Below are 57,671 nucleotides of genomic sequence, written 5' to 3' on the forward strand. Positions count from 1 at the left end.
CGGTATTAGCTACAGTTTCCCGTAGTTATCCCCCTCCATAAGCCAGATTCCCAAGCATTACTCACCCGTCCGCCACTCGTCGGCAAAGAAAGCAAGCTCCCTTCCCGTTACCGTTCGACTTGCATGTGTTAAGCCTGCCGCCAGCGTTCAATCTGAGCCATGATCAAACTCTTCAATTCAAAAAGTTTAATCGCTCAATATTCTGCTTAGCTAAGTTCACTTCCCTTACCTAACCAAGTTAAGCAAAAAGAAAAATATGAATTTCTAGTTTAAGCACCTATTAAGACTTCAAGTTTTAAATAATATTTTCAAAATCAAGTCAATCAACAAGTGCCCACACAGATTGTCTGATATATTGTTAAAGAGCAAAAATAAAGTGGTCGGCGAGATAGGATTTGAACCTACGACCCACTGGTCCCAAACCAGTTGCGCTACCAAGCTGCGCTACTCGCCGTCAGTTACTCATAAGAGTATATTTTAAATGGGGTGGCTAATGAGACTCGAACTCACGACAACCGGAATCACAATCCGGGGCTCTACCAACTGAGCTATAGCCACCATTGCCGATTGAATATTGCTTTTGACCACTGGCGCGCTCGACAAGATTCGAACTTGCGACCTTTGGCTCCGGAGGCCAACGCTCTATCCAACTGAGCTACGAACGCTTATGATTTTCATCATTTTGTTTAGTGCGTCGCAACGAGGGCGTATATTATAGATTTCCCTTTTTGTTGTCTAGCACTTTTTGCAAAAAAGTTTAAAAAAATCATTCATTTGTTTTTAATTTATTCAAAATGAATAATAATTGTCATAATCGTTGATTTTTAAAGCTGTTTTGTGCAGTAGTAATATAGAAAACGTAGCAAATTAACTTGTCGTCGCCAACGGGTCGGCTGACTTAATAAGCGATATAACCATTCCAAACCGAGATCCTGCCAAATTTTCGGTGCGCGTTTCACTTTACCGATAAATACGTCATAAGTTCCGCCGACTCCCATATATAAGCAGTCGGGGTATTCTCGTGCGGCATCCGCAATAAACTTTTCTTGTTTCGGCGATCCCATTGCAACCGTCACAAGCTTTGCACCGCTTCGTTTTATACGTTCTATAACGGCTCGTTGTTCCTTATTATTAAAATATCCGTCCTGCAGACCGACAATATCCACATTCCAAGCGGTCAATTTTTGCTGAGTTTTTGCAAGGGTATCCGCCGTACTGCCGATTAAAAATACCGGAATGCCGAGTTCTCCCGATTTTTGCATTAGCGCTTCCCATAAATCCGCACCGGCAATCCGTTCCATTTGTTTAATATGCGGATATTTGCGTTTTACCGAACGAACGATACTAATACCGTCCGCATAGTTATATTCCGCTTGCTTAAGTAATTGTCGAATTTCAGGATCCTTCTCGCTCATCACCAGTTTTTCGGCATTCATTGCAATTAATTTGCCTGTTTTGAGTTCTCCTTTACTCATTAAAAAATCGACAAATTCGGTTTGATTCCTTGCAAGAAGAATATTAATCCCTCGAATTTCAGCCGTTGCTATCATTTTTATCTACCTTTGTTCTTGATAATCCAGCTTCAAAGCTAAGCGTAATTAATTTTGCCACGCACCAACATAATAAGAAAACGATACTAAAAAATGCCCAGCGAGAAATAAATGCGTCCATCCCCTCTCGTACCAATACGACTAAGTTAAACAGATTCGCCAGGCAATACGCTTGAATAATAGCGGAATAACTTTTGTCCTGATGATATGTTGCATAACTAAATAAACGATCGAAACTTTGAATAATCCCGCCGACCAATGCCATACCGAGAGTTATCATCGGCAATCCGCCCATAATATAGAAAGAGCCGAGTAGCGTCGGTGAAATCGCTAACCCCGAGAAATTGCCTAAAATTTCCCGTGTGAAATAATTTGCCGTATTGACGATATAAGGCGGTTTTGCCTGCCACAACCAATCCGGAATATAGACATAGAAATCTCGAACAATCGGCATTAAGCCTTGAAATTCAACCGGATAGTCTAAAATTTTGGCGAAATTTTCCCATGGAGAAAACGTATCTCGTGTCAGATATAAAAAAGTAAACCATGCTTCCGAGCCGCTTACCTTTAATCCGTAACGCGCTAACGCCAATAAAAACATGGCGCCGACCATCGCGCAACCGGCGATCAATAGCACCTTAAACGATAGATAATCTTTATAAAGCCCTAATAGGAAAAACAATAGCACCGCCATCGCTAAATTCGCTCGTGTACCGCCCACCGCAATATAGTGCAAACCGCCGAGCAAAACGCCTAATATAAGAAAAAGCCCCCATGCTCTTTTATTTTGATATAGGAAAAATAAAATTAATAATGCCGGCAGAAAGAAATAGAAGAAGCGTTTCAACCAGACGTGTTGAATCGCCGTCGAGAAAATTTGACTGTATTTTTCCAATTCAAACAATAACCAGCCATTAAGAGAAACAAACCAAACCAAACTACCAGCAGCAATTAATAATAAGAAACAAGCGGTCAAATTCGCTTCTGTTTTTGCAAAATTTTTTATATTTTCAACCGCTTGAGGTTTCTGAAAACTGACTGTTCCGGCAAAAAAATGGTAACTCAGCCAATAAATCAAATAACCCGCCAACATCACAAAAAGGGTTAGAAAGAGCGTTTCGGGTTCGGCTAACGGACTATCAAAGCCTAATGCCATTGCCATTGCCATTGAAAACGGAAAGCCCAGATAAAAAATCACCAGATACATCAGGCTAAACAGTAAATGGAATGAAAATCTCTGCTTTTGGTAATCGCTATAAATATAAATCGCTATCAGCCATACCGAGAGCAGATAAAAACCGGTTAATAAAGTATATTCAATCATCATGATTTACTGAGTTCCGTTAATAAGGTCAGCCATTGTTCGTTATAATGGGGAGCAAAAAATCCTATATTATTTTTATCGCAATTTTGCAGCTGTTGTTTTACTTGCCGAACTTTCGCTATGGTTAATTCATCACTATATAAAAACGGTACGTTTTCCGCTTGCATATCTATACAAAACGGATTTTCTTTAGTTAATGCCAGAGGAACATTTTGTTGAATCAATAGGCAGATCGTACCGATAGCTTGTTGCCGATTGAAATAAAAATAGCCTAAATCACACTGTGCCAATAATTGTTGATATTGGGTAAAATCCAATTTTTCCGTCAGAACCTCAACGGTATGTTTAGGGAATAATTCGACCGCTTGCCGTTTAACCTGCTCGATATAAGTCTGATTGTTTGACGGATAACCCATCGGGATAATAATACGCACGTCTTCAGCAAGGCTTTGTTTCAGCTGCGCTAATGCCGCTAAATGACGATTGGACGAATCTCCGGAATTACCGAGCAAAATCGTAAACCTCTGATTTTCTCTTGTATCTTGCATAACCGCTCGGCTCCCCATTTTAGTTGGGAAATACAGCACACGATCTTGAGTATCAGTGCGATTTAAGTGCCTTTTTGCAAATGTAAGATCGCCGCGAGTCGCCCATAATACCGGTAACTTTTGCTGCGCTAAACGGCGGATAAAGTAAAATAATTTGAATTTCCAACCGCTTGCTTCTTCATACAGATCCGCCCCCCAAATATGCCAGATACAGCGACAAGCAGACAAATAACCGAACAAAACGGCAAGCCATAACCAAACGTTATACTGACCGTGTAGAACAAACTTTGCTGTTTTCACTTGCTTAGCTGTCTGTACCACCGCTCGTGTAATCGCCTGACGAGAACAAAAAACCTGTAAATTCAATTCCGGATATTGTGTAAGCAAAGTTTGCTGTCCGACAACATAAAAATAATGCTGTTGCTCGGTTAATTTAGGCAATAATTGATCACGGAAAAAATTCAATACCGTTCGGTTATGATGCGGAATATCCGAACCTAAAATATGATAAATAGGGCGCATAACTTCTTTTAAAATTTGTTTAACTTGTTTTATTATAAGCGGGAAACATCAAACAAGCGGTCAAAAACCGCTAAAATCCTACCAATAAAATTAACAATAATTCTCACTAAAATCTACATATACCCTATTCTAAGTAGAGAACTACGACTAGATCAAATTTCTTGTATTTTTCAAAATTTTCTTCTTTTTATCCATTTTTGTTCTCGCTATGATTTAGCACATTAATTCCTACTATTTTAGTAGGTTATTCATTTTTTAATTAGTTTGGAGTGATTTTATGTACTGCGTTCAATGTGAACAAACCATGGTAACCCCGATGGGGAACGGTTGTAGTTTCGGTCAAGGTATGTGTGGTAAAACGGCGGAAACCTCAGATTTACAAGACTTATTAATCGCCTGCTTACACAGCCTTTCCGCGTGGGCGTTAAAAGCACGTGAACACGGCATTATCAACCATGATGCGGATAACTTTGCCCCTCGTGCGTTCTTCGCCACCTTAACCAACGTAAACTTCGATTCGAACCGTATCGTTGGCTATGCGCAACAAGCATTGGTTTACCGTAATCAACTGATTGCCGAAATTGCTAAAGTTGAAGCAAATCCACAAATTGACCACCCATTAGCACACATTGAACTCAAAGGCATTTCAATTGATCAACTTGCCGAACAAGCCAAAGAATTTGCGTTAGATACTGATCGTGCGGAAATCGGTGAAGAAGTTCACGGTGTACGTTTATTAGCGCTTTACGGCTTAAAAGGTGCGGCGGCTTATTTGGAACACGCTTATGTGTTAGGTAAATTCGATAACGATTTATATGTGGAATACCACGGATTTATGGCTTGGTTAGGCACAAAACCAAGCGATTTAAACGAATTACTCGAAAAATCACTCGCTATCGGCTCAATGAACTTTAAAGTGATGGCGATGTTAGATGCCGGCGAAACCGAAACCTTCGGTAATCCTGTGCCGGCTACGGTAAATATCCGTCCGGTGAAAGGCAAATGTATTCTAATTTCAGGTCACGATCTAAAAGACTTAAAAGAGTTATTAGAACAAACCGAAGGCAAAGGCATTAATGTTTACACTCACGGCGAAATGCTACCGGCACACGGCTATCCGGAACTGAAAAAATACAAACATTTAGTCGGTAATTTCGGTTCAGGCTGGCAGAATCAACAAAAAGAATTTGCTCGTTTCCCGGGTGCGATCGTGATGACATCTAACTGTTTAATCGATCCGAATGTGGGTGATTATGCCGATCGTATCTTCACTTGTAACATCGTAGGTTGGCCGGGCGTGGTGCATTTAGAAAAACACAACTTTGCACCGGTTATCGAAAAAGCGTTGGAATGTGACGGCTTCCCATATACCGAATTAGAACACTACATCACTGTCGGTTTCGGCCGCAAAACTTTAATTGACGCTTCCGATGCGGTGATTGATTTAGTCAAAGCAGGCAAATTAAGCCATGTATTTGTGATCGGCGGTTGTGACGGCGATAAAGAAGAACGCCACTACTACACGGATTTAGCCTATGCGTTACCGAAAGATACTGCAGTGCTTACACTCGGTTGCGGTAAATACCGTTTTAACAAATTAGATTTCGGTACTGTTAGTGATATGGGTGATGGCGGCTTACCTCGCTTACTAGACGCAGGTCAATGTAACGACACTTATTCGGCGATTATGTTAGCGGTAACGCTTTCGCAGAAATTAGGGATTGGCTTAAACGAATTGCCACTTTCGATTGTGCTTTCTTGGTTCGAACAAAAAGCGATTATCGTGTTATTAACGCTGTTAGCGCTTGGCGTGAAAAATGTTTATTCAGGCCCAAGCAAACCGGCGTTCTTAAACGAAAACGTGATGAATTTATTACACGAAAAATTCGGTTTAAGCGGTTTAACCACCCCTGAACAAGATTTCGGTCATATCATCCATAAATAATCGGCTAACGAAAAAAGAGCGGTCGAATTTTGCAAAATTTTTGCAAATTTCTCAGCAATTTTGACCGCTTGTTGAATGTAAGAACACATTGCGTCCCTACATATATCGAAAGGAACAACAAAATGGCAAATACCAATAAAAACCCTTTATGTATTAACGAATTACAGGTTTATTCAATCGTACAAGAAGCGCTAAATGTCAAAACGATTAACTTTATCGCACAGGATTTCTACCCGTACCAAGCGGGGCAATATGCGTTAGTCAGCGTTAAAAACACACCGCATATTACCCGTGCTTACTCACTTTCTTCTACCCCGGGCGAGAGCCGTTTTGTGTCGATTACCGTGCGTGAAATTGAAGGCGGCGTCGGTTCGACTTGGCTGAACAATGACGTAAAAGTCGGTGACCAAGTATGGTTCTCGAATCCAATAGGCGAATTTTCTTGCCAACACGTATTGGCGGATAATTACTTATTAGTCGGTGCAGGCAGCGGCGTTACGCCAATTATGTCAATGGCTCGTTGGTTATTAGCAAACCGCCCTGAAGTGAACTTAACCGTTATCCATTCGGTGCATTCGCCGGAAGATGTGATTTTCAAATCGGAATGGCAAGAATTAAAAGCCAAATATCCGCAACTCAACTTAGTAATGAACGCTTCGGTCGGGGCAACCGAAGGCTTTGCAAGCGGTCGAATTTCAGCGGAAATTATCAAAAATGCGGTGCCGAATGTGAGCGATTACACCGTGATGACCTGCGGCCCTGAAGCCTATATGGCGGCATTAAAAAATATCGTGCTTGAATTAGGTGTTAGCGAAGATCGTTTCTTTACCGAAGCTTTCTTTAATACCGCCTTAGCCGGAGAAATCAGTTCGGACAAGAAAACCACCCTAACTATTAACGCTGCAAAACAAATTAAAGCGGAAGTACCGGTTGGTATGACCTTATTAGCCGCATTAGAAGCGCAAGAACAACCGGTGGTTTCCGGCTGCCGCACCGGTTTATGCGGTTTATGCAAAACCAAAGTCACCGGTGGCACATACGAAGTGGTCGGTACCGGCGATTTAACCGAAGAGGAAATCGCACAAGGCTATGTACTGGCGTGTAGCTGCCGTGTAAAAGAAAACGTATCGGTTTCTTTATAAATTTTATAAACAAAAAAACCTCAAAGGAAATCTTTGAGGTTTTAATTTTTTAGGTAGCGACGAAACGCAAATAAGCAGATAAAGAAATAACAAAAATAAGTCAATAAATAGGTTTGTACCGCACCTTCCGCACCATTTAACGGAATCAACCAATGCCCGATAGTAATCAATAACGTTAATTGACAAACTTCCGCCAACACATACAGCTTTAACGAGGCTTTCGCCACGACTAAATAGCCGAATACGTAAGCAACCACTTTAAAAACATCTCCGATTAATTGCCAAATAAACAATGATTCCATCGGTAAAAATTGTTCGGAATATAAGGTCAGAATGATTTCACGCTTTAAAACAAATACCGATAAACCGGTAGCGATTGCAAGAATTCCAACAAATTTAACCGCTTTAATCAACTCGCGTTTAATTTCAGATTTTTGGGTTAATTTGGCAAACGTCGGTAATAAATATACCGAGAAAACCGCCGTAATCAGTTGCAAATACGCATCGGAAATTTTACTTACCCCTTGCCATAAGCCGACCTGCTCAAGCGAATGAGATTCCATCAGTAAATCACGCAACAAAATATAAGCGAGCGGTAACGTGATTGCCGTTGCGAATACCATACCGCTGAACTTAAATAAATTTCGCGCATATTGCCAATCAAACTCGCCTTTCTCCCTAAAACGAAATACGGAACCTTTCGGTTTTAGAAAATAACCGGCGGGTAACCAAGCTAACGCCGATATAGCCGCCAGCCCGATTAACGCCCCCGAATAATCGCACACATATAATCCGCTTATAAAAACGCTAACCGCAAGAAATATGCCGATACTCTGACTTATCGCATTGGCTTTCGCCTGTCGATACCCTCTTAAAATAGCCAATAGATAGTTACTGCTCGCAATGCCGAATTGGATAATCCCCGTCGCAATAATTACCGTTTGATAATCTACGGAATAGAAAATCCATTCGCTGATTTTTGCGGAAAAGAAGATAAAAACGACCGCCAGTACGGCGGAAAAGCTCAATACAATCCTACTCGCCGTGACAAATAATCTGTGTAATTTTTGCGGCTCGTGTTCAAATTCCGCTACATATTTCGTCACACCGTGAAAGATACCGCCGCCGGCAAATGCGCCCAGCACGGTAATCAGCGTCATAAAATTCGCCGCTTGCCCTAAGCCTTCCAACCCGAATTGCAAGGCAAACAGCTTTACCAATATTAAACTAATAGCGATTTTAAATGCGGTGGCGCTTGCCGTCCAAACGGCCGTTTTGCTCAATGATTGCATTGATGTAGAAATTCCAATATAACCCGAATAATTTTATCCGATTCTTGCGGTTGTAAATTATAAAATAGCGGTAAACGCACCAAGCGTTCGCTTTCCGAAGTAGTAAAACGGTCTTCACCGATAAAAGTACCAAACCGCTTCCCGGCAGGGCTGCTATGTAGCGGCACATAATGAAAGACCGCTAAAATTCCGTGTTGTTTTAGCCGTTCGATAAAGTCATTACGTTCATCCGAATTGCGCCATTTCAGATAAAACAGATGGCCGTTTTGTTCACATTCGGGCGGGCAAGTCGGTAACTCAAGACGACCTTGTTCGGCAAACGGACGTAAGACTTCAAAATAGCGTTGCCAAACGGCTAAACGAGTCTGCTTGATGTGTTGTGCGACTTCCAATTGTGCATATAAATAGGCCGCTTGTAATTCCGACATTAAAAAACTGGATCCGAGATCTCGCCAAGTATATTTATCCGTTTCTCCACGAAAGAATTGACTACGATTTGTACCTTTTTCTCGGATCACTTCCGCACGAGCAATAAATCGATCATCATTAATCAATAAAGCACCGCCTTCACCGCCGGCACTATAATTCTTAGTTTCGTGAAAACTATAACAGCCGAAATGCCCGATCGTGCCTAATGCTTTGCCTTTATAAAAAGACATTGCCGCTTGCGCCGCATCTTCGATCACATACAACCGATATTTTTCGGCTATTGCCATAATCGTATCCATTTCACAGGCGATACCGGCGTAATGTACCGGCACAATCGCTTTGGTTTTCGGTGTAATCGCCGCTTCAATTTTCGTTTCATCAATATTCATCGTATCGGGACGAATATCGACAAACACAATCTTTGCTCCACGCAATACAAATGCGTTAGCGGTCGAAACAAAGGTATAACTCGGCATAATCACTTCATCGCCGGCTTGAATATCGATTAATATCGCCGCCATTTCCAATGCAGCGGTACAAGACGGCGTAAGCAATGCTTTTGCCGTACCGAATTGATTTTCCAGCCACCGCTCGCAACGCCGGTTATAAAAGCCGTCGCCGGACAATTTCCCGCTTGCCATCGCTTGTTGCATATAACCGAGTTCCGTACCGACAATCGGCGGTTTATTAAAAGGAATTTGCATACATTATTATTTCCGATAAAACCAATAAGCCGTCGCTAATATGCTCGCACCCTGCGTTAAATAAAGATTCATCGCAGGCAAGTTACCGATTTGAGTCGAAACTAAAAGCGAATTGGCTCCCTGTCGTTTCGCCCAATTTTGCGCCGCTTGTAACAATATGGTTGCAATGCCTTGTCGTTGGAATGCAGGCGAGACCGCTAATAAACCGACCTTCGCTTGTTCGCCGGCTAAACGCAAGCTGATTCCGCCCTGAATTTGACCGCTTGTTGTTTTTAAAACCAAACAAAGCTGATCAAATTCGCCTCGTACTGCACGGGCAATCCAAGTTTGGTACAGACGTTGATTTTCCGCTGCTGAAAACCAAGGCTCTCGAAAGCGACTTGTCGGAAAGGCTTGCCCGAATAACGTTTCCAATTGCTTAATATCTTCAATCGTTGCTGCTTCGCAAGCGGTTATTTTTTCTTGATAGTTTACAAGGTCAAAACCGAACTCGATTTCGCCTTCAACAAATTGAAAGCCTTGTGCCTGTAACTGTTGAATTTTTGGATAATCTTGAGCGGCGACCTTCGCTTGTATAATCGGACGGGCGAAGAAATCCGACAGCCACGGATCCGGGGTAAAACATTGCATTATAATTGACTCCATATCCCTTTCGTATCAATTAACCACGGTACGCTCATCGTGTCGGGCGATAGGTTTTTAAATGCGGTATGATCAACTAATAACAGTAAAATATCCGCTTTCTTAATCGCCTGTTCAAAACCGACCAGCTCGACTTTACCTCTCAACGATGGTGGCAATGCATTAATATGCGGTTCCACCGCTAACACCACCCCTCTATGCCAATCGGCAAGATATTGGGTAATTGCCAATGCCGGACTGCCTCTTAAATCATCAATATCCGCTTTAAAGCTTAGCCCTAAACAAGCGATTGTCACATCACCGGCTAAACAATTTCGGCGATTCACACAATCGGCTAATGCCTGTTTCACTTTCTCTATCACCCATTGCGGCTTACTGTCGTTTACTTCTCGTGCGGTACGAATTAAACGGGATTGGTCTGGCGTTTGTGCCGCAATAAACCACGGATCGACCGCAATACAATGCCCGCCGACACCGGCTCCCGGTTGCAGAATATTTACACGCGGATGACGATTCGCCAATCGGATCAGCTCCCATACATTTATGTTGAGTTTATCGCAAATCATTGATAATTCGTTGGCAAACGCCAGATTCACGTCACGGAAGCTATTCTCGGTTAATTTGCACATTTCCGCCGTGCGTGCATCGGTGGCGATACACTCTCCTTTGACAAAAATTCGGTATAAATCGACCGCTTGTCGGGTGGATTCGGCAGTCAGTCCGCCGATAACTCGATCATTTTCAAACAATTCAATCATCACTCTGCCCGGTAGCACGCGTTCCGGACAATAAGCAATATAAATATCGGCATTGTCGTTACCTTGAGTCGGAAAACTCAGATCAGGACGAAGTTTTTGCAACCATTTTGCCAATTTTTCTGTTGTCCCAACCGGAGAAGTCGATTCCAATACAATCAAATTTCCTTTGACTAAATAGGGAGAGATTGCTTTCACCGCTTGCTTAATATACTGAAGATCAGGCTGGTGGTTATATGTGAGAGGCGTTGGCACGGCGATCACAAATACATCGGCAGGATCGGGAGTCTGCGTTGCAAAAAGTAAGCCGTTTTCGACCGCTTGTTTAACCGCCTCTTCAAGCTGCGGCTCAACAAAATGAATCCGACCTTGATTAATTTTTGTAACGACATCGGGATTAATGTCCACACCCAAAACGGACTTACCGCATCTGGCGAAAGCAACCGCTGCCGGCAGCCCGATATAACCCAGTCCGATAATCGCAATTCGATTAAACGTATTCATATGATATTTCTCGTTTGGCTTTAAGTTCGTCCGTAACAAAAAACAGGCTTTGTCTTTTCCAAGAACAAAGCCTGCCGACTAATTCAATATTTGTTTAAGTACGTCAATAATATATCGGCAAGCATTCTCCTTTGCATAAGGATTCTTTGCTTGCGCCATCGTTCGATAAATCCGCTTATCGGTTAAAAGCAAGCTCACCTCTTGCACAATGCTTTTAGCTTCGGTTCCAACCAGACGAACCGTTCCCGCCGCAACCGCTTCCGGACGTTCGGTTGCGTTACGCATTACCAACACCGGTTTATTTAATGCGGGAGCTTCTTCTTGAATACCGCCGGAATCGGTCAAAATCAAATAAGCGCGTTCCATTAAATAGACGAAGGACAAATACTCTTGCGGCTCGATTAAGAAGATATTTTCCACTCCGCTAAGTAAACGGCTGACCGGTTCGCGTACGCAAGGATTAAGATGTACCGGATAAACAATCTGCACATCGGTATGCCGTTTGGCAAGCGTGACCAACGCTTCGCAAATATGTTCTAAGCCTGCGCCGAAACTTTCTCGGCGGTGTCCGGTAACCAAAATGAGTTTTTTCCGCTCGTCTAAAAATTGATAATGTCGATTCAAGTTTTTAACCAAACTTTTATCCCGTCGGATTCGGGAGGATACGCAATGTAACGCATCAAGCACCGTATTGCCGGTTACCCAAATCTTATCGGGCGCTTTATGTTCTTGTAATAAATTTAGACGTGCTTGCTCGGTCGGTGCAAAGTGATAGTCGGCTAATACGCCGGTCAGGCAACGATTAGCTTCCTCCGGAAACGGTGCATAGCGGTCACCGCTACGCAAGCCCGCTTCGATATGTCCGACCGGAATTTGATGATAATAGCAGGCGAGTGCGGCGGCAAAAGTAGTAGTGGTATCGCCGTGTACCAATACCATATCAGGACGATAGCGTGCGAACAGATCTTTCAGCGATTGTAAAATTCGTACGCTGATGTCGATTAGATCTTGCCCGACTTGCATAATATTTAAATCAAAATCGGGTCGAATTTCGAAAAGGTTCAAAACTTGATCCAGCATCTCTCGATGCTGACCGGTTACGCAGACCTTTGCCTCAAAACTCGCATCCTCCGCCAACATTTTTGCCAGCGGAGCCATCTTGATCGCTTCCGGTCGCGTACCGAATACGCTGAGGATTTTAATTTTGTTCGGCATCTGCTGGTTTTTTTCGTAATAATCCCATTGTTGAAACAATGACCATACCGAGTAATAAGCCGACTAAAGCACCGATCATCATCCATAACGTTGGATTCGGCGTGTCGGGGGTTAAAGGCACGCTTGGCGTTTTTACAAATCTGAATGCGGTTAATTGATCGTCTAACGGCTGCACGGAACGCATTAAATTTAACTTACCGTTCCAATCTTGGGTCGCAATCTGGTTACCTTGTTGTATTGCGCCAAGTTTAATATCCGCCGCACTTTTTATTTGTTGAAACAGATTTTTCCACTTGGCGACAAGTTCGGCATTTAAAGTCTGCTTGGTTTGCTGATTGGCAAACGCAATAAAATCGTTTAATAACTTATACGCTTCTTCCGGATTAGCGGAACGTACGCTTAAGCTGTCAAAAGGTTGCGTTTTGGTCGCCGCTTGAAATACGAATTGTTCCGCGAGACTTTGTGCCGTCATAACGATAGGTTGATGAGTCAATTGCGCTTTTAACTTAACCGTTTCGGTCTGAGCAAGAAATTCGACTAATACGTCCGCGGAGATTAAATTACGTTTAAACTCGTTATAACTACCGAGCGTTGCCGAATCCTCCGCTTTACGACCGATTTCCGGCGCAAGAGAAAGAGAGCCTTTATCGTCCGCGATAACATTGTAACTCACCCCATCGCCGCCGTTTAAAAAAGTATAGGTAGAGAATAAGGTATAATAATTACCCAGCGCCGATACTTTCGGCGGCTCAAATTCTGCCGTCGCTTTCCAAGTTTGCGTGTCAAGCGAACTTAATCCGAATCCGCCCGCCACACCGACGGCAGTACTTATAATTAACGTGAACAAATAACGTAATAGCATAAATAATCCTAAAAATTCGACTGTTTACTCTCAGTTACTCACTACCGATTTTGAGCTTTCTTTTCGCTCTGCGTTTCATACGACGAATAAAGCGTGTCACTCGCCACGCATGCGTAATCGAATAGGCATAGATAAAGAATAAACCGATAAAGCCGATCGTCATCAACCATTGATTCCAATAGTAGTATTCGCCTAATACGCCGATGGTAGAGCAAATCGCCGCCCCGAAGGTAATGACTGCCAGTGCTTGGCGAGAAGTTAAACCGGCGCGCATCATTAAATGGTGTAAATGTAGGCGGTCCGGTCTGAACGGACTTTTGCCCTTTTTCAAACGGCGAATAATGACCGCCACCATATCGATTAGCGGCACGGCAATCAGCCATAAACCGGTAATCGGACTAATCGTATGCCCTTGACCTTGGGTACTAAGCAACAGAATCCAAATAATCGTAAACCCAATCAGGGTACTGCCCGAATCGCCCATAAAAACTTTCCATTTGGCGCCGAATACGCTGAGGTTAAACATCGCATACGGAATCAAGACGACAATAATCGCAAAACACCAATAGGCTAACGTGTATTGCTCGTCCAGCCACATCAGCACGCCGATACCGGCAAAACTGGCGCTGGAAAGGCCGGCTAATAAGCCGTCGATACCGTCCACCATATTAAACGCATTAATCACGCCGATCGTGACAAACACGGTAAAAATAATGCCGAGAATCCCAAGCTCGATACTAAACGGCGCAATCACTTGCCCTAAGCTATCTAAAGACAGTCCGTTATAAATCATGAGACCGGCTAACCCGGCTTGAATGCCGGCGCGTAAAAACGGGCTTACGTCAAAACGGTCGTCCAACACCCCGATAACCAATAGAATAGTCACCGCCGCAAGATACAACCAAGGTAAACGCATATCTTGCCATTCCATAAAATAGAAGGTCAGATTACCTAAAAATAGGGCTATCCCGCCGATTAACGGGATTAAGCCTTGGTGACGTTTACGAAAGTTCGGTTTATCGACCAAACCGATTTTTTCCGCAACCGGTCTCATAAAAATCAGACTGGCGAACGACACCACAAAAACAGCAAGAAAAGTAAGCCACATAAGGGGTTAGCTCCCTCAAAATCAATATAAAAAAGTGTGTAAAGAATATCACAAAGGCGAGGACTCTCAAATTTTTTTAGGTTATTTGGGCTTTTTTTTATAAAATGGATAAATATAAAGTTTGCTTTATTTCGTTTAAGAATAACTTTAGAAAATCCATGACATACTTTCTCTATTACTGTTCTTTGCTTAGCCAAAGAAAAGTAACCAAAACAAGCGGTTATTTTTAAACTATTTTTTGTAAAGCGAAACCTTGTCGATCAACGCTATTCAGAATTTCAATTTAAGGAATCATTTATGTCTAAATCAGAACAACTATTTGAAAAAGCTCAAAAAGTTATCCCAGGCGGGGTCAATTCACCGGTGCGTGCGTTTAAAGGGGTAGGCGGTACGCCGGTATTTATCCAAAAAGCGGAAGGTGCGTATATTACCGATTCGGACGGTAAAAAATATATCGATTACGTCGGTTCTTGGGGACCGATGGTATTAGGTCATAATCATCCGGCAATTATCGATGCAGTATTGAAAGCGGTACCGAACGGTTTAAGTTTCGGTGCGCCGACCGAAAGCGAAATCACTCTCGCTGAATTGGTCACCAAATTAGTCCCTTCTATCGAATTAGTCCGTATGGTCAGCTCAGGTACCGAAGCAACCATGTCGGCAATTCGTTTAGCACGTGGTTATACCGGTCGTGACAAAATTATCAAATTTGAAGGCTGCTACCACGGCCATTCCGATTCGCTCTTAGTGAAAGCCGGTTCCGGCGCATTAACCCTAGGTCAGCCGAGCGGTCCGGGTGTCCCTGCCGATTTTGCGAAGCACACGCTCACTTGTACTTATAACGATTTAGATTCGGTAAAAACCGCTTTCGAACAATATCCGAATGAAATCGCCTGTTTAATCGTCGAGCCTGTTGCCGGCAATATGAACTGTATTCCGCCGAAAAATGATTTCTTAAAAGGTTTACGTGCTTTATGTGATCAATACGGTGCGGTGTTTATTATTGATGAAGTGATGACCGGTTTCCGTGTCGCATTAGGCGGTGCGCAAGCCTATTACGATGTTAAACCGGATTTAACCACACTCGGTAAAATTATCGGCGGCGGTATGCCGGTCGGTGCGTTCGGCGGTAAAAAAGAGATTATGGAATACATTGCACCGACAGGGCCGGTATATCAGGCGGGTACGCTTTCAGGTAACCCGATTGCGATGGCAGCCGGTTTAGCTTGTTTAACCGAACTCTCCAAAGCGGGCAACCAAGAGAAACTTGCCGCACAAACCAAAACGTTAGCGGAAGGTTTAAAAGCATTAGCGGCAAAACATAACGTACCCTTTACCGCACAATATGTCGGCGGTATGTTCGGTTTATTCTTTACCGAGCAGGCGGAAATCACGAATTTCCAAGAGGTGATGAAATGCGATGCGGCGAAATTCAACCGCTTCTTCCATTTAATGTTGGAACAGGGGGTGTATCTTGCGCCAAGCGCATTTGAAGCGGGCTTTATGTCGCTTGCCCATAGCGATGAAGATATTCAAGCGACTCTAGTAGCGGCGGACAAAGCCTTTGCTCAATTATAATTAACGCCTTTATCCGCCCTCAAGCGACGATCGTGTTGAGGGCGGATTGCCATTTAAACTAAAAAGATATACGGCAAAATATTCATAATAGCGGCGGTGGTGACCGCTAAAATCAATTTGGATAAGCCGAACATCAGCCCTTGATTCTCGCCTCTATCCAATTTCACTAACATATTGGCGAGTGCCGTATTTGCAAATAACCCGACCAACGCAAAAATAACCAAATATAAAAACGCCGTCGCCTCGGACAAATATTCCAGTGCGTAAAACCACGGCACAATCAATAATGCAATCAAAATCGGCGCAATATAATTCAGTTTTACCACCCCGAAATTAATATGACGTGAAAAACCGGTTTGTAGCAGTACCGCAATTAAATTATTGATAAAAAACGCAATCGGCACCAATTCTTGTCTATCCAACAATTCGGTAAAAATATACGGAAAAATCACATAAAACGCCGAGCCCATTCCTAACGGAATAAATAGCAATAAATGGACGAAAATAAACCGCTTGTTAATTACCTCTTTAAACTGCGCAAAGCGGAAAGGCGCAAAACGAAAATCGCATTTTCTTCTCGGCATCATTCGCCACATAAAAAGTAACATAACGACTTCAATCGCACAGCAACACCAAATAAGCCATTCCGCTTTTTGATAATGAATAAACGGAATGGAAATTAACGGAGCGACCATAGACGCCATACTGGAGATTTTAAGGAATTTACCTTGCGCCTTGGTTTTAGACGCATAACCGTCGTCGGCATTGGAAAGCAGAAAGGCGCGCGCATTCGTACTAAATAGCGTACTGCCTAGCCCGAAACAAAATGTTGCCAGCAGTAATAAACCGTAGTGGTTTGTGGTAAGCAATAAAATATAGCCCAACGCATCCAGTAAACAACCTAACATCATCACCGGCGTTCGTCCGTAACGATCTCCCCATGAACCGGCGAATAGCGAAAAAGCCTGACTGGCAAACACTAATAAAGAAAAGGCACTGGCGATTTGTGCCGTATCAAAGCCTTTGTGTTTCATTAAATAAATAAAAAACACACTTTGCATCGCCGTATAAGCGAGTCCGGAAAAAAAGCGTCTCCATAAAATAATATTCTGCACGTTCATACGTTATATCCTTTTTCTTTTATGCAGATCGAAAATCTCTCTTACGAATCCCTAGTACGAATAACGAACTAAAATACACGATCGCCGCCAATACGATTAACCAGCCTAACCAATATACTTTTAACCAAATATTCATCGCATACCAGCTTTCGATATTTGGCGAAAAATAAGCGACCGATGCGCCCATTAAACAAGCGGAAATCGCGACTTTTAAGACGAATATGCCCGTTTTCGCCGTTACTTTATACACTCCGGATTGAGCAAGCCCGCGATAAAGTAGCGACGCATTAACCGCCGCCGAAAGCGCCGATGCCATTGCCAAGCCCAAATAGCCGAACGGGATTGCCAATACGCCGAAACAGATATTACAAACGGTAGCGATCATACCGATCTTGACCGGTGTTTTGGTATTTTGGCGGGCATAGAAGCCGTTTGCTAAAATATTGATAAGCATATAACTGTTTAATCCCAAGCACATAATCCATAAGGCATGGGAAGTAGCAATCACATCGGATAAACCGAATTTGCCGCGCATAAAGATGGTCATCATTAACGGCTGGGCTAATACCGCGATACCAATCATTGCCGGAATACCGAGTAATAACACCATTCTTACGCCCCAGTCCATCGTGCCTTGGAACTCTACCGCACGTTGTACTTCGTCAATCTCTTTCTTTTTCGCAATACGAGATAAACTCGGTAATACTACCGTAGAAATCGCAATGCCGAATAACCCGAGCGGAAACTCGATTAAGCGATCGGAATAATATAACCAAGTAATCGAACCGGTGACTAAAAAGCTGGCAATCACTTGGTTAATTAACAAATTAAGCTGGGTTACCGAAACCCCGAATAATGCCGGAATCATTAAATTTCGGACTTTAGTCACCCCTTCGTCTTTCCACGCCCATTTCGGTTTAACCAGTAAACCTTCTTTTTTCATAAACGGGATTTGGAATAAGAATTGCAACAATCCGCCGAGGAAAATACCCCAAGCTAAGGCAACATCAGGTTGTTCAAAATAATCCGCACCGAATAACGCCATACTGATCATCGCAATATTTAGCAATACCGGCGAAAACGCCATCACACCAAACTTACCGATGGTATTTAAAACCGCTCCGGACAACGCAACGAAAGTAATAAACCACAAGTAAGGAAAAGTGATTTTCAGCAGTAATGAGGCTTGAGTGAATTTTTGTGCGTCAGGGCCGTCGTTTACCCAATCCATAAACCAACCGGTACCGAATAAAGCGGCAACCACCGGCGAACCAATCATTGCCACTAAAGTGACAACCGTGACTAAACCGCCTAAGGTTCCCGACACTTTGGCGACAAACTCACGGGTTTTATCCAAATCGTTGTCGGCGTTATATTCGGCAAGCACCGGTACGAACGCCTTTGAAAAAGCGCCTTCCGCAAAGAGGCGGCGTAAAAAATTCGGAATACGGTTGGCAAACAGAAAGACGTCCGACATTGCGCCGGCACCGAGTAAGCCGGCGATCACCACATCACGCACGAGTCCGAGAACCCGAGAAATCAAGGTCATTGAACTGACAATCATGCCCGACTTTAAAAGTTTTTTGCTCATAAGCGTTATAAATTCATATCAAAATTAAAGGATAGCAGTTTAACAAAAGGGCTTTGAATACGTTATCGGAAACGCCGCATAAGTTAAACTTTTCTTGATCTTAATCGCGGTTTGTTACAAGCGGTTCGTTTTTATCCATTTTTTACAAAAATCTCTCAAGATCCGACCGCTTATCCTAAGATCCCCATAGAAATTGCACGGAATTTTATCAGTTTGTTGTAGGAAAATCAGAAAAAAACTGATAAAATCTCCGCCTATCGTTTTCTATCAGTAAAACGGTGTTATTTTCAAGCACGTGTCTCGTTGAAAATGAATTTAAACTATCGATAGCTAAACATAAACCAACGTTTATGTTTTTTAATTTTTACACAGATATTTTAGGAGTTTGACCTTGGCTAATATCAAGTCAGCAAAAAAACGTGCGGTTCAATCTGAAAAACGCCGCCAACACAACGCAAGCCAACGCTCAATGATGCGTACATTCATCAAGAAAGTATACGCGGCAGTAGCGGCAGGCGATAAAGCAGCTTCACAAGCAGCTTTCGTTGAAATGCAAAAAGTAGTGGACCGTATGGCATCTAAAGGCTTAATCCACGCTAACAAAGCAGCTAACCACAAAGCAAAATTAGCAGCTCAAATCAAAAAATTAGCGTAATTGCTTTTTGTATAAAAGAACCGACCGAAGGGTCGGTTTTTTTACGTCTGTTTGCTCTATAAGAAAAATGTGCCTAATTGGAATAATTTCTCAATTTCACCCACTTGTTTTTTATCGTTTACAAAGATAATCACGCTGTCGTTTTCTTCAATTTCCGTCGATTTATGCGCAATTAACACTTCATCGCGACGCACTATCGCACCGACAACCGCTCCCTGCGGCAATTTTAATTCTCGTATCGTTCTGCCGACTACTTTGGACGATTCCTGATCGCCGTGCGCAATCACTTCGATACATTCCGCCTGCCCCTGTTTTAGAGAAGCCACTTGCACGATATCGCCTTTACGTACGTGACTGGATAAGGCGGAAATGGTCGCTTGTTTCGGTGACAGCGCAATATCGATCGTACCGCCTTGAATCAGATGCAAATATGCCGTACGCTGTACTAATACAATCGCTTTCTGCGCACCTAATCGTTTAGCCAATAACGCTGACATAATATTGGCTTCGTCATCGCCGCTTAACGCCAAAAATAAATCTATATTCTCGATATGTTCTTCAAACAAGAGTTCCTGATCCGACGCATCGCCGCACAATACTAGCGTTTTTTCCAACTTCTGCGCCAACTTTTCCGCTCGTTTCGGATCTCGTTCGATCATTTTCACGCTGTATTGTTCTTCAAGATCTTTCGCCAGCCCCATACCGATACTGCCACCGCCGACGATCATCACTCGCTTATGCGGTTTATCCAAGCGTTGCATTTCGCTCATCACCGCTTTTATATTATGAGTCGCGCAGATAAAGAACACTTCATCGCCCGCTTCAATAATGGTCGAGCCTTGCGGCAAAATCGCTCGTTCTTGACGGAAAATCGCAACGACACGCGCTTCGATATAAGGCAAATGATCACGTAAAGCGGAAATCGGATAACCGACTAACGGACCGCCGTAATAGGCTTTTACGCTGACCAAACTCACCAATTCATTGGCGAAATGCGCCACTTGTAACGCACCGGGGTAATTAATCAGACGTAAGATTTCTTTTTTTACCAACACTTCCGGTGCGATAATATGGTCGATCGGCAATGCCGCATCATTAAACAGCTGATCTTTTTCTCGTACGTAATCGGAATTACGAATACGGGCGATTTTGGTCGGAATATGGAACAAGGTATGCGCAATTTGACAGGCAATCATATTGGTTTCGTCACTTTCGGTAACCGCTACCAATAAATCCGCATCACTTGCTCCCGCATCACGTAAAATTCTCGGCGATGCGCCGTTGCCTTTTAATACTTGCAAATCGTGCTTATCTTGCAGCGTGTTCAAACGACTTTGATCATCATCGATCAAAGTAATATCGTTATCCTCACTCACTAAGTTTTCCGCAAGGGTCGAACCGACTTGACCCGCACCTAAAATAATAATTTTCATTTTAAAATCCAATTACCAAAAGATAAATATGCCTTTATCTTACGGCAATTTATTGTTTGATTAATTTCGCATAAAAGAAACCGTCACCGCCCTGTTCTTGCGGGAAAAACTGTTTCATTGCGGTTTTTTCGCCGTTAAAGTCCATTTCTACCCATTCGGCATCCGAATGGCTTGCGACAAAACGGGTAATCTGCTCGCCGTTTTCTTCCGGTAGAACCGAACAAGTCGCATAAACCAATACGCCATTCGGTTTTAATCTGCCCCATAATGCTTCAAGAATTTTCGCCTGTAACGCGACTAATTCGGCAATATCGTTTTCTTTACGTAACCATTTAATATCCGGATGACGGCGAATTACGCCGGTGGCGGAACAAGGCGCATCGAGCAAAATACGGTCAAACATCACACCGTCGTCCAACCATTCCGCCGGTTTAGACGCATCGCCGCAAATCACCGTTGCCGTCTGTCCAAGACGAGCTAAATTCTCACGTACACGTTTTAGACGGCTTTCTTCAATATCTAACGCAATTACCTTCGCTTGCGGTGCGACTTCTAAAATATGCGTAGTTTTGCCTCCCGGTGCTGCACAAGCGTCTAAAATTAATTCGCCGTTTTGTGCTTCCAACAAAGCTGCCGACCACTGAGCGTGGGCATCTTGTACCGTCGCCCAACCTTGTTCAAAATTCATCAATTTATTAACTGGTACCGGATTGGCTAATAAAATTGCCGATTCAGGCACGCAAGCGGTCATATTTTCCGAATTTTTTGCAACCAGATCGCCTAACAAGACACGGTAATCTTGCGGTTTAATCCGCTGAATATTGCTACGAATCCACATCGGCGGACGTTGATTGTTCGCATCGATAATTTCTCGCCAATTCGGATAGGCTTTTTTCAATTTATTCACAAACCATTCGGGATGAAGCGTTTGCCAATTTTTATCGAATTTAGCTAACAGAACATCTTTTTCACGTAAAAAACGGCGTAATACGCCATTAATAAGCGCTTTAAAATTATCCAATTTAAGCGATTTTGCCGCATTAACCACTTCATCAACCGCCGCAAATTCCGGCACTCGCATATAAAGCAACTGATAAAGCCCGACCAATAACAAGCAATGTACCAAACGTGTTTTACCTTTTAACGGTTTTTCCACCGCTTGTGCAATGACTGCCTCAAGGCGCGGTAATGTTCGGCATACACCAAAACTAATCTCTTGCACTAACGGTAAATCTTTCGCCTCTAATTTTGCTTGCGATTCTGGGATTAAGGTGGCAAGCGATTTGCCTTGATCGAGAACTTGTAAAATAATTTGTGCGGCAACCGCACGGGCATTTTGTTTTTTCATTAATTTATTCTTATCAGAAGGTATCTTGATCACGTAATAAATGAATATTACCTTTTCGTCTTAAAAAGCCCGAGCGGTCAAAATATTCGATCAGCTGAACGGTTAATTTACGTCCCCACTGAATTTCATCACGTAGCTGATTCACTGAAACAGAGCCGTTTCGTTCTACAATCTCTTTCACTAATTGAGCCAGTTCGATCATTCTCTCGCTGAGCAAGAAACGATCTTTCACAATCGGAATTAAGTAGCCTAATTTACCGGCTTTATAGAGCAAGTTTCGCATTTCGGTTTCATCGCAACATAATTCCGTTGCAATATCACGCACCCAAAGCGCTTCATTTTTGCTTTCGAACAGCGGTCGAATTTGTTGCCAAAGTTGCAATTCCTCCGCCGAAAATTCGATACGATGATTCGGTAAATGAACCCAACCTCGGGTTTGTGCCAGCTGTTTGTTTTCGATTAAGTCGTCAATAAATTGATAAGCCAGTTGTTCCGGCTGATCTAATGCGGCAATACGATATAATCTCGCTTTGGTTACGCCTAATTGGTCATTGTGATTTTGATGATACTCGGTAAGTTTTTCGATAATACTTTGCTGAATGCGTTGCTTAAATTCAGCGGTAAAAATCCATTTCGACTGCACATCAAAACCGAGTTTTGCCAAATTTTGCGTAAAACATTGCTCACGCCATAATAACGTATCGAGCTGTTCCGCTCTATTCTTTAAGTAAAGCGGGATTCTCTGCATATAAGCGGTCGTTTTTGCCAACTCTTTTACTAAGGCAAGGCGTTGTTCTGTTCGCTTATAGCGTTTCGGCGAATCAATTTCTAAAACTTCCGCTCCTGCTAAGGTTTGGCTGTCATCGCCACTACGAATAATCAGTTTATCCGTCACCGCCATTGCTAACGGCGCATCGAAAATAATTTCTGCAAAAGTTTCACTGTTTTTAACCGCTTGTTTTTCGGTTAAGAGATTCAACTTGCCGGTGACGTGCGAAGCAAAATGGTATAAATGCACAATATGATTTTCTTTTAGGTTTTGTGCGGTCTGCATTTTAACCGTAATTCTATCGGTAAACTGCGGCAGCAGTTCGGTAATCCAGTCGCCGCGCTGAATTTGCTCTTTTTCCGCATTGGCAAGATTCAATGCTAAACGTTGCCCTGCCGTACCGATTTCCGCTGGCTGATTTTGTGCGTGAATTTGCTTAATTCGAACTTTTTGACCGCTTGATAAATAAAACTCGTCACCGATTTTAACTTTACCCGCCACTGCCGTTCCGGTTACGACCAAACCGGCACCTTTGATATTAAATACTCGGTCAATCGCATATCGAAACGGCTTTTCAAGATGAGCCTGTTGTCGGCTTAATTGAATTAACTGATTTCTTAATGCCTCAATACCCTGACCGGTTACGGCAGAAGTGAGGAAAAACGGTGCATCGGAAAGAAACGGATAAGTCGCTTTAATTTTCGTCATAAGTTGTTCGGCTTGCTCCGCCGCCACGCGATCCGCTTTCGTCAAAATCACTAAGATATTGGTAAAATTCAATAAACGCAGAATCTCTAAATGTTCCGCCGTTTGCGGCTTAATCCCTTCTTCCGCCGACACAATCAATAACGCATTTTGTACACCGCCCAGTCCGGCAAGCATATTCGACAGGAATTTTTGGTGTCCCGGTACGTCGATAAAACCGAGAATATCCTCTTCAATCGGCAAATAGGCATAGCCTAAATCTATCGTTAAACCACGCTTTTTTTCTTCCGGTAAATGTGCCGTATCGGTACCTGTTAAGGCTTGTAATAGGGTCGTTTTACCATGGTCCACGTGTCCGCTGGTAACAAAAATCATGCTTCCTCCAACATATTTAACAACTGTTCAAACTGTGCCGCCGAACGTACGTCCAACCAAAATTTTTGCTGAGCAAATCGCCCGATTATCGGACTTGGCAAGGCTTTAAATCTTTTTTCTAATTCCAGTAAATCACTCTGTTTCTCGGCAAAAACCGTGACTGCGACCGAAGCTAAGGTTTCGGTCGGTAACGAACCGCTCCCGATTTGAGCAAGACTCGGTTCCACTTGCAAAATATAACGGGAATCCAACCGCTTGTTCAGCACCGCTTTTAAACGTTCCGCTTTGGCTTGCAAGGTTGCAATAGATTGAGTTAATAAATTAAACGTCGGCACTTCATCGGTTAATTTTTCCGGGAAAAGATAATGACGAAGTGTCGCTTCCAATGCCGATAAAATCACTTTATCGCAACGCAATACCCGCTTGAGCGGATGCGATTGAAGTGCATCAATCAATGCCTTTTTCCCAACAATAATACCCGCTTGCGGCCCGCCCAATAGTTTATCGCAAGAAAACGAAACCAAATCAACGCCTGCCGCTACTTTCTGTTGTACCATCGGTTCGGCCGGCAAGCCGAGTGCCGCCATATCCGTCAGCGAACCGCTACCCAAATCACTGATAACTGGCAAATCAAATTCTTTCGCCAATTCCACTAATTCTTCTTCCGAAACCGATTTGGTAAAACCTTGAATATGGTAATTACTGGTATGCACTTTCATTAAAAAAGCGGTATTTTCATTAATCGCATTACGATAATCCCGTAAATGAGTACGATTAGTCGTGCCGACTTCAACTAATTTACAGCCGGCTTGCGCCATAATATCCGGAATGCGAAACGCTCCGCCGATTTCCACCAGCTCGCCGCGAGAAACAATCACTTCTTTGCCTTGCGCAAATGTGGCTAACATCAATAAGACCGCAGCGGCATTATTATTGACGATACAGGCCGCTTCCGCACCGGTAATCTGTTGAATTAATTGAGAGATATACAGATCTCGATGGCTGCGTTTCCCTTCGTCGATATCGAATTCTAACGCAACGTTATTTCGCATCGCATTGGCGGCGGCGGCAATCGCATTTTCCGACCACAGCCCTCGCCCTAAATTGGTATGTAGCACCGTACCGGTCAGATTAAACACGGTTTTGCTAGATACCATACGCTTTTTTTGCAGATTTTGTTCAATCAAGCTAAAAATAGAAGATTGTTCGTTCATAAACGCAGGTAAACATTGCTGTTTAATAATCTGTTCACGTGCGTTTTCTATCAATGTACGCGCTTCTTGAACAAAGGCTTGATGTCCGAATCTTTCAATTAAATCAATACCTTGAGGGTTTTTCATCAATTTGTCGATAGCGGGAATGGTACGAAATAATTTTTGCATAATAAAAAATGTTAAGAAATTTTGGACAATTCTAATAAATAAAGTAGAATACCGCTACTCTTTAAAGGAAGCGAGTCATCTCCGGTGAGGTGGCAGGATTTCAAATCCTGTTGAGGACGCCAGCGTTCTTGGGTGGGTTCGACTCCCATTCGCTTCCGCCAATTATTTTCAATTCTATGACCAAATCTATTTGTATCATCACAGGCAGTACCCTCGGTGGAGCGGAATACGTTGCCGACCATCTCGAAAGTTGTTTAAAAACACAAAACTTTACCGTTGAATTATTTAACCAAGCGACCTTAGCGGATATTCAACAGCAAGCGCATTTAATTGTAGTAACTTCAACCCACGGTGCGGGCGAATTGCCGGATAACATCAAACCGTTATTTGACGAGTTGGCGGCAAGCGATTTGGATCTCAGCGGTATGAAATTCGGTGTGGTCGGTTTAGGCAGCACCGATTACGATACTTTCTGTCATTCGGTGGATATTGTTGAAAACGGTCTAACTGCCAAAGGTGCGAAACAGGTATGTGAATCGGTTCGTATTGATGTGGCAAATAATTTTGATCACGACGGCACCGCAGAAGCATGGTTGCCAAGTTTTGTTGAGAAACTTTAAAACTCCTTCCAAAACAAAGAGTTAGTAACAATCATTACTAGCTCTTTTTTTACCAATCCCGTCAAATTTTTCTTATACCTGCTAACAACTAATCTAATTCAGTCATCATTTCTATATATAAATTATAAATGAGATTTTTTTTGTAAATTAAAGAGCTTTTACAAAAATAAAAAACTTTACAAAAATCAAGAAATATATTAATCTTGCTATTATAGTAGTAATGAGTTTCATTTGTATTTATTAAGGTCTATATGATTGAGAAGAAGAGCTATTGCTATATACGGTAGGTTTGCTATTTATATTTAACTATTTCCAAGGGAGATGAAGTGGAAAATTTTCTACAAAAGATGAAGCATATTTTTAATAAGTATAAACAGAATTTATTTAAACATTAGAGAGTAGCATGAAAGAATTTATAATTTTGATTTCTGTAATTATAGCTCCAGTAATTATTGTTAAGTTATTAGATTTATCCATATTTACAAGAATATCTAAAAATAAAGAACAAAATGAACTATATCAAATAATATGTTATATAACTATTATATTAATGATAACCATATACAAAAATAAATTTTAATTATATAGGAGACATATGTGAAAGAATTGAATATCAAGGATTGTGAAATCGTAACCGGAGGGGTTGCTCCCTTAGTTTGGGCTGCTGCCGGTGTTGCTACATACTTAGGTACAAAATTATATTCAGGGGAAGATGTAACCGCCATTGGTGTAGTTAGTTCTGCAATTGGTGGTAGCATAGGCGGAGGTATTTCGGCTATAGCGAGAACAAGCACAACCCTAAGACCAATTGTAGGAGGATTTGCTGGCGGTGCAGCTGAAGGTTTTGTTAATAGTAGTTATCAAGGTATGAAAAGTAATAATTCTCCATCTTCATCACCCCGAAATCAATCGGGTTCAGATTATGGTGACGGTTGTAACTATCAATAATTATTTGGAGAGAAAAATGAAAATTCATTTTCCTATTTCTTATCAAGAATTTATTGATAATTATTTTGAGAAAAAGCCTCTATTGATGAAAAATGCAGTCAATCAGAATGAACTATTATCTTGGAAAGATATCAATGAAATCTTACCTCGTTGTAATCTTATCTCTGAAGATGCAGTTAAACTTATGTATCAAGGGAAAAAATTAAATAAAGAATACTACCTAGAGGAATATGACGATTTAGGTACTATCCGATATAAATTTCATGAAGAAAATTTATATAGCTTCTTAAGAGATGGAGCAACCTTGGTTGCTAATGGATTAGTAAATGAGCCTAGTATTGATACTTTTTCTCAAGAAATAGCTCAATTTATAGGATGCCATATATTTTCAAGTTTATATATTGCATTTAATACTCAACGTTCTTTTAAAAGTCATTGGGATAGCCGAGATATTTTTGCTATACAAATGCAAGGGAAAAAACGTTGGGTAGTACACTCTCCAACATTTAAGAATCCTTTATTTATGCATCGTAGTAAAGATATGCCGGAATATGATCCTGAATTAAATAACATTTATATGGACATCATTTTAGAAGCCGGAGATATCCTTTATCTTCCTCGTGGCTGGTGGCATGACCCGATTCCTGTTGGTGAAGAAACAGTACATTTAGCCATTGGAATATTTCCCGCTTATACAAATAATTATCTAACTTGGATTGCTCAAAATATTGTTGAAAAAGAGATTGCGAGAGCATCTCTATTATATTACGAGAGAGATCAAGAATTACTAGAACAACTAGCGCTTCAAACAGCAGAATATATTAGAGATAAAGAAAATTATCGTAAATTTATTGAAAATTTCTATGGCAAAAAACGGATAGAAAGACCATTAAAATTAGAAATATTAAGGAATTATCAACATGAATCAATTATTGATAATCAGAGAATATCTTTAAACATAAAGAATCATTATTTTAATTATGGAAATAAAATTATTTCAAATGGTTATGCCATCTCTATAGATGAAGAATTTAGTAAAATTATACAATTTTTGAAACAGGGTAATGAGGTCACAGTAGGTAATATTTTAAACAACGTATCTAAAGATAAAAGAGAGAAACTATCGGAGCTTATTTGGAAATTAGCTTATATTGGTGTTTTAAAATTAACCTAATTATATAAGCTCCGTAGATAACAAAAATTGTTTTATTCTTATCAAACATACTAAATATCTTCATAGATACGACTTTCTTTGAGCATAAATCGGGGATGGGTATTAGTATTGATAGATAGCCTAAGCGAAAAGTGATTTATCATCAAATTTTTATAATAGAACCAGATGAACATTATCGAGCTGCATTAAACAGGCCTAGAGGGGTAGGTGTAAAGACTGTCGAAAGACTTCTTTGATACACCAACTCAATAAACATTTGGATAAATGTAATGAAAAGGATATTTCCCCTATATAAGAATATTAAATGAGATTTCTTCGCCAGTCCGAAATATTATTAGAAATATTTATTATCAACCATTTTTTCTATTACACCGTTCAGCAAAAAGGTCGGAATTTGCAAAAAATTTGCAGATTTCGACCGCTTTTTTTACGCTTAAAGCATCGCTTTTAACGCTTCGGTGAGCTGTTGATAACGCTGATATTTTTGTTGGTAAGCAACGAAATTTGCCGGATTCGGTTGCACTTTTAACATTTCCGCTTTTAATACCTGCACTTGTGAAATCTCTGCACCGGTGCCTTGCATTGCCATTAATGCCGCGCCTAAACAGCCTGTTTCTTCCACTTGCGGAATTTCCAATTGCATACCGGTTAAATCGGCGAGCATTTGCAGCCAAATCGGTGATTTGCTCGGTCCGCCGGTTACACGTAATACATTTGCATTCGGGAAACGTTGCTTCATACGGTTGAGGTGGTGCATAAGACTAAACAGCACGCCTTCATAAATTGCCTGCAATAAATGCGCTTGGCTATGGTGCGCTTGCAAGCCGTAGAAGCCCGCTTGCATACCTAAGCCGGCATTCGAGCCGTATAAAAACGGCACAAATAACACGGAACTGGCTGCCGGCGGTAAGCTCGCCACTTGTTGGTTAATTTCCGCATAATCCAATTTCCATTGCTTCACGAACCATTCCAAATTGCCGGCGGAAGTCGGGCTGGCCTCGTGAATGATAAATTTGCCTTCATCCGTATAACGACCATAGACAAACGGCAAGGTTTGAGTCAAGTCGATGTTATCGGTAATGCCGCTGACAACCGACCACGTGCCTAATACCGCATTCAGTTTGTTTTCGTCATCTAAGTCAGCACAACGCGCTGTCGAAACCACATCAAACAAACCGCCGACCACCGGCGTTCCCACCGCTAATCCGGTTAGTTTGGCTGCCGCTTCGGTAACATAGCCGGCAATTTGATTCGGCTTAATTACAGGCGGTAGCTTTTCTAAAATATTTTGTAAACCGAGTAAATCGGCAAGTGTCTGGTCGTATTCGCCGGTTGCCATATTGTAGAGATTGCTTTCGGAAATATTGGTTTCTTCGGCAAATAATTCGCCGGTTAGACAGAATCGTAAATAGTCGTGCGACATCAGGACCGAGCCGATTTGCGCATAACGTTCCGGCTCGTTGTCTTGTACCCAACGCAAAATCGAAACAGGGTGTCCGGTCCATAATGTTTGGCGGGTAATCGGATAAAGTTTTTCCGGAATACCGTCCGCCTGCCACTGTTTCACAATTGCAAGAGAACGTTGATCGGAAGACAGAATCGCTCTGCCAAGCGGTTGGTTTTGCTGATCAAGTAAAAACGCACCTTTGCCTTGCGCCGAAATGCCCACCCCTTTGATAGCGGTCGGATTTACCCCGCTTTTTGCAACAGTTTGACGTACTACCTCGGCACACACTTGCCAAAGTTGTTGCATATCTCGCTCGGCATAGCCCGCCTGTTCGCTGATAACCGCCACATTCTCACGATGAATGCCGTGCAACTCGCCGGTTTGGTCAAAAAGTGCGGCTTTGACAAAAGTGCCGCCGCAGTCTATGCCTAGGTAGTAGTTCATTTTTTGCTCCAATTATTCGAGAGGTGAAAGATTGCCTCCCATGATTGCTATGTTTTTATCCTAGTTTGTTACAAGCGGTCATTTTTGCGAAAAACTTTGCAAATTAGACCGCTTGTAATAGCTTATTTCGCTAACGCATCAATTTGTTTGATAAGGCTGTCGCCGTTTTTTCAATAAAGGCTTTGCGAGTTTCACCTTCAACCGCCGCTTTAAACGGTACGTTATCCACTTGTTCGATCACTTCTACACTCGCTTTACGAAGTTTTTCGATAATGTCTTTTTCGTTTTTCACGTTGAGATCACGCTGGAATTGACCCGCTTCTTTCGCCGCTTCTAACACCGCTTTTTGCAGTTCAGGCGTTAAGCCGTCAAATTTGGCTTTATTCATCACGACGATTAATGGGGTATAACCGTGGTTGGTTAAGCTTAAATGTTTTTGCACTTCATACAATTTTGCCGACCAGAAAATACCAATTGGATGTTCTTGTGCATCCACCGCTCGGGTTTCAAGTGCGGTATAAAGCTCGGAAAGCGGCATTGGTACCGGGTTACCGCCCAATAAGGTGAACGCTTTGATATACATCGGGTTTTGGTTGGTACGGACTTTTAAGCCTTTAATATCTTCCGGTTTGTTTACCGCATGTTTTGAGTTAGAGAAGGCACGGAAGCCGACATCCCAGAACGCTAAGCCTTTTAAGCCTTGTTTTTCAAGATCTTGTAATAAACCTTGACCGATTTCACCGTCTAGCACTTTGTAAACGTGTTCACGATCTTTAAAGATAAACGGAATATCAATTACGTTTAATTTCGGTTCTAAACCGGTAAAGTTAGGCGAACCTGACATTTCAATATCAATCGTACCGCCACGCACACCGCTGATCATGGTTTATGCGTTACCTAATGTGCTGTCCGGGAACAATTTGAGTTTGATTTCCCCTTTGGTTTTGTCTTTTAATAATTCATCAAATTTTTTCGCCGCAACGTGTTGGCTGTCGGAACGAGGGGCTTCATAGCCGAAACGAAGCGAGATTTCCGCATTAGCCACACCTGAAAAAGCGACTGCACTGGCAACGAGAGCTGATAAAGTTTTTAGATTAAAAAGTTTCATAGGGGTCTCCTAAGTGGGTTGGGAATTTGTTGCTTTATTACCCTCTCCCCTTGTGGGAGAGGGACAGAAAAAATAGCGTATAGCGATTTTTTCAGGGAGAGGGGTAATATTTTCAACTTAAACCGATTATTCACCCTCTCTCTGCAAGAAATAACCTTTCGTTATTTCTTGCTGTCTCTCCCCCATCAAGGGGGAGAGTTCTGATTACTGCATCCAGCTTAACGGCACTAAAATTAAATCCGGTACGAATACGAAGAGCAGTAATAAACCAATCATCATAAATAGATACGGCATAATGCCTTTTGCCGCTTGGTCAAACGGCAGTTTTGACACGCCGGTAATCACGTTTAATACGTTACCGACCGGTGGGGTAATTAAGCCGATTGAGGTGTTAAGAATGAATAACACACCGAAGTAAACCGGGTCGATACCCGCTTCTTCAATTAACGGCATTAACACCGGAGTTAAGATTAAAACGGTTGGAGTTAAGTCCATCACCATACCGATAACGAACACGGCTAACATTACAACTAATAATAACGTTGTCGGGCTTTCGATTAACGGCTCAAGTAATTCGGTTAGCATGGTCGGTAATTCCGCCACGGTAATTAACCAACCGGTTACATTTGCCGCTGCGACTAAAAACATCACTACTGCGGTGGTTTTTGCCGCCGCTAAAATCACTTTGTAGAGGTCTTTGAATTTCAATTCACGATAAACGAACAATGAAACCACTAACGCATAGAATGTCGCTACCGCACCGGCTTCGGTCGGGGTGAACATACCCGAACGGAAACCGCCGATAATGATCACCGGCAACATTAACGCCCAAATACTGTTTTTAAACGAAATACAAAGTTCTTGTTTGGTCGCTTTTGAGAAGGTCATTAAATCAAGGCGTTTCGCTTGCCACCACCAGAGTGCGGCTAAACAGAGACCCATCATAATGCCGGGGAAAATCCCCGCTAAGAATAATTTGGTAATGGATACGCCACTTGCTACCCCAAATACGATAAACGGAATGCTTGGCGGAATAATCGGTGCGATAATACCCGCAGTACCGATTAAACCGGCTGAACGGTCAATTGGGTAGCCGGTCGTTTTCATCATTGGTAATAACATTGCTGCCACCGCTGCAGTGTCCGCAACCGCCGAACCGGAAAGGCTCGCCATAATCATTGCCGCAAGAATCGCTACAAAACCTAAACCGCCACGTTTATGACCGACTAATTTCATCGGTAAGTCGATAATACGTTTAGAAAGTCCACCCTCATTCATAATTTCACCGGCGAGAATAAAGAATGGAATCGCCATGAGCGAGAAGCTATCCGCACCGCTAACAAGTTGTTGAGCAAGAATTTGCGCATCAAATAAATCTAAGTGAAGCATTAACGCCACACCGCAAATCAGTAATGCAAAGGCAACCGGCACACCTAAAATAATTGCACCCAGCAATACAGAAAGGAAAATTACGACAGTCATTGCACTTCTCCTTTAACTAAAGCGGTCAAATTTGTTGCTATTCTTGCAATAATCAAAATACCGATTAACACACCTGCAATTACGCTAGCAAGGAAGGTAATCCCTTGTGGTAAGCCTGAAATCGGGGCAAGGTTGTTTAGGTTGAGTTGAAATTGAATCCAGCTGCCGTCCACAATGAGATAACAGCAGAATAACATCGCTGCATCAGTAAACAGTTTTAAAACGTTACGACCGATTGGCGAGAGTTTCTCGGTGAGTACGGTGACGCTAACGTGTTGATTCTCGCTAAATGCCAATACCGCACCTAAAAAGGCGAGCCAAACGAACATATAGCGAGAAACTTCTTCGGTCACATTGATACTGCTGTTAAAGCCGTAACGCAGTACTACATTGAGGAAAACCAAAATTGACATTGCCGATAAAATAATCACGGCAAAGGCTTCAATCGCTTTTCCAACAAATTGAGCGATGGGTTTCATCTTTTGCTCCTTGATTTGATCCTAGGGCTTACGCCCTAGGTTACGCATAATTGAGCTGCTCTGCAGCTCGGCTAGATTTCTGTCATTGCAATCTTAACGACCACTTTTCTAATCGTTTCAGTGCCGTTAAAAATCGCAGTTCTATGGCAATCTTCCGGGAAAAATACAGCAAAATTACCGGCTTCGCAGGTAAAAATTTGCTCGTTTTCGACCACTTGATAATACTGAATATCGCGTTCCGGCAAATAAGCGGTGTGAATCGGATTGTTACCGCTATCCACCGCAAACGCCATTTTCTCTTTACCTTTATGCAGATATTGCACATCTAAGTAATTGCGGTGAACTTCGGGTTGGAATGCTGAAATGTCTTTGCTTTCCAAATCCAATACTTGGACGTAAATATCTCTGCCTTTTAGCTCGTAAACACCCGCCTCCATCGCATTAAAATCGGTGTTTTTTAAATAACGCAATGCGTATTGGATTGCTTCCGGATATTGCTTTGGGTTGTAGTTTGAAATGTGTCCGAAAAACATCGTTTGTTCCTCGTAAAATTTTTAAAGAATTTGACCGCTTGTATTAGTTCCTCTCTCCCGCAAGGGGAGAGAGTTATGTCATTTACAATGATTTCAATTTCGCCCATACGGTTTCATCCACCGGAATACCGTTTGCAATGTTATCGGCAAGAATGGTAGTAAACTCGTGTCCCGGTAAGCGTACCGGTACATTCGGATCTGCCGGTTCGGCGGTTTTTACATAATCCATAATGCGGTTAAGTTTTTCGTCTTTGGTTTTACCATCAATGAGACGATCGACTTCAATCGCAATAAACACTTGTGAAACGCAGTATTCGTCATCTTTATCTTCGGTTACCGCCGCGGTTGATTCGCCGTTAGAAAGCAAGGTCGCAATCATATCCAACACGATTGATAAGCCCGAGCCTTTCCAGAAGCCCATCGGCATTAAGCGGCGGTTTTTCTCAACGGTTGCCGGATCACGGGTTGGGTTGCCGTCATCATCGAAACCGGCATCGACAAAGGTTTGGTGACCTTGTAAGCGGTGAACTTCTAACATTCCGTAGGAATACATTGAGCAAGACATATCCACCATTGTGATTGGCGTGGTCGGTACGGCAACAATTAACGGGTTAGTACCGACACGGCATTCTTTTGCCCCCCAAGGCGGCATTACCGCTAACGCATTGGTCCAGCAGATACCGATATAGCCTTTTTCCGCCGCTTGCCAGCCGTAAGAACCGCCTCGCATCCAGTGGTTGGCATTACGTAACGCCACTACACCGATACCGTTTTGCGAAGCGAGTTCCATCGCTCTGTCCATCATTTTTTTCGCTGTGAGGTTACCGATGGCTTGATGAGCGTCCCATTGCTCGATTGCACCCAATGAAAGCACTTTAGTCGGAACCGCTTCCGGTACGATATCGCCGTTTTCCAATTGTTGAATAAAACGTGGGAAACGGTTTACCCCGTGTGAATATGCACCCGCTTGGGTAGTATCGGCGAATACCGTTGCACATTCTTCCGCAATTTCTTCACGTACGTTACGTGCTAATAAAACACGTTTAAATTCAGCTTTTAAATCTTGATAAGAAACTCTCATTGGACACCTCTAATTTATGTCGTTTCAAATAGTAAAATGATATTTCATAAGTTACGCTTAGTTAGAAATGAAGTCAATTACACTAATAAAATAAAAGTTTTTATAATCAATAAGTTACAAATAATTTTGTCAATTTGTGACGGAGATCTCACTTTTCAAGGCTGATTTTTTAGGCTAAATTAACCGTGAAGCAAACGTTTTCGAAATAAAAATAAAGCAGAGGAAAGAATGAAAAAAGTATATGTAACGCACGGTTATACGGCGAACCCTAGCCGAAATTGGTTTCCGTGGCTGAAAAACGAATTGGAAAAATTAGGATGGGAATGTGAATGTTTAGCGATGCCGAATTCCGATCAACCGAATCCGCAAGCGTGGCTTGAACATCACCGAAATACACTTCAGTTAGATGAAAATACCTTACTCATCGGACATAGCTTGGGCTGCATTGCGTTACTGAATTATCTTGCGGTGACGCAACAAAAAGTAAAAACGGCAATTTTTGTTTCCGGCTTTTATGAGAAATTACCGAATTTGCCGGAATTGGATGACTTTGCAGATTGCTATGCAAATCAGACCGCTTGTTTACCGCAAAAGGCTTATGTTATTGCCGCCTTAAATGATACGGTTGTACCCCATTCGTTCAGTGATCGATTAGCGCAACACTTACAAGCGGATTATATTCGCTTGGCGCAGGGCGGGCATTTTATTGATCGGGAGGGTGTAACGAAATTGCCGGAGTTATTGGAATTAATTAAACAAATATCAAACTCATAAAAAAAGAGCGGTCGATAACAACTTCTCGACCGCTCTTTTACTTCATTTTTAGCATCACGCTAACCGTAAGTTACAGTAATAGCATTGATCCCCATTTGATAATATCAAAAAAGAATTTATTTTGATTAGTCGCCACACCATCCGGATTTTTAGCTTCGGACTTCGTTTCTTCAACCATTCCGCTCTTATACTGCCCTTTTACGACCGCCAAATCGTTCTTCGCTTTTTCTCGTAACACAAGACATTGCTTATCCGCTAACGGCTCGAATTCCTGATTATCTCTGAATTTCTTAAACAAGTATTGCGCATATCCCATAGATTTTTCATCGTCTTGGATAATTTTCACATATTGCTCACCGATAATGTCTTCCAACGGATAGAAAAATACGTATTGCGAATGAATATATGAATCTTCCTTACTAAACGCTTGCTGCTGAATACGCGTCAAATTCGGATAAATACACTGCTCCGCCTGATGGCTCGCCACCACCCAACGCTGCGCATCTTTATCCGATAACACATAATCCGCATTCGCAAACTCCCCTGGGAAAGCCTCTTGCTGTGGAGCAGAAGAACAGGCGGTGATTAATGCGATAAAACTCAATAAAGTGATTTTTTTGAACATGATATGTTTTTACTCTTTATAGAAAATAGACATAGCCTAACTGGTATTGTATCACTAGATTAAGCAATATTTAATGGAGAATAAATTCTTTATCACAATTACTTAGCAATGGAAACCTGCTTATTCGTTCTAGGAAGTAACTAGAATATAGAAATGGATAAAAACAGGCTAACTTTTTAGAATTATATCAATATTGCTACACCGCATATCCTTATCACTGTATGTCGGTACGTTCATAATGCATTTTAATTATTCTAAATTCTATTAATAAAACAAGCGGTCGCATTTTTCCTAAATTTTGCAAGTTTTAAGAAAAATTTGACCGCTTTTATTTTGACTTTCGGTGATATAAAGAATCTTTAGGCTATAAGAGATTTTTCTATATCTAATAAACCTACTAATCAACCGTGAAAACCTTTAATTGCTTAGTCTATAGGGTTTTCAGTCTCATTTTAAAACTAAGTTCTCCTACATCTAAGTAATTAGATGCACTTGCGATGAAAAAATGGATACAGTTTGTATTCTAACTCTAAATTTCTAGCTTTAAATGTATATTTTAGAGCGAATCCTTTACTATTCTTTCTTAATAATTGATTTTATACATTAGTTTACTCTTTTTTGATAATGTATTACATATAAATTACAGTAAATGAATTTTATGTTGATTTTATTCATTACAATTCATAAATTTATAAACTGGAAATGGTTGAATATTGTGCAAAAATTAAAAAAGCTCATAAAAAAACCAGGTATTTTTTTGCGTGACTATTTAAATAAAAAATACCCAATAAAGAACATTGAACAGCCTTATTCAGAATTAGAAGAACATATTCTTATAGAAGCTGATGAGAAATTAAATCATATCAGTGCTAGAAATTCTGTAATTCCTTTTGATATTGATGTTGTTTTTACGTGGGTTGATGGTAGTGATCTTAATTGGATAGAAAAGTTTAACAAGTTTTCTCCTGAACATAAAGAACGATCAGCGCTATATGCTACAGATTCAGCACGGTTTGAGAATCATAATGAGTTATTTTATTCAGTACATAGTGTATTGAAAAATATGCCGTGGATAAGACACATTTTTATTGTAACAGACAACCAGATACCTACATGGCTAAACGAAAATGACAATCATAAAATAAGTATAATTAATCACACAGATATTATTGATAAGAAATATTTGCCAACCTTTAACTCACACGTTATCGAAGCATTTTTATACAAAATACCTGATTTAAGTGAAAATTTTATTTATTTCAATGACGATGTATTCGTAGCTAGACCATTACAACCGGAGCATTTTTTCCAAAATAATGGTATTGCATCTATTTTTTTGGCAGATAAAAGCCTATTAAAAATGAAAGATAAAGGTATTATTACCCCTACACTATCAGCATCGGAAAAAAGTATTTCGTTATTAAATAGAAATTATGAAGTAAAAATAGATACGCCATTAGTACATACTTATATTCCATTGAAAAAGAGTGTATATGAATTAGCTTGGTGTCGCTATAAATATGAAATTGAGGAGTTCTTACCAAATAAACTTAGAAATAATAATGACATTAATTTTGCTAATTTTCTGATACCGTGGTTAATGCTCTTAGAAGGAAAGGCTATCCCCCAAAGAGAGGTATGCTACTACTTTAATATTCGTTCTCCACATGCAATAACGCAATATCGTAAGTTATTACAACAAAAGAAAAACGGAACTTCGCCTCATTCGTTCTGTGCGAATGATTTTAACAGTAAAAAAAGTATTGATAATTACCAAGATCTATTACTTAAAACATTAAAAGTTTATTATCAAATTTAATAACTATGGAGCAACTGTACAATGAATAAAAACTATACATTTAGTATAATTATGCCTATCTATAACGTTGAAAAATGGCTTGCAGAAGCAATAGATAGCTTAATCAACCAAAAAGGAATTTCTTTTTCTGAAGATGTTCAACTTATTTTAGTTAACGATTGCTCACCTGATAACAGTGAAACTATTTGTTTAGATTACCAAGCTAAATTTAAAAATATTATTTATGTAAAAAATGAAAAGAATATGGGATTATCTAATACACGTAATAATGGTTTAAAATATGCGGCAGGTAAATATATTAATTTCTTCGATCCTGATGATACATTATCTCCCTCCACTTTATCAGAAATTAAAAATTTTTTTACAAAATCAGAACAAAACAATATTAAATTAGCTCATGTATCAATTCCATTAGTTTTCTTTGAAGCTGCTTCAGGTTTGCACCCTAAATATTTCAATTTTGGTAAAAAGAATAAAGTAATTAATTTAGCTGATGAGGGATATAATTTTATATTATCATCTGCAAGTTCTTTTTATCCAAGAAACCTAATTATCAATCGAAAGTTTGATGCTACATTATTTGGAGAAGAGGATACTTTATTTAACTTCAAACTTTATGAGAAATGCCAAAATATTGGTTATGTAGTAGAAAATTCCGTTCGATATAACTATAGAAAACGTTTTGAGGGAGGATCTCAAGTAGACCAAAGTAGAATTAAACCTCAAGCGTTCCTTACTCCAATTCAACTTATTGAGAAAGTTAATATAGATAGAAAATCAGATCTATTCTATGAATTATGTATATATGAGCTACGCTCTCGACTAAAAACGATTAAACCTGATTTATTTGAAGATAAATCTGAATATGAATATATCATATCAAAATATAGAGAAATTATATCTAAAATCCCTCTTGATTTTATTCTTCACAAAACAAAATATTTAAATGAATTAGATAATAAATTATGCTTTATTACCCGAATCTTTAATGAAAAGATTGAATTTAATCAAGATGGATATATACGTGTAAATAACAACCCTATCTTCAAAGTAAATAAGTTACCGTTAGATATTAAAAACATAACGATAGAAAAAGATGTATTAATTATAGATGCTCTATTTAATGATTATAAGATGTCAGAGCTAGAAATAGTAATGATTAATAAAGAAAAAAAAGTCATTAAACCTATCACAAGTTATTATACGGATAGCTGTTATATAAGTAAAGTTGGGGATATAAAATCAACAAATGAAATTCTTTATTCTAGATTCGAGATTCCATTATCTGTAAAAAATGAATATAGATTCTACTTTAGATATAAGAAAAATGGATATATTTATATCTGTGATAGATTAAGAACCTATTCTGAAAGCCCATTCTTAGGAAATGGTGTTTTTAATAGTGATAAATTTAAATTATATTCTGAAAATTTAGGAATGAGTGTTTCTTTCCATAATAAAATCTTTAAAGTATTGCCTTTTAGTTATTGGAGTAAATTAAAAGACCGATTAACAACATTTAACCTTATAAGAAAAAAACATAAGAAAAATAAATGGCTTAGATTCTGTAAATTAAACAGACCAAAATACTGGCTATTCAATGATAGACCTATTAATGCAAATGATAATGCAGAGTATTTCTTTGAATATATAAATAAAACAAATAAAAAATTAGCCAAAAGATGTTATTTTGTATTAGATAAAAACTCTCCTGACATAGCTAGAATGAAAGAAATAGGGAATGTAGTTATTCAAAATAGCTTTAAACATAAATTCTTATATCTAAATGCGAAATATATATTTACATCTCATTTAGCAACAAGTTTCTTTAAACCAATATCATTCAAATTCTTGAAGTATTATAATGATTTAATAGAATCAAAAATCATTTGGTTACAACATGGAATTACGATGAATGATATTGAAACTGGAGCAAATAAATTTAACAAGAGTGTAAGCAAAGTTGTAACCTGTGCAAATTTTGAAGCAGATATTTTCCAACAAAGGAAATTCTTCTATCCCTCACAAGATATTTATCAAACAGGATTTACAAGATATGATAAATTGAAAAAAGGTACTAATAAGACTATTTTAGTAATGCCTACATGGAGGGCTTATTTAAGTGGTAATATTCTTGCTAACGGATTACATGCTAAGAAAGATGGCTTTGAGAATTCTAAATATTTCTTAAATTATTCAGCCTTACTGAAAAATGAGGCTTTAATTTCTGCTTTAAGAGAAAGTGGATATGAATTATTATTTGTTATCCACCCTGGTCTTAGACAATATAATGAATCATTTGAAGCATTTGAAAATGATGTAATAAAAGTAATGAAGAAAAATTCTTTCTCTTATAATAAGCTATTTAACAATAGCTCTTTATTGATAACCGATTACTCTAGCGTGTTTTTTGACTTTGCTTATTCTCAAAAACCATGTTTATTTTTCCAATTTGACCAAGATGATTTTTACGGAAAACATTATAAAAAGGGTGTTTTTGATTTCGATACGATGGCTCCAGGAAAAGTAGTAAAAACAGATAAAGAATTAGTAAAAGAAATTTTATCCTTAATTAAAAACAATATGACTCCATCTTCTCATTATCTAAATATAATCCGAAACACATATAAACATTTAGATGATAGAAATTGTGAACGATTATTAATAGAAGTAGTAAAAAATCTATAAGGTTAAATATGAAACGAAATATTAGACTAAAAGAATTTGCTAGAAACATAGAGAAAGTACATACTCCAACTAAAGAGTATATGGATAAATCCCCCTTATTAGAAAGGGGGAAATCCTATTTCCAAAGAACTAATGAAAATGGCTTTATACGAACACACTTACCGTTTGAGAGTGATATAAATGTCATTCTGATTGGCGATTCTTTTATAGAGAATATATTCACTGATGAATCAAAACGTATTTCATCCATTATTGAAGAAATGTTTCTTAATGAAAAAAAGAAAATTAAAATTCACAATGCTGGTGTATCTGGTTCAACTGGCTTAGGTATACTTAATGTTATTCTAAATAAAATTTTATTCTTAAAACCAGATTTAATAATTTATTGTCAACCATCTTGTGACTTTTCAGCTCTTTTATATGAAAATGGGTATAGTAATAGAAGTAAATTCTTTTCTAATCTAACTCCACAAGAAGATAATGAAAAATTTAAATTTGATACTATTGAGAATAATTTATATCAAATATCCAATATTACATCTATAATTGCTAAAACATGTCAAACATTTAATATTCATCTATGTATGGCAACTTGTTGTTCTAATTCATCAAAAAGACAATTAAAAATGATGAATGACATAATTAGAGATAACTCAGAAAAACTTGGATATGACGTGATCGATCTCGATATGCTTGTTATGCGAGGGGATAAATATTTCTATGATAAGCAACATTTGAATCAAGATGGAGCTAAATATATTGCAAGAATATTTTTTGAGCATTTAAAATTAAGATTTGACTATATTGATCAAAGTGATTTTTCTTTTGTTGAATCTAATATTCCAATTAATGATAATCAATCAATTCTAAACATTCCAAATAAAGAGATTTATTTATCTTCTCTCATTTTATCTATTAAAAACAATGATCAAGATGAGAAAATATCTGTTTATTTGATTAATAAACTAAAAAATAAAATTAAGATAAAAGAAGTAAATATACCAATAGCAAATGAATTAGAAATATCTATTCCTTTAGATAATTTTTATGGCGAGTATCAGTTAGTTATCCATAGCATAACTAATAATCTAATCATAAAAAATTGTAGACTAATATCAATATCCAAATAATATACTGCTATTTACTTTTTAAAAGAGAAGCAAAATGCAATTCAAAAAACATAATTCAATCATAGGGCTAACTTTAGCTGCTTTGTTAATCTCAGCCTGCTCAAGTCTCCCAACTTCAGGCCCTAGCCATAGTGCGATCTTAGAGGCTAATTCACAAAGTTCGGATAAACCCTTACCGGAAGTAAATGTGGTGGAACTGGATAACGGTTTAGTTCAACAGCTGTATCAAACTCAGCAAAGCCAACAATTTTCCGGATTTTTAGGCACATCAGGCGGCGCGGGCTATGCCGGTGCAGTCAATGTGGGTGATGTACTTGAAATTTCAATTTGGGAAGCGCCGCCGGCAGTATTATTTGGCGGTACATTTAGTTCCGAAGGACAAGGTAGCGGGCATTTAACGCAATTACCGGCACAAATGGTTAATCAAAACGGGACGGTAACCGTGCCGTTTGTGGGAAATATTCGTGTCGCAGGTAAAACACCTGAAACGATTCAGTCTCAAATTGTTGGGGCATTGCAGCGTAAAGCGAATCAGCCGCAAGCATTAGTCAAAATTGCGAATAATAACTCTGCTGATGTTACGGTTATTCGTCAAGGTAATAGTATTCGTATGCCATTAACCGCTAATAATGAACGCGTATTAGATGCGGTTGCGGCAGTAGGCGGTACAACTGAAAATATTGAAGACGTCACCGTAAAATTAACTCGTGGCTCGCAAGTCAAAACATTAGCGTTTGAAACCCTAATTTCCGATCCGGCGCAAAATATTATGTTACGTGCCGGCGATGTCGTTTCGCTGCTAAACACTCCTTATAGCTTTACCGGTTTAGGTGCGGTGGGTAACAACCAGCAAATGAAATTCTCAAGTAAAGGAATTACGCTTGCCGAAGCTATCGGTAAGATGGGCGGTTTAATTGATACTCGTTCGGATCCGAGAGGGGTTTTCGTATTCCGTCACGTGCCTTTTGCACAATTGAGTTTAGAACAACAAGCACAATGGCAAGCTAAAGGCTACGCTATAGGAATGGATGTACCAACGGTTTATCGTGTGAACTTACTTGAGCCGCAATCCATGTTTTTATTACAGCGTTTCCCAATGCAAGATAAAGATATTGTGTATGTTTCAAATGCGCCGTTGTCTGAGTTCCAAAAATTCTTGAGAATGATTTTCTCAATTACTTCGCCGGTTACCAGTACGACCAATGCCGTTCGTGCCTATTAATATATTGAATGTATAAGGACAAAAGATGGAAACACCTATTGCTACCAGTCCAGCAGAAAAATTACAGAAACCGGTTAAACAGAAAAAAAGTTGGTTAAAAAAGCTTAATCCGTTATTTTGGGTAACTGTAGCGATTCCGACGGTATTATCAGCCTTTTATTTCGGTTCTGTTGCTTCCGATATTTATATTTCGGAATCAAGTTTTGTCGTTAGATCGCCTAAAAATCAGACCGCTCTGACAGGCGTAGGCGCCTTATTGCAAGGTTCAGGTTTTTCTCGTTCGCAAGACGATACTTATACCGTACAGGAATATATGCGTTCTCGTACCGCTCTTGAGCAACTAATGCAAGAATTACCTGTTCGCGAATATTATGAGAATCAGGGCGATATTATCGCTCGCTTTAATGGATTCGGATTAAATAACAGTAAAGAAGCGTTTTATAAATATTTCCGAGATCGCTTAAGTGTGGATTTTGACTCTGTTTCCGGTATCGCCAGCTTACGTATTCGAGCATTTAACGCGGAAGAGGGACAACAAATTAATCAAAAACTCCTTGCCGAAGGTGAAACGCTTATTAACCGTTTAAACGAACGTGCAAGAAAAGATACCATTTCATTTGCGGAACAAGCGGTTACAGAAGCGGAAAATAATGTAAACGAAACGGCAAATGCTTTAAGTAAATACCGTATCAAAAATAAAATTTTTGATTTGCCGGCACAATCGGGCGTACAACTTTCATTAATTTCAAGCTTAAAAAGCGAGTTGATTCGTGTGGAAACCCAATTAGCGCAATTACAATCGATTACGCCGGATAACCCGCAAGTTGATGCGTTATTAATGCGCCAAAAAAGCTTACGTAAAGAAATTGACGAGCAATCTAAACAGCTTTCCGGTAACAGTAATAGCTCGATTGCTACTCAAACTGCCGATTATCAACGTTTAGTATTAGCAAACGAATTAGCGCAACAGCAATTGACCGCAGCCTTAACTTCTTTGCAAAATACAAAAAACGAAGCGGATCGTCAGCAGCTTTATTTAGAAGTAATCAGTCAGCCAAGCAAACCGGACTGGGCGGAAGAACCTTATCGCTTATATAATATTTTAGCGACATTCTTTATCGGACTGATGCTGTACGGCGTATTAAGCTTATTAATCGCAAGTGTAAGAGAGCATAAAAACTAATGCAATACGGTGATCAAACAACCTTCCGCCAGTCACTTGCCATTCAAGGAAGAGTAATCGGCGCTTTACTTATGCGAGAAATTATTACTCGCTACGGACGGAAGAACTTAGGCTTTTTGTGGCTGTTTGTTGAGCCGCTATTACTCACTTTATTTATTGTACTGATGTGGAAGTTTATCCGAGCGGATCGCGTTTCCGATTTAAATATTATTGCTTTTGTGATTACCGGTTATCCTATGGCAATGATGTGGCGTAATGCTTCAAATAGAACTATCGGAGCAATTTCCGGTAATTTGAGTCTTCTTTATCATCGTAACGTACGTGTATTGGATACTTTACTCGCTCGAGTCCTACTGGAAGTAGCAGGCGCAACAATTGCCCAAATCATTATTATGGCATTATTAATATTATTGGGTTGGATTGATATGCCGAAAGATACGTTCTATATGATAATAGCATGGGTATTAATGGCATTCTTTGCTTTAGGGCTCGGCTTGATCATTTGCTCCATTGCACAAAAATTTGAAGCATTTGGCAAAATCTGGGGAACATTAAGCTTTGTTCTTTTACCTCTTTCAGGCGCATTTTTCTTTGTGCATGCGCTACCAAGACAAGCTCAACAATATGCAACCTTAATACCGATGATTCACGGCACGGAAATGTTTCGTCACGGTTATTTTGGCGACAGTGTTATCACATATGAAAGTATAAGCTATCTTGTAATATGTGATGTAGCCATGTTACTTTTTGGGCTCATTATGGTAAAAAACTTCAGTAAAGGAATCGAACCGCAATGATTAGCGTAAAAAATGTGAGTAAAGATTACTATACTCGAAGCGGTAAAAAAACCGTATTGCAAGATATTAATTTTGAGCTGAAAAAAGGCGAGAAAATCGGTATTCTGGGGCGTAACGGTGCAGGTAAGTCAACCTTAATTCGCTTAATGAGCGGTGTTGAGCCGCCGACAACCGGTACGATCGAACGTCACATGTCGATATCTTGGCCGCTCGCTTTCAGCGGGGCGTTTCAAGGCAGTTTAACCGGTATGGATAATTTACGCTTTATTTGCCGTATCTATAATGCGGATATTGACTATGTTAAAGCATTTACCGAAGAGTTTTCCGAATTAGGCGATTATTTATATGAGCCGGTTAAGAAATACTCCTCCGGTATGAAAGCACGTCTTGCTTTTGCTTTATCGCTTTCTGTTGAGTTTGATTGTTACCTAATTGACGAAGTAATTGCGGTAGGTGACTCTCGCTTTGCGGCAAAATGTAAGCACGAATTATTCGAGAAACGCAAAGATCGTTCGATTATTTTGGTTTCGCATAGCCCGTCTGCAATGAAGGAATATTGTGATAATGCGATGGTATTAGATAAAGGCATTATGCATAAATTCGAAAATATGGACGATGCTTATAAGTTCTATAATGCCACCCAGTAAGAAAGACAAGCGGTTAAAAATGTAAAACTTTCTGCAAATTTGACCGCTTGTAGCTCTAAACTCTCTATGATGGCGCTCGTCTTTGACGAGTGCCTTTATTTTTATCCTATATCAAATCCAGCCCCCATCAGGAGGAGACTGGTGCTATCTTCCGTGTAATCCGTGTTTTCCGTGGTTAAATCTCAGGCGTTTTCTATTTGATTCAAAGCCGTCTGTACGTAGCGGTAACCACCATTCTCTTGCGGAACAAATTCAAATAAATGGGTGATACAATTTGGGGCGTCCGCATCTTGGTGCGAAACAAATAACAGCTGAGTTTGGCTATTGGTGACCAATTGTTCGATAAACTGTTTAACCAATTTGCGGTTTACGCCGTCCAAGCCTTGTAGCGGTTCGTCTAAAATCAGAATCGGCGGATGTTTTACCATAGCACGGGTAATCAATAATAAACGTTGTTGTCCCCACGAAAGTGAACGGAACGGTTTTTTCGCCAGATTGGCTAAATACAAACGTTCCAGCCATTCCATTGCTTTGAGCTGTAAGGCACTCGGTACTTGTTGATAAACGCCGATTGAATCGAAAAAGCCGGATAAAATCACATCTAACGCCGAACAATTCACCCGATAATCCATATGTAACTGGCTGCTCACATAGCCGATATTTTTCTTAATATCCCAAATCGTTTCGCCCGAGCCACGCTGACGACCGAATAAATGTACGTAATTAGCATAAGATTGCGGATGATCGCCGGTAATAATCGAAAGCAAGGTCGATTTGCCTGCTCCGTTCGGGCCTTTAATCCACCAATGTTGTTTTGGGGCAACCGTCCAAGTTAGATCATCAATAATGTTTTTTTCGCCGTAACGAATCATCACGTTTTTCAGTTCGAACGGATTGCTATTGGATGGGAGCTGAATCAGCGGTGCGGCACTGTCCGGTAAAGGCGCATTCACATTCTGTTCTGCAAATTTTAGCTGAGAATAGACCGCTTGTTGCTCAATCGCTTGGCGTTCGCCTTGTAAAATCAGTTGCAGATTATCTAACAAAGCAATATGCGTAGCACAGTCGGGAATATCATTGAAACGGTTGGAAATCAGTACTACTGCCATTTGCTTGCCGAGTTGCGCCATAACGTCTTGCCAATAAGCGACCGAGGCTTGATCTAATCCCTCAAAAGGCTCATCTAGAATCAATAAATCCGGTTCGCTGACTAACATTTGGCAAAATAACACTTTGCGGCTTTCGCCGGTGGAGAGCTGAATAAACGGGCGTTCTAATAACGGCTGGATACGTAATTTAGCCGCATATTCCTCGCATAATTGCGTTTTTTCGCTACCGTTTAAGATGATTTGACGGGCTGTTAAACCGAAATCGTCAGGCGAAACCATATCGTTGTTACGGTGTTTAAAGATTTGCTCGATGATTTTTTGTTGCTGCTCGAAGGAAAGTAAAGCGATATGCTGGAAACTATTTTGATATTCGCCCGAATATAACGAAAGTGAATTGTGTAGCGCTTGGGCGAAAGCGGTTTTGCCCGAGCCGTTACCGCCGACAATCACCCAGAAATCGTGAGTATTGATTTCCAGTGATTCAATCGACAGTTTATTGTGTTGAGCAAGGGAAAATAAGGCGTTCTGGATGTTGATGTTTGGCATGTTGTGTTCCTGTTATGACGGAAAACACAACGCCAATGGAATAATGATTAGGCGTGTGCGTTATGTTTTCCGTATCCGATAGTTTTTATTTATTAGAGTTGTTTACCTACTGCAAACCAATCGGCACGCCCGTTAAGGAAGTCTTGCACGGACATCGGTTTTTTGCCGGAAGGTTGTAACTGAGTAATATTTAACACGCCTTCTTGTGTTGCAATTTGAATCCCGTTTTTATCCGCTTGTAAGACCGTACCTGCCGCTTTAGCTTGATGCGGTAACACATTTGCTTGATATACTTTCACGCTTTGTTCTACGCCGTCCACCTCTAATGTGAGGAAGCTAATCGGCCATGGGTTAAACGCTCGAATATTGCGTTCCAGCTGACAAGCGGTCAAATTCCAGTCTAATTTTGCTTCTTCTTTTGAAAGTTTTTCCGCATAGTTGGAAAGCGCATCATCTTGTTTTTCCGCTTTAAACGCTTGGCTTTCTAACCCGTTTAACACCTCTAATAACGCCGGCGGTGCAAGTTCGGCTAATTTCGCATATAACGAAGCGGAGGTTTCGTCTGCGGCAATCGGTGTGGTAACTTTATGCAACATATCGCCGGTATCTAAGCCGATATTCATTTGCATAATGGTTACGCCGGTTTCCTGATCGCCCGCCCAAATCGAGCGTTGAATCGGTGCCGCTCCACGCCAGCGTGGTAACAGCGAACCGTGCACATTTAAACAACCGTATTTCGGCGCATTCAGTACCGCTTCCGGTAAGATTAAACCGTAAGCCACTACAACCATCACATCGGCATTCAGTGCTTTTAATTCCGCTTGTGCGTCTTCTTTACGTAGGGATTTTGGTTGATATACCGGAATATTATGTTGTTCGGCTAATTGTTTTACCGGGCTGGCTTGCAGCTTTTTGCCCCTGCCGGCAGGTTTGTCCGGTTGGGTATAAACCGCAATTACATTATGTTCTGAATTTAATAACGCTTGTAAGTGCTGTGCGGCAAAATCAGGTGTGCCGGCAAAAATAATATTAAGTTTTAGCATGATTTTTCGTTGATAAGTGAATGGATAACGGAATTGTAACAGAAGAAATGCAGCAACTGTGTTTGGTGATAAAGATTTTTAACCGCGAAATACGCAGGTTACATGGAAGATAGCGCCCGTCAAAGACAAGCGCCATCAAGGAAATATGTTCAGAGAAGGTAATTATAACCAACCACGTTCTTTATAATATTTGGCTGCGCCTGAATGGAGCGGAGCAGATAACGCATTTTTGACCATTTCCGCTTCGGATAAATGAGCAAATGCCGGATGTGATTTTTTGAAACGATCAAAATTTTCAAAGACCGCTTTCACAACTTGATAAACATGTTCTTCACTCACGTCGCTTGAAGTCACTAAAGTTGCATAAACCCCGAAAGAATCGACCGCTTGTTCGACATTTTTATAAACTTTAGCCGGAATTGTCGCTTTTGCGTAATAGCCTTGCTCCGCCACTAATTTACCGACCACTTCATCAGCCACCGGAATCAAGCGAATATCGCAACTGTTGGCAGTTTCTTTGAGTGCGGCATTCGGGTGACCGACATTATAACTAATCGCATCAACATCTTTCTCGCACAACGCTTTGCCCATTTCCGCCGGCGTAAGTTTTAACGCTTCTTTGAAATTCGCCTCCGTCCAACCTTTGGTTTTTAGTAACACGTTCATTGTCGCTTGCGTACCGGAGCCGTCCACGCCGACATTGACTTTTTTACCTTGTAAATCATCGACCGATTGAATAGCGGAATCATTGCGTACTACTAAGGTAAACGGCTCGGGATAAATCGAGAAAATCGCACGTAGTTTGTCGTTCTTTTTGCCTTCAAACGAACTCGTACCGTGGTAAGCGTGATATTGCCAGTCGGATTGTACAATCCCCATATCTAACTGACCGTTGGCAATTTTATTCAGATTATCAACCGAGGCATCGCTGGCAAGCGGTTTACAAGCAGTGTGATTTTCACTGCGATTGACAAATTGGCAAATCGCATTGCCGGTCACAAAATAAAGTCCGCTGTCACTACCGGTACCTAATTTTAGCGGTGTCGGTTCGGCTTGAACGATACCGGCGAGTAACAGACCGCTCAAAAGGGAAAGTTTATAAGATATTTTCATAGAGAACCCCTCAAAATAACATTGTGTTTGCGCTTTGAAGATATACTTTTTCGTACAATATATGCAACTTTTTTCTACATTTTTTATAAACAAGCGGTCTATTTTCGCCAAATTTTTGCAAATTCGGGTATCATCATCAATTTACGTAGCATTCGGCGAAGTTATGGAATATTTTATCCCGCAAGAAACCGTCATTTTTGAAGAAGAAATTAAGAAAAGCCGCTTTATTACCTATCTTTGCCACACGGACGGGATGGAACAGGCAAAAACCTTTTGGGCTGAAATCAAAGCATTACATCCGCACGCACGCCACTGGTGCTGGGCGACGGTTGCCGGCACGCCGACCGATTCGCAACAATACGGTTTCTCGGATGACGGCGAGCCGTCGGGAACCGCCGGTAAACCGATGTTAAATTATTTACTCGGTTCGGAATTAGGAGAAATTACCGCTGTTGTCGTGCGTTATTACGGCGGTATTCTGTTAGGTACGGGAGGTTTGGTCAAAGCCTACGGCGGCGGCGTACAACAAGCCTTGCTACAAGTTGAGAAACAACGTAAGGTATTACGCCAAAATTACCGTCTTGTGTGTGAATACGATCAATTTAATACGTTGCAACATTTAATCGCCGAACACGATATTGTGTTGCTCGAACAGCAATTTAGCGAAAAAATTCACTTAACTTTAGCAGTCAATCCGAACGAACTTGAACGCTTTAGCCAACAAATCACTCAACGTTTTGCCGGAAAACTTGTTCTAATCGATGCCAAAAACCTTGCGAATCATTCATAACAAGCGACTTTTTTGCTAAAATCTCACGAAATTTAACCGCTTACTCTCGGGCAAAAGAACCCGATTCATTTGAGGTCTTTGTGCAATTCTTATCAATTCTTCGTATTGTCGGCATTCTCATTATGAGCTTTTCATTTACGATGCTCTTACCTGCCTTTGTCGCCCTGATTTACGGTGACGGCGGCGGACGGGAATTCCTACAATCGTTTTTACTGACGTTTAGCGTCGGGACCCTACTCTGGTGGTTTAGCCGTAACCAAAAAAATGAACTGCGCTCGCGAGAAGGCTTTTTAATCGTGGTACTGTTCTGGGTGGTATTAGGTTCGCTCGGGGCGGTGCCGTTTATTATTTTAGAACATCCCGATCTGAATTTTAGCGAATCGATTTTCGAATCTTTTTCCGGGCTGACCACAACCGGTGCGACCGTGATTACCGGTTTAGACGATTTGCCGAAAGCGATTCTTTTTTACCGCCAATTTTTACAATGGCTGGGCGGTATGGGGATCATCGTATTGGCGATTGCGATTATTCCGCTTATCGGTTTAGGCAAACTCTACCGTGCGGAAATGCCCGGGCCGTTAAAAGATCAAAAAATGCGCCCTCGTATCGCCGAAATCTCGAAATTACTTTGGCAAATTTACCTTAGCTTAACCGTTTTATGCGCACTTGCGTTTAAAATTGCGGGAATGAGTTGGTTTGATGCGATTTGTCACAGTTTCGCTACTATTTCGATTGGCGGATTCTCTACGCACGACGCTAGTATCGGTTATTTTGACAGCATTGTTATCAATAGCATTACTGCGGTATTTTTACTGATTTCATCGATTAACTTCGGCTTACATTTTGCGTTAATCGACCAGCTCAAAGACAAAAACAACAAACAAACCGGTAATATTTTTAAACGACTTTATTGGAAAGACCATGAGTTTCGTTCGTTCGCCGTGATTCAATTAAGTCTGTTTTTAATTTGTTTTGCCATTTTAAGCGTTTATAACTATTTCGATAATGCCGAGATTACCTTCCAGCATGCGTTGTTCCAATCGGTATCGATTTCAACCACCGCCGGTTTTACTACGAATGATTTCAGCCAATGGCCGTCGTTTTTACCGATATTATTGGTAATGGCGTCGTTTATCGGCGGCTGTGCCGGCTCTACCGGCGGCGGATTAAAAGTAATCCGAGTCATGTTACTCTATTTACAAGCCAACCGAGAAATTCACCGCTTCGTCCATCCTAATTCGGTGAAACCGATTAAACTCGGTGCGCATATTTTTTCGGAACGTATTGAGGAAGGCATTTGGGCTTTCTTCTCCGCCTATATTTTTGTATTCGTGATGTGTTGGTTCGGGACAATTGCTTTCGGTATGGAAACGTTTGACGCCTTTAATGCGGTGGTTGCATCACTGAACAATCTCGGCCCTGCCTTAGGTAACGTCAGCAGTAACTTTACCCAAGTGCCGGACGGTGCCAAATGGGTACTCACTATCGCGATGGTATGCGGGCGTTTAGAAGTGTTTACTCTCTTAGTTATTTTAAGTCCGGTATTCTGGAAAGATTAATATGGAATAAATCAATGAAAACTCTCATTCTCTATTTTACGACCGACGGTCAAACCAAGCGTATTGCGGAAAAAATAGCGCAAGAAATCACCCACGAAACGGAACTGCTTTCTCTACAAACGCAAGCGGTCGATTTTGCCGAAAAATTGGCAAACGCCGATCAAATTGTCCTCGGTGCCTCAATTCGTTACGGGCATTTTAATGACTTGGTCTATCAGTTTATCGAACGACATCATCAAGTGTTAAATCAAAAACCTTCCGCATTTTTTAGCGTAAATCTAACCGCTCGCAAAGAGAATCGAAAAACGCCGGAAACCAATGTTTATACGCGTAAATTTCTCGCTAAAATCAAATGGCGACCGACTCAGGTGGAGGTAATTGCCGGCGCACTGCTTTACCCTCGTTACACTTTATTGGATCGTCTTTGTATTCAACTTATTATGAAACTGACCAAAGGTGAAACGGATGCGAGTAAAGAATACGAATACACCGACTGGCAACAAGTCAGCCGACTTGGTCAAAGATTAAACAAAATAGAGTAAGTGTAAATTTAGTTAAAAGTGTTAATAGGATATTACCGTTTGTTTTATAATCGCCCACTTAATGCCCAATAGTGGGTATGAATTTCAATGAAAAAGGAAAAGCAATGAGCATTTTAAAAGAGTTCCGTGAATTTGCGGTAAAAGGCAATGTAGTAGATATGGCTGTCGGTGTGATCATCGGCGGTGCATTCGGTAAAATCGTCTCTTCATTAGTTAGCGATGTAGTAATGCCGCCTATCGGTTGGTTAATCGGCGGGGTAGATTTTAAAGATCTCGCAATCGAAATCGCACCGGCAAAAGAAGGTGCCGAAGCGGTAATGTTAAAATACGGTGCGTTTATTCAAAACGTATTTGATTTCTTAATTATCGCTATCGCCGTATTCGGTATGGTAAAAGTAATCAACAAAATTAAAAAACCGGCGGAAGCCGCACCGGCTGAACCGACAGCGGAAGAAAAATTATTAACTGAAATTCGTGATTTATTGAAAAAATAATCCGAATAAAAAAGAGGGAGCGAAAGCTCGCCTTACCTAAGGAAAATAAATGGCGAGCTTATGCTCGCCATTTTGCTATCAACTTATACGAAAAGAGAAAGCGGTCTGCTTTCTCTTTATTTTCGCAAATTATTTGACTAACTCGCCTTTCGCTTGTAAATCTGCATGATATGAAGAACGAACGAACGGGCCGCAAGCAGCGTGTTCGAAGCCCATTTTTTCCGCTTCACTACGGAACATATCAAATTCTTCCGGCGGTACATAACGTTCCACTTTTAAATGGTGACGGCTAGGTTGTAAATATTGACCGATCGTCAGCATGGTTACGCCGTGGTCGCGTAAGTCTTGCATCACTTCTAAAATTTCTTCGTTCGTTTCGCCAAGCCCTACCATTAAACCCGATTTGGTCGGAATATTAGGAAATTCTTGTTTGAAGATTTTAAGCAATTCAAGCGACCATTTGTAGTCCGCACCCGGGCGTACTTCACGGTATAAACGCGGCACGTTCTCAAGATTGTGGTTGAATACGTCCGGCGGATTTTGTTTTAAAATTTCTACCGCTTGTTCTACACGACCACGGAAATCCGGCACTAGAATCTCCACTTTACATTCCGGATTCAAGGCTTTGATTTCACGTACTGTCGCCGCAAAGTGCGCCGCTCCGCGGTCAGCCAAATCGTCACGATCCACCGAAGTGATTACCACATATTTTAGTTTCATATCTTGTACGGTTTCCGCCACTTTACGCGGTTCTTCCGGATCTAGCGGTAGCGGTTTACCGTGTGCAACATCACAGAACGGGCAACGACGAGTACAAATTGCGCCCATAATCATAAAGGTTGCCGTACCGTGGTTAAAACATTCGTGTAAGTTCGGGCAAGACGCTTCTTCACATACCGAGTGTAAGCCGTGGCGACGCATACCGTGTTTGATACTGTCGATTTTCGCCGAAGCCGCCGGTAATTTAATTTTCATCCAACTCGGTTTCGGTAATAGCTCTTGATCGGGGTCGATATTACGTACTTGAATTACCGATGTTTTGGCAGCATCGCGATATTTCACGCCACGCTCCATTTTAAACGCTTCCATTTTTTTAGGCTTAGTACCTGTCGCAGTTGTCATTAAGTTCTATCCTTCTCTATGCAATGTTAAAGGGCGGAGATAACCCCGCCCCGACACACAGATATTATAATTCTGATGATTTGCTCTTAACGGGCAAATATTGACTACACATTATTTGTTAATAATTTGTTGTGCATTATACCCTAAAATGTTGTAAAAGTGCGCAACCAATTTAGGGGAAACTAAATCGCATTGAGCTTCCGATTCGGCAATATAATCTTTTAATTGGGTCATTTCTAATCCGGCATAACCGCACGGATTAATATTTCTAAACGGCGTTAAATCCATATTCACATTAAACGCCAAACCGTGAAACGAACGCCCTTGACGAATACGCAACCCTAACGAACAGATTTTCTTACCGTTAATATACACGCCCGGCGCATCCGGCTTCGGATAACCCTCAATCCCATAATCCGCTAAAGTTTTTACTACGCACTGCTCCAAAGCGGTTACCAAATCTCGTACCGAAACGTCTTTGCCTTGTGCTTTTAAACGCTTAATATCAATCAACACATACATGACCTGCTGACCTTCGCCGTGGTAGGTAATTTGCCCGCCGCGATCGGTTTGCACCACAGGAATATTGGTCGGATTGAGTAAATGTTCCGGCTTACCGGCAGAACCTTGAGTAAATACCGAGGGATGCTGTACCAACCAAATTTCATCCGCAGTATTTTCATTACGATTATCGGTAAAATCTTGCATTTGATGCCAGATTTCTTCATAAGGCTGCACACCAAGTTGGCGAACAATAAGTTGATTCATCAGATTATCTCCGTTCGGAATGAGTGACTTATTATAAGACCATTCTCACGCCTGAAATTTTAGCAAGCTCGACATAAAGCGTTTCGACTTGGTCGATATGCTCGGCAATAATGTCGATGGAAACCGAATTATAAGTGCCTTTTGAGCTACGTTGTTGGCGCGGGTTATAATCGCCTTTCGCATGAATTTGCGTGATTGCCACCACATCATCCACTAAATCTTCACGATGCGTACCCACCACTTTAAAAGTGAATGAACACGGAAATTCTAATAAATCTTTTAATTTTGCCTGTGGTAAGTCTTGTAGGTTTACTGTTCTTGATTGGGTCATATTTATATCCTTTTCTCTTTTATACTATTAAGACTAAGCGGTATGATCTTGCAAGAACTTTGCGAAATCATACCGCTTGTATATTACTCGTCCAAATATGGGGACGATTTTAAACATTACAAGTTAGCCGAGATTAGTCAAATAAACTCTTAACGGTTAATACCACCCAATCCCATGCTTTACCGAAAATACCCGCTTCAGGTACGTCTTGTAACACTTGCAGATCGCTGCTTGCAACATCTTTACCGTCCAATTGGTAAATCACTTTACCGATAACCTGACCTTTCGCTAAAGGCGCTTCAAGGTTTTTACGTTCCAACTCGTAACGAGCTTTTAATTCGGACGCCTTACCTTTCGGTACGGTCACAAAGCTGTCTTGAATTGAACCGAGTTGGACTTTATCCGCTTCGCCGTAGTAAACGCTCTGTTCGGAAACCGCTTGTCCCGCTTGTAACGATTTTACCGTTTCAAAGTTTGCAAAACCCCATTGCAGGAGTTTTTTACTTTCGACTTCACGGCCTTTATACGTCGGTACGCCCATTACCACCGAAATTAAACGGGTGTTGTTATTCGTTGCGGATGCGACTAAATTATAACCGGCTTGGCTAGTGTGACCGGTCTTCATACCGTCCACATTAATCGTTTTATCCCAAAGCAAACCGTTACGGTTCGGCTGTGCTTTTTTAATGTTGTATTTAAATTCTTTTTCGGCGTAAATTTTATATTCTTCCGGCTGATCGCGAATCACGTGCACACCGATAATCGCCATATCGCGTGCAGATGAATATTGATTCGGATCATCCAAGCCGTGTACGGTCGTAAAATTGGTATTTTTCAAACCGAATTGCTGACCGAACTTGTTCATTTGGTCGATAAAGGCTTGTTGCGAGCCGGAAGTATGTTCCGCCAACGCCACCGCCGCATCATTACCCGATACGATAATTAAACCGCGCATTAAATCGGCAACCGAAACCTGCGTGTTTAAATCCAAGAACATTAATGATGATCCCGGGAATTTTTGCGCCCAAGAGTTCTCGGTAACCGTCACCATATCGCTGTTTTTTACTTTACCTTGTTTAAGGGCATCGCCCACCACATAACTGGTCATCATTTTGGTCAATGATGCCGGATATTGACGTTGATCCGGATTTAAACTTGCCAATACATTACCCGAATTATAGTCCATTAAAATATAGGTCTGTGCGTTTAATTGCGGTGCGGAAATACCGAAATCCACATTGGCGTCTGCGGTCGCAAATTGAGAAACGGCTAAAGCGCAAAGGCTTACGGATTTTAATAACGTTCTTTTCATAAAAGCATCCAATTCTTTGGGGAAATAACAGGTGATATAAAGCAAACAAGGGCTTGTTGAAACTCAACAAACCCTGATGCGAGATATAAAATATTTAAATATCTTCTTCGCTCGCTACAGAAGTAGCTTTTTTATTTTTATTTAGCACGGCTAATTTCACGTGTGCCGTACCGGAACCGTGCATACCCAATTGACGTGCGGCGGCTTTCGATAAGTCCACTACTCGAGCATGCGCATAAGGTCCGCGATCGTTTACGCGAACGACAACCGAACGACCATTACGGGTATTGGTTACTTCGACTAAAGTACCGAAAGGTAACGTTTTATGCGCCGCGGTCATTGCCGAATTGCTAAATCTTTCACCGTTTGCGGTACGGCGTCCGTTAAATTTATCTGCATAGTAACTTGCAACACCAGACTGATAGTGGCTACGAGCAGTATGTTTATGTTGTTCTTTAAGCGATCTTTTTTTAACTAATGCGATTTTATTCGCTCTCGCTTTCGCTGTTAAAGCAGCGTTTTTTACTGATTTTTTTGCAGTTTTAGCAATAAGATACTTCTTTACTGCGCTAGGTTTTGCGTTTTTGGTTGCTGCAACAGAATTCAATGATCCGAATGTTAAGAATCCAGCTAACAACAGGGTTACCATTTTACTTAATCGCATAAGTTTTCCTCATTTAGATATCGTACTGTGTAACGATGTGTTTTGCCCACAAAACAGGATTGTCTTGTGGTGGCTGTTAATCTTTCTTTTGATAGATAACTGCTCTTGTATGTGCTTTTTGATACCGCAAAAAAGCAAAAGTTCAAGCCCTATATTCAGCCTGTAGAGCCTGACTTAAAGTTTACTATACGGGTTGTTACCGCTGATACGCTTACGATGCACATAAGCGGACATCATCAACCCGAAGGCCGCCATTAGAGTCACATAAGAGGTCCCCCCATAGCTAAACAACGGTAAGGGTACACCAACTACGGGTAAAATACCACTCACCATACCAATGTTTACAAAAACATAAAAAAAGAAAAGTAGAGAAGTACCGCCTGAAATCAAACGTCCGAAGGCGGAATCGCTCTTAGCGCCGATTACCAATCCTCTGGCGATAATAAACAAATAAATCGCCAATAGGATTAAAATCCCGATCATACCGTGTTCTTCGCCCAGTACGGCAAAAATAAAATCGGTATGCGGCTCGGGTAAAAATTCCAGCTGCGATTGCGTGCCTTCCATCCAACCTTTAC

Annotated in this window: 50 protein-coding genes, 4 tRNA genes, 1 rRNA gene and 1 pseudogene (2 of these 56 running past the window's edge); 20 read left to right on the plus strand and 36 right to left on the minus strand. The window is 40.8% G+C overall.

The window, feature by feature from the left end:
• The 7 genes from DY200_RS08015 to DY200_RS08045 all read right to left on the minus strand — a co-directional run.
• Window positions 1–179 (minus strand): 16S ribosomal RNA (locus tag DY200_RS08015) (it extends 1,363 nt beyond the left edge of the window).
• Window positions 180–377: 198 nt separating this feature from the next.
• A tRNA-Pro gene (locus tag DY200_RS08020) sits at window positions 378–454 on the minus strand.
• A 28-nt stretch (window positions 455–482) separates the two neighbouring features.
• Window positions 483–558 (minus strand) — tRNA-His (locus tag DY200_RS08025).
• Between the two features lie 30 nt (window positions 559–588).
• Window positions 589–665, minus strand: a tRNA-Arg gene (locus DY200_RS08030).
• A gap of 159 nt (window positions 666–824) precedes the next feature.
• Window positions 825–1,550 (minus strand): lipopolysaccharide N-acetylmannosaminouronosyltransferase, encoded by a 726-nt coding sequence (gene wecG, locus DY200_RS08035; RefSeq protein ID WP_115587613.1) that lies wholly within the window; start codon window positions 1,548–1,550, stop codon window positions 825–827.
• Window positions 1,534–2,877, minus strand: a complete 1,344-nt coding sequence (gene wzyE / locus DY200_RS08040; RefSeq protein ID WP_115587614.1) for an ECA oligosaccharide polymerase — start codon at window positions 2,875–2,877, stop codon at window positions 1,534–1,536. Before wzyE ends, wecG begins: the two co-directional genes overlap by 17 nt.
• Entirely contained in the window at window positions 2,874–3,944 is a 1,071-nt protein-coding gene (locus DY200_RS08045) for a TDP-N-acetylfucosamine:lipid II N-acetylfucosaminyltransferase (protein WP_115587615.1), read from the minus strand. The genes wzyE and DY200_RS08045 overlap by 4 nt, the downstream gene beginning before the upstream one ends.
• A 277-nt stretch (window positions 3,945–4,221) precedes the next feature.
• Between DY200_RS08045 and hcp the strand changes: the two genes are divergently transcribed.
• Window positions 4,222–5,889, plus strand: coding sequence for a hydroxylamine reductase (gene hcp, locus DY200_RS08050; RefSeq protein ID WP_115587616.1), 1,668 nt, complete (start codon window positions 4,222–4,224; stop codon window positions 5,887–5,889).
• A gap of 122 nt (window positions 5,890–6,011) precedes the next feature.
• Window positions 6,012–7,031 (plus strand): NADH oxidoreductase, encoded by a 1,020-nt coding sequence (gene hcr / locus DY200_RS08055; RefSeq protein WP_115587617.1) that lies wholly within the window; start codon window positions 6,012–6,014, stop codon window positions 7,029–7,031.
• Window positions 7,032–7,072: 41 nt separating this feature from the next.
• Here hcr and wzxE read toward each other — a convergent pair whose 3' ends face one another.
• The 7 genes from wzxE to wecA all read right to left on the minus strand — a co-directional run bounded on the left by wzxE (window position 7,073) and on the right by wecA (window position 14,542).
• On the minus strand, window positions 7,073–8,323 hold the full coding sequence (wzxE, locus tag DY200_RS08060) for a lipid III flippase WzxE (protein ID WP_115587618.1): 1,251 nt from the start codon (window positions 8,321–8,323) through the stop codon (window positions 7,073–7,075).
• The gene (rffA, locus tag DY200_RS08065) at window positions 8,311–9,456 is read right to left on the minus strand and encodes a dTDP-4-amino-4,6-dideoxygalactose transaminase (protein ID WP_115587619.1); all 1,146 of its coding nucleotides are present in this window, start codon (window positions 9,454–9,456) and stop codon (window positions 8,311–8,313) included. The genes wzxE and rffA overlap by 13 nt, the downstream gene beginning before the upstream one ends.
• Before the next feature lie 6 nt (window positions 9,457–9,462).
• Complete coding sequence (gene rffC / locus DY200_RS08070; RefSeq protein ID WP_115587620.1) at window positions 9,463–10,086, minus strand: dTDP-4-amino-4,6-dideoxy-D-galactose acyltransferase; 624 nt, start codon at window positions 10,084–10,086, stop codon at window positions 9,463–9,465.
• Window positions 10,086–11,357 carry a UDP-N-acetyl-D-mannosamine dehydrogenase gene (wecC, locus tag DY200_RS08075; protein WP_005605478.1) on the minus strand — a complete coding sequence of 424 codons (1,272 nt, stop codon included), beginning with the start codon at window positions 11,355–11,357 and terminating at the stop codon, window positions 10,086–10,088. Before wecC ends, rffC begins: the two co-directional genes overlap by 1 nt.
• A 78-nt stretch (window positions 11,358–11,435) precedes the next feature.
• Entirely contained in the window at window positions 11,436–12,572 is a 1,137-nt protein-coding gene (gene wecB / locus DY200_RS08080; RefSeq protein ID WP_115587621.1) for a non-hydrolyzing UDP-N-acetylglucosamine 2-epimerase, read from the minus strand.
• On the minus strand, window positions 12,556–13,434 hold the full coding sequence (locus DY200_RS08085) for a transporter (RefSeq protein WP_115587622.1): 879 nt from the start codon (window positions 13,432–13,434) through the stop codon (window positions 12,556–12,558). The genes wecB and DY200_RS08085 overlap by 17 nt, the downstream gene beginning before the upstream one ends.
• A 34-nt stretch (window positions 13,435–13,468) precedes the next feature.
• Window positions 13,469–14,542 carry a UDP-N-acetylglucosamine--undecaprenyl-phosphate N-acetylglucosaminephosphotransferase gene (gene wecA / locus DY200_RS08090; RefSeq protein ID WP_005602248.1) on the minus strand — a complete coding sequence of 358 codons (1,074 nt, stop codon included), beginning with the start codon at window positions 14,540–14,542 and terminating at the stop codon, window positions 13,469–13,471.
• 297 nt (window positions 14,543–14,839) lie between these two features.
• Between wecA and hemL the strand changes: the two genes are divergently transcribed.
• Entirely contained in the window at window positions 14,840–16,120 is a 1,281-nt protein-coding gene (hemL, locus tag DY200_RS08095) for a glutamate-1-semialdehyde 2,1-aminomutase (RefSeq protein ID WP_115587623.1), read from the plus strand.
• A 53-nt stretch (window positions 16,121–16,173) separates the two neighbouring features.
• Here hemL and DY200_RS08100 read toward each other — a convergent pair whose 3' ends face one another.
• Both DY200_RS08100 and murJ read right to left on the minus strand, forming a co-directional pair.
• Window positions 16,174–17,241, minus strand: a complete 1,068-nt coding sequence (locus tag DY200_RS08100; protein WP_115587624.1) for an MFS transporter — start codon at window positions 17,239–17,241, stop codon at window positions 16,174–16,176.
• Window positions 17,242–17,260: 19 nt separating this feature from the next.
• Window positions 17,261–18,832 (minus strand): murein biosynthesis integral membrane protein MurJ, encoded by a 1,572-nt coding sequence (murJ, locus tag DY200_RS08105; RefSeq protein WP_039709317.1) that lies wholly within the window; start codon window positions 18,830–18,832, stop codon window positions 17,261–17,263.
• A gap of 391 nt (window positions 18,833–19,223) precedes the next feature.
• Here murJ and rpsT point away from each other — a divergent pair, with 391 nt between their 5' ends.
• Complete coding sequence (gene rpsT / locus DY200_RS08110; protein ID WP_005619152.1) at window positions 19,224–19,487, plus strand: 30S ribosomal protein S20; 264 nt, start codon at window positions 19,224–19,226, stop codon at window positions 19,485–19,487.
• Window positions 19,488–19,543: 56 nt separating this feature from the next.
• Here rpsT and trkA read toward each other — a convergent pair whose 3' ends face one another.
• Genes trkA through selA form a run of 4 tightly spaced genes read right to left on the minus strand, consistent with a single transcriptional unit; the run spans window position 19,544 to window position 25,499 of the window.
• Window positions 19,544–20,920, minus strand: coding sequence for a Trk system potassium transporter TrkA (gene trkA / locus DY200_RS08115; RefSeq protein WP_115587625.1), 1,377 nt, complete (start codon window positions 20,918–20,920; stop codon window positions 19,544–19,546).
• 49 nt (window positions 20,921–20,969) lie between these two features.
• The gene (rsmB, locus tag DY200_RS08120) at window positions 20,970–22,268 is read right to left on the minus strand and encodes a 16S rRNA (cytosine(967)-C(5))-methyltransferase RsmB (protein ID WP_115587626.1); all 1,299 of its coding nucleotides are present in this window, start codon (window positions 22,266–22,268) and stop codon (window positions 20,970–20,972) included.
• Window positions 22,269–22,281: 13 nt separating this feature from the next.
• Window positions 22,282–24,117: a selenocysteine-specific translation elongation factor gene (selB, locus tag DY200_RS08125; protein WP_115587627.1), complete on the minus strand. Its 1,836-nt coding sequence runs from the start codon at window positions 24,115–24,117 to the stop codon at window positions 22,282–22,284.
• Window positions 24,114–25,499: an L-seryl-tRNA(Sec) selenium transferase gene (selA, locus tag DY200_RS08130; protein WP_115587628.1), complete on the minus strand. Its 1,386-nt coding sequence runs from the start codon at window positions 25,497–25,499 to the stop codon at window positions 24,114–24,116. Before selA ends, selB begins: the two co-directional genes overlap by 4 nt.
• Before the next feature lie 66 nt (window positions 25,500–25,565).
• Between selA and DY200_RS08135 the strand changes: the two genes are divergently transcribed.
• The 4 genes from DY200_RS08135 to DY200_RS08150 all read left to right on the plus strand — a co-directional run bounded on the left by DY200_RS08135 (window position 25,566) and on the right by DY200_RS08150 (window position 28,241).
• Window positions 25,566–25,660: transfer RNA gene (locus DY200_RS08135), tRNA-Sec, on the plus strand.
• A gap of 15 nt (window positions 25,661–25,675) precedes the next feature.
• Window positions 25,676–26,119 carry an FMN-binding protein MioC gene (mioC, locus tag DY200_RS08140; RefSeq protein WP_115587629.1) on the plus strand — a complete coding sequence of 148 codons (444 nt, stop codon included), beginning with the start codon at window positions 25,676–25,678 and terminating at the stop codon, window positions 26,117–26,119.
• 597 nt (window positions 26,120–26,716) lie between these two features.
• Window positions 26,717–27,067 (plus strand): hypothetical protein, encoded by a 351-nt coding sequence (locus DY200_RS08145; protein WP_115587630.1) that lies wholly within the window; start codon window positions 26,717–26,719, stop codon window positions 27,065–27,067.
• A 16-nt stretch (window positions 27,068–27,083) separates the two neighbouring features.
• Complete coding sequence (locus tag DY200_RS08150; protein WP_218565494.1) at window positions 27,084–28,241, plus strand: cupin domain-containing protein; 1,158 nt, start codon at window positions 27,084–27,086, stop codon at window positions 28,239–28,241.
• A 433-nt stretch (window positions 28,242–28,674) separates the two neighbouring features.
• On the opposite strand, the gene DY200_RS08155 is transcribed toward DY200_RS08150, so the two are convergent.
• The 6 genes and pseudogenes from DY200_RS08155 to yiaK all read right to left on the minus strand — a co-directional run bounded on the left by DY200_RS08155 (window position 28,675) and on the right by yiaK (window position 34,815).
• The gene (locus tag DY200_RS08155) at window positions 28,675–30,132 is read right to left on the minus strand and encodes an FGGY-family carbohydrate kinase (RefSeq protein ID WP_115587632.1); all 1,458 of its coding nucleotides are present in this window, start codon (window positions 30,130–30,132) and stop codon (window positions 28,675–28,677) included.
• Between the two features lie 122 nt (window positions 30,133–30,254).
• Window positions 30,255–31,240, minus strand: a pseudogene (locus tag DY200_RS08160) (TRAP transporter substrate-binding protein).
• Between the two features lie 204 nt (window positions 31,241–31,444).
• On the minus strand, window positions 31,445–32,722 hold the full coding sequence (locus DY200_RS08165; protein WP_115587633.1) for a TRAP transporter large permease subunit: 1,278 nt from the start codon (window positions 32,720–32,722) through the stop codon (window positions 31,445–31,447).
• Window positions 32,719–33,201, minus strand: a complete 483-nt coding sequence (locus DY200_RS08170) for a TRAP transporter small permease (protein WP_115587634.1) — start codon at window positions 33,199–33,201, stop codon at window positions 32,719–32,721. The genes DY200_RS08165 and DY200_RS08170 overlap by 4 nt, the downstream gene beginning before the upstream one ends.
• Window positions 33,202–33,272: 71 nt before the next feature.
• Window positions 33,273–33,734, minus strand: coding sequence for a NanQ anomerase/TabA/YiaL family protein (locus tag DY200_RS08175; protein ID WP_115587635.1), 462 nt, complete (start codon window positions 33,732–33,734; stop codon window positions 33,273–33,275).
• Window positions 33,735–33,816: 82 nt separating this feature from the next.
• The gene (gene yiaK, locus DY200_RS08180) at window positions 33,817–34,815 is read right to left on the minus strand and encodes a 3-dehydro-L-gulonate 2-dehydrogenase (RefSeq protein WP_115587636.1); all 999 of its coding nucleotides are present in this window, start codon (window positions 34,813–34,815) and stop codon (window positions 33,817–33,819) included.
• A 228-nt stretch (window positions 34,816–35,043) separates the two neighbouring features.
• Here yiaK and DY200_RS08185 point away from each other — a divergent pair, with 228 nt between their 5' ends.
• Entirely contained in the window at window positions 35,044–35,589 is a 546-nt protein-coding gene (locus DY200_RS08185; RefSeq protein ID WP_115587637.1) for an RBBP9/YdeN family alpha/beta hydrolase, read from the plus strand.
• Window positions 35,590–35,659: 70 nt separating this feature from the next.
• On the opposite strand, the gene DY200_RS08190 is transcribed toward DY200_RS08185, so the two are convergent.
• A complete protein-coding gene (locus DY200_RS08190; RefSeq protein ID WP_115587638.1) occupies window positions 35,660–36,214 on the minus strand; it encodes a DUF5358 domain-containing protein in 555 nt (184 codons plus the stop codon).
• Window positions 36,215–36,872: 658 nt separating this feature from the next.
• Here DY200_RS08190 and DY200_RS08195 point away from each other — a divergent pair.
• The 7 genes from DY200_RS08195 to DY200_RS08225 are packed head-to-tail and all read left to right on the plus strand — an operon-like array spanning window position 36,873 to window position 45,700.
• A complete protein-coding gene (locus tag DY200_RS08195) occupies window positions 36,873–38,033 on the plus strand; it encodes a stealth family protein (RefSeq protein ID WP_244924192.1) in 1,161 nt (386 codons plus the stop codon).
• Window positions 38,034–38,054: 21 nt separating this feature from the next.
• Entirely contained in the window at window positions 38,055–40,721 is a 2,667-nt protein-coding gene (locus DY200_RS08200) for a bifunctional glycosyltransferase/CDP-glycerol:glycerophosphate glycerophosphotransferase (protein WP_115587639.1), read from the plus strand.
• 8 nt (window positions 40,722–40,729) lie between these two features.
• Complete coding sequence (locus DY200_RS08205) at window positions 40,730–41,851, plus strand: SGNH/GDSL hydrolase family protein (RefSeq protein ID WP_115587640.1); 1,122 nt, start codon at window positions 40,730–40,732, stop codon at window positions 41,849–41,851.
• Window positions 41,852–41,885: 34 nt separating this feature from the next.
• On the plus strand, window positions 41,886–43,073 hold the full coding sequence (locus DY200_RS08210; protein WP_115587641.1) for a polysaccharide biosynthesis/export family protein: 1,188 nt from the start codon (window positions 41,886–41,888) through the stop codon (window positions 43,071–43,073).
• Between the two features lie 25 nt (window positions 43,074–43,098).
• Window positions 43,099–44,256, plus strand: coding sequence for a capsule biosynthesis protein (locus tag DY200_RS08215; RefSeq protein WP_115587642.1), 1,158 nt, complete (start codon window positions 43,099–43,101; stop codon window positions 44,254–44,256).
• Complete coding sequence (locus DY200_RS08220) at window positions 44,256–45,053, plus strand: ABC transporter permease (protein WP_115587643.1); 798 nt, start codon at window positions 44,256–44,258, stop codon at window positions 45,051–45,053. The genes DY200_RS08215 and DY200_RS08220 overlap by 1 nt, the downstream gene beginning before the upstream one ends.
• Complete coding sequence (locus DY200_RS08225) at window positions 45,050–45,700, plus strand: ABC transporter ATP-binding protein (RefSeq protein WP_115587644.1); 651 nt, start codon at window positions 45,050–45,052, stop codon at window positions 45,698–45,700. Before DY200_RS08220 ends, DY200_RS08225 begins: the two co-directional genes overlap by 4 nt.
• 182 nt (window positions 45,701–45,882) lie before the next feature.
• Here the strand turns inward: DY200_RS08225 and modF are convergent, their stop codons facing one another.
• The 3 genes from modF to DY200_RS08240 all read right to left on the minus strand — a co-directional run bounded on the left by modF (window position 45,883) and on the right by DY200_RS08240 (window position 49,511).
• Window positions 45,883–47,355, minus strand: a complete 1,473-nt coding sequence (gene modF, locus DY200_RS08230; RefSeq protein ID WP_115587645.1) for a molybdate ABC transporter ATP-binding protein ModF — start codon at window positions 47,353–47,355, stop codon at window positions 45,883–45,885.
• 92 nt (window positions 47,356–47,447) lie between these two features.
• On the minus strand, window positions 47,448–48,398 hold the full coding sequence (gene fmt, locus DY200_RS08235; RefSeq protein ID WP_115587646.1) for a methionyl-tRNA formyltransferase: 951 nt from the start codon (window positions 48,396–48,398) through the stop codon (window positions 47,448–47,450).
• 162 nt (window positions 48,399–48,560) lie between these two features.
• Entirely contained in the window at window positions 48,561–49,511 is a 951-nt protein-coding gene (locus tag DY200_RS08240) for a TAXI family TRAP transporter solute-binding subunit (protein ID WP_115587647.1), read from the minus strand.
• A 163-nt stretch (window positions 49,512–49,674) separates the two neighbouring features.
• Here DY200_RS08240 and DY200_RS08245 point away from each other — a divergent pair, with 163 nt between their 5' ends.
• The 4 genes from DY200_RS08245 (at window position 49,675) to mscL (ending at window position 52,896) form a co-directional block, all read left to right on the plus strand.
• Window positions 49,675–50,301, plus strand: coding sequence for a YigZ family protein (locus tag DY200_RS08245; protein WP_115587648.1), 627 nt, complete (start codon window positions 49,675–49,677; stop codon window positions 50,299–50,301).
• 80 nt (window positions 50,302–50,381) lie between these two features.
• Window positions 50,382–51,860 carry a TrkH family potassium uptake protein gene (locus DY200_RS08250; RefSeq protein WP_115587649.1) on the plus strand — a complete coding sequence of 493 codons (1,479 nt, stop codon included), beginning with the start codon at window positions 50,382–50,384 and terminating at the stop codon, window positions 51,858–51,860.
• A 14-nt stretch (window positions 51,861–51,874) separates the two neighbouring features.
• Complete coding sequence (gene hemG, locus DY200_RS08255; protein WP_115587650.1) at window positions 51,875–52,402, plus strand: menaquinone-dependent protoporphyrinogen IX dehydrogenase; 528 nt, start codon at window positions 51,875–51,877, stop codon at window positions 52,400–52,402.
• A gap of 104 nt (window positions 52,403–52,506) precedes the next feature.
• The gene (gene mscL / locus DY200_RS08260; RefSeq protein WP_005620517.1) at window positions 52,507–52,896 is read left to right on the plus strand and encodes a large-conductance mechanosensitive channel protein MscL; all 390 of its coding nucleotides are present in this window, start codon (window positions 52,507–52,509) and stop codon (window positions 52,894–52,896) included.
• Window positions 52,897–53,025: 129 nt separating this feature from the next.
• Here mscL and lipA read toward each other — a convergent pair whose 3' ends face one another.
• The 6 genes from lipA to rodA form a co-directional block, all read right to left on the minus strand.
• Complete coding sequence (lipA, locus tag DY200_RS08265; RefSeq protein WP_115587651.1) at window positions 53,026–54,018, minus strand: lipoyl synthase; 993 nt, start codon at window positions 54,016–54,018, stop codon at window positions 53,026–53,028.
• 111 nt (window positions 54,019–54,129) lie between these two features.
• On the minus strand, window positions 54,130–54,786 hold the full coding sequence (gene lipB / locus DY200_RS08270; protein WP_005598951.1) for a lipoyl(octanoyl) transferase LipB: 657 nt from the start codon (window positions 54,784–54,786) through the stop codon (window positions 54,130–54,132).
• A 31-nt stretch (window positions 54,787–54,817) separates the two neighbouring features.
• Entirely contained in the window at window positions 54,818–55,117 is a 300-nt protein-coding gene (gene ybeD, locus DY200_RS08275; RefSeq protein ID WP_005598954.1) for a DUF493 family protein YbeD, read from the minus strand.
• A gap of 133 nt (window positions 55,118–55,250) precedes the next feature.
• On the minus strand, window positions 55,251–56,429 hold the full coding sequence (locus tag DY200_RS08280) for a serine hydrolase (RefSeq protein ID WP_005602317.1): 1,179 nt from the start codon (window positions 56,427–56,429) through the stop codon (window positions 55,251–55,253).
• 94 nt (window positions 56,430–56,523) lie between these two features.
• Window positions 56,524–57,093, minus strand: a complete 570-nt coding sequence (locus DY200_RS08285) for a septal ring lytic transglycosylase RlpA family protein (RefSeq protein ID WP_115587652.1) — start codon at window positions 57,091–57,093, stop codon at window positions 56,524–56,526.
• A 174-nt stretch (window positions 57,094–57,267) separates the two neighbouring features.
• Window positions 57,268–57,671: the 3' portion of a rod shape-determining protein RodA gene (gene rodA / locus DY200_RS08290; protein WP_115587653.1), read on the minus strand. Its footprint extends 721 nt past the window's final position; only the last 404 of its 1,125 coding nucleotides appear in the window; its start codon lies beyond the right edge, outside the window — the gene reads right to left on this strand; the stop codon is at window positions 57,268–57,270.

The organism is Actinobacillus lignieresii (assembly GCF_900444945.1).
Classification (GTDB): domain Bacteria; phylum Pseudomonadota; class Gammaproteobacteria; order Enterobacterales; family Pasteurellaceae; genus Actinobacillus; species Actinobacillus lignieresii.

What these genes read in the sequence shown, in the direction of transcription:
- wecG (WP_115587613.1), bottom strand. Translation starts at nt 1,550, where the DNA reads ATGATAGCAACGGCTGAAATTCGAGGGATTAATATTCTTCTTGCAAGG.
- wzyE (WP_115587614.1), bottom strand. Translation starts at nt 2,877, where the DNA reads ATGATGATTGAATATACTTTATTAACCGGTTTTTATCTGCTCTCGGTA.
- DY200_RS08045 (WP_115587615.1), bottom strand. Translation starts at nt 3,944, where the DNA reads ATGCGCCCTATTTATCATATTTTAGGTTCGGATATTCCGCATCATAAC.
- hcp (WP_115587616.1), top strand. Translation starts at nt 4,222, where the DNA reads ATGTACTGCGTTCAATGTGAACAAACCATGGTAACCCCGATGGGGAAC.
- hcr (WP_115587617.1), top strand. Translation starts at nt 6,012, where the DNA reads ATGGCAAATACCAATAAAAACCCTTTATGTATTAACGAATTACAGGTT.
- wzxE (WP_115587618.1), bottom strand. Translation starts at nt 8,323, where the DNA reads ATGCAATCATTGAGCAAAACGGCCGTTTGGACGGCAAGCGCCACCGCA.
- rffA (WP_115587619.1), bottom strand. Translation starts at nt 9,456, where the DNA reads ATGCAAATTCCTTTTAATAAACCGCCGATTGTCGGTACGGAACTCGGT.
- rffC (WP_115587620.1), bottom strand. Translation starts at nt 10,086, where the DNA reads ATGCAATGTTTTACCCCGGATCCGTGGCTGTCGGATTTCTTCGCCCGT.
- wecC (WP_005605478.1), bottom strand. Translation starts at nt 11,357, where the DNA reads ATGAATACGTTTAATCGAATTGCGATTATCGGACTGGGTTATATCGGG.
- wecB (WP_115587621.1), bottom strand. Translation starts at nt 12,572, where the DNA reads ATGCCGAACAAAATTAAAATCCTCAGCGTATTCGGTACGCGACCGGAA.
- DY200_RS08085 (WP_115587622.1), bottom strand. Translation starts at nt 13,434, where the DNA reads ATGCTATTACGTTATTTGTTCACGTTAATTATAAGTACTGCCGTCGGT.
- wecA (WP_005602248.1), bottom strand. Translation starts at nt 14,542, where the DNA reads ATGTGGCTTACTTTTCTTGCTGTTTTTGTGGTGTCGTTCGCCAGTCTG.
- hemL (WP_115587623.1), top strand. Translation starts at nt 14,840, where the DNA reads ATGTCTAAATCAGAACAACTATTTGAAAAAGCTCAAAAAGTTATCCCA.
- DY200_RS08100 (WP_115587624.1), bottom strand. Translation starts at nt 17,241, where the DNA reads ATGAACGTGCAGAATATTATTTTATGGAGACGCTTTTTTTCCGGACTC.
- murJ (WP_039709317.1), bottom strand. Translation starts at nt 18,832, where the DNA reads ATGAGCAAAAAACTTTTAAAGTCGGGCATGATTGTCAGTTCAATGACC.
- trkA (WP_115587625.1), bottom strand. Translation starts at nt 20,920, where the DNA reads ATGAAAATTATTATTTTAGGTGCGGGTCAAGTCGGTTCGACCCTTGCG.
- rsmB (WP_115587626.1), bottom strand. Translation starts at nt 22,268, where the DNA reads ATGAAAAAACAAAATGCCCGTGCGGTTGCCGCACAAATTATTTTACAA.
- selB (WP_115587627.1), bottom strand. Translation starts at nt 24,117, where the DNA reads ATGATTTTTGTTACCAGCGGACACGTGGACCATGGTAAAACGACCCTA.
- selA (WP_115587628.1), bottom strand. Translation starts at nt 25,499, where the DNA reads ATGCAAAAATTATTTCGTACCATTCCCGCTATCGACAAATTGATGAAA.
- mioC (WP_115587629.1), top strand. Translation starts at nt 25,676, where the DNA reads ATGACCAAATCTATTTGTATCATCACAGGCAGTACCCTCGGTGGAGCG.
- DY200_RS08150 (WP_218565494.1), top strand. Translation starts at nt 27,084, where the DNA reads ATGAAAATTCATTTTCCTATTTCTTATCAAGAATTTATTGATAATTAT.
- DY200_RS08155 (WP_115587632.1), bottom strand. Translation starts at nt 30,132, where the DNA reads ATGAACTACTACCTAGGCATAGACTGCGGCGGCACTTTTGTCAAAGCC.
- DY200_RS08165 (WP_115587633.1), bottom strand. Translation starts at nt 32,722, where the DNA reads ATGACTGTCGTAATTTTCCTTTCTGTATTGCTGGGTGCAATTATTTTA.
- DY200_RS08170 (WP_115587634.1), bottom strand. Translation starts at nt 33,201, where the DNA reads ATGAAACCCATCGCTCAATTTGTTGGAAAAGCGATTGAAGCCTTTGCC.
- DY200_RS08175 (WP_115587635.1), bottom strand. Translation starts at nt 33,734, where the DNA reads ATGTTTTTCGGACACATTTCAAACTACAACCCAAAGCAATATCCGGAA.
- yiaK (WP_115587636.1), bottom strand. Translation starts at nt 34,815, where the DNA reads ATGAGAGTTTCTTATCAAGATTTAAAAGCTGAATTTAAACGTGTTTTA.
- DY200_RS08185 (WP_115587637.1), top strand. Translation starts at nt 35,044, where the DNA reads ATGAAAAAAGTATATGTAACGCACGGTTATACGGCGAACCCTAGCCGA.
- DY200_RS08190 (WP_115587638.1), bottom strand. Translation starts at nt 36,214, where the DNA reads ATGTTCAAAAAAATCACTTTATTGAGTTTTATCGCATTAATCACCGCC.
- DY200_RS08195 (WP_244924192.1), top strand. Translation starts at nt 36,873, where the DNA reads ATGTTGATTTTATTCATTACAATTCATAAATTTATAAACTGGAAATGG.
- DY200_RS08200 (WP_115587639.1), top strand. Translation starts at nt 38,055, where the DNA reads ATGAATAAAAACTATACATTTAGTATAATTATGCCTATCTATAACGTT.
- DY200_RS08205 (WP_115587640.1), top strand. Translation starts at nt 40,730, where the DNA reads ATGAAACGAAATATTAGACTAAAAGAATTTGCTAGAAACATAGAGAAA.
- DY200_RS08210 (WP_115587641.1), top strand. Translation starts at nt 41,886, where the DNA reads ATGCAATTCAAAAAACATAATTCAATCATAGGGCTAACTTTAGCTGCT.
- DY200_RS08215 (WP_115587642.1), top strand. Translation starts at nt 43,099, where the DNA reads ATGGAAACACCTATTGCTACCAGTCCAGCAGAAAAATTACAGAAACCG.
- DY200_RS08220 (WP_115587643.1), top strand. Translation starts at nt 44,256, where the DNA reads ATGCAATACGGTGATCAAACAACCTTCCGCCAGTCACTTGCCATTCAA.
- DY200_RS08225 (WP_115587644.1), top strand. Translation starts at nt 45,050, where the DNA reads ATGATTAGCGTAAAAAATGTGAGTAAAGATTACTATACTCGAAGCGGT.
- modF (WP_115587645.1), bottom strand. Translation starts at nt 47,355, where the DNA reads ATGCCAAACATCAACATCCAGAACGCCTTATTTTCCCTTGCTCAACAC.
- fmt (WP_115587646.1), bottom strand. Translation starts at nt 48,398, where the DNA reads ATGCTAAAACTTAATATTATTTTTGCCGGCACACCTGATTTTGCCGCA.
- DY200_RS08240 (WP_115587647.1), bottom strand. Translation starts at nt 49,511, where the DNA reads ATGAAAATATCTTATAAACTTTCCCTTTTGAGCGGTCTGTTACTCGCC.
- DY200_RS08245 (WP_115587648.1), top strand. Translation starts at nt 49,675, where the DNA reads ATGGAATATTTTATCCCGCAAGAAACCGTCATTTTTGAAGAAGAAATT.
- hemG (WP_115587650.1), top strand. Translation starts at nt 51,875, where the DNA reads ATGAAAACTCTCATTCTCTATTTTACGACCGACGGTCAAACCAAGCGT.
- mscL (WP_005620517.1), top strand. Translation starts at nt 52,507, where the DNA reads ATGAGCATTTTAAAAGAGTTCCGTGAATTTGCGGTAAAAGGCAATGTA.
- lipA (WP_115587651.1), bottom strand. Translation starts at nt 54,018, where the DNA reads ATGACAACTGCGACAGGTACTAAGCCTAAAAAAATGGAAGCGTTTAAA.
- lipB (WP_005598951.1), bottom strand. Translation starts at nt 54,786, where the DNA reads ATGAATCAACTTATTGTTCGCCAACTTGGTGTGCAGCCTTATGAAGAA.
- ybeD (WP_005598954.1), bottom strand. Translation starts at nt 55,117, where the DNA reads ATGACCCAATCAAGAACAGTAAACCTACAAGACTTACCACAGGCAAAA.
- DY200_RS08280 (WP_005602317.1), bottom strand. Translation starts at nt 56,429, where the DNA reads ATGAAAAGAACGTTATTAAAATCCGTAAGCCTTTGCGCTTTAGCCGTT.
- DY200_RS08285 (WP_115587652.1), bottom strand. Translation starts at nt 57,093, where the DNA reads ATGCGATTAAGTAAAATGGTAACCCTGTTGTTAGCTGGATTCTTAACA.